This window comes from Rhizobium sp. LEGMi-198b, assembly GCF_054114205.1.
In genome coordinates this window covers 459,084-516,754 of sequence record NZ_JBSYVH010000003.1, presented here as the reverse complement: position 1 = coordinate 516,754, position 57,671 = coordinate 459,084, and the positions used below count along the sequence as shown (strand labels likewise).

The window sequence follows — 57,671 nt, the reverse complement described above, 5'->3', positions numbered from 1 at the left end:
ATCGATGCCTCTTCTGCCACGACGGTTGCGAAGCTGAAGTTGGGCAGGCGTGCCGCATAGGTCTCGATCTCGTCGACGAGGACCAGATCGAGATCACGCGTGACGCCATAGATCAAATGGACCTCCTGCTGCGAATTCTCCCAGGCCAAGACCTCGAGCATCGACAGGAAGGGCGCGAGACCAGTGCCGCCGGCGAGGAAGAGGAGCGGACGCTTGACTTCCCGCAGATAAAAGCTTCCCAGCGGACCCGTCAGCTCGAGTTTCGTGCCGACTGCGGCACGCTCCAGCCAGTTGCTCATGACACCGCCCGGGATCTTCTTGATCAGAAAACCGATCTTCTGCTCGCCCGGTGCCGTGCTGAACGAATAGGATCGGCTTTGGCCGCTGCCCGGCACGTCGATGTTGACATATTGGCCAGGCAGGAACGCGGGCGCGGCTGCCTCGACATCCAGTTCCAGCACGATCGCCGCATCGTTGTGCGACGCTATCTCCGCCACCGTGGCAGCGAATTTTTGCTGCCCCGTCTTGCAGGCGGTAGATGTCGTCGGCACGGCGATAACGCAGTCTGATGTCGGCTTCATCTGGCAGGTCAGTACGAGCCCGGCCTTTGCCTCGTCGGCGGTCAGGGCATCATCGATATAGTCGTCGCCGAGATCGTAGGAGCCGCTTTCGGCGCGACACTTGCAAGTGCCGCAAACGCCGTCGGAACAGTCCATCGGCAGGTTGATCTTGGCGCGGAAGGCTGCATCGAGAACCTTCTCACCTTCCTTGCATTCGATGAAGCGGGTCACCCCGTCCTCGAAGTTCAATGCGATCTTGTAGCACATGACTCCTCCTCAAGGCCGCGGTTGCGAGAGCCGGCCTTCAGATGTGATAGATGTCGATGACCTGGCGAATGTAGTCGCTCTTCAACACGATTTTCTTATTGGCGATCAGAAGGTTGTCGCCGTCCTTGCGCAGCGTGACGAACATGGCGCCGAAGAACTGGTCAGTGACCTTGTAGCGATGGTTCAACGTGTGGAAATTGTACCGCACGTCGACTTCATCGCCGCGGACCTCAACGATTTCGACATTTGTGACGCTGTGACTAGTGCGCGGCTCCGGAGTTGAAGCACCGGATCGTTCGGTCTTGATGCGGAACACGCGGTCTTCGAGGCCGTCACGGCTTGGGTAATAGATGAGCGAGATCTCCGACTGGGGGTCCGTCGTAATCTCATCGTCGTCATCCCACGCTGGCATCCAGTAGGTGACGTCGAGTGCATAGCAGGTTAGCCATTCGTCCCACTCCCGATCATCCAGAAGGCGCGCTTCGCGGTAAAGGAAGGCGCAGATGGCTTCATAGGAAATACTCATCCTACAACTCCGTTCTTTTCGGCAGTCAGCGCTTCGCGCATCACCTTGGCCCAGTATTCATGCTGGCGCACGAACAGGCCCTCATCCTCGCTGCGCTCTCCTGAAAGGAGAGGCTTCATGCCCATCCTCTTGGCGTTTTCGTCTGGTCCGTCGATCCAGAGCGGCGCACCCCGCGACAGGTCGTTCCAGAGCGCCGCCGCGCCGGCGTATCCAGCCTGGCAGGCACGAAATTCCTCCAGGTCGTCCGCCGTGCCCATGCCGGACACGTTGAAGAAGTCCTCATATTGTCGGATGCGCAGCGTACGATCCGGCTCGCTTTCACCCTTCGGTGCAAAACAGAAAATGCTGATCTCCGTCTTGTCGACGCTGATCGGGCGTGTCACGCGGATCTGTGTGCTGAACTGGTCCATCAGGAACACGTTCGGGTAGAGGCAAAGATTGCGAGTCTGGTTGACGATGAAGTCTGCCTTCTCCTCGCCGACACGGGCCTTGATCTCGTCCCGGCGATTGTAAACCGGACGGACTTCCGGGTTCATCGTGTTGGTCCACAACAGGATGTGGCCGTTCTCGAAGCCATAAACGCCGGCAATCGACTTGCTCCAGCTATGGGCATCGACTGCCTTCGTGCCCTCTTCCTTGCGCCGGCCCATCGTTGCGGCATAATTCCAGTGGACGGAGCTGACGTGATAGCCGTCGCAGCCGTTTTCCATCTGCAGCTTCCAATTGCCGTCATAGATGTACGAGGAATTGCCCCGTAGAACCTCCAGACCGTTCGGCGCTTGGTCGACGATTTGGTCGATGATGATCTTCGTTTCGCCGAGGTAGTCCGCGAGAGATGCCACGTCCTCTTTCAGGCTGGCGAACAGAAAACCCCGATAGCTTTCGAAACGGGGAACGCGCTTCAGGTCATGCAAACCGTTCTGCGCGAACTGGGCAGGATATTGCGTGGTCTTCTCGTCCTTGACCTTGAGCAGTTTGCCGGTGTTCGAGAATGTCCAGCCATGGAAGGGACAGGTGAAACTGCCCTTGTTACCATGCTTGCGCCGGCACAGCATGGCTCCCCGATGCGCGCAGGCGTTGATGACCGCATGCAATTCCCCAGTCTTGTCGCGGGTGATCACCACCGGCTGACGGCCGATATAGGTGGTGTAATAATCGTTGTTGTCGGGGATCTGGCTCTCATGCGCCAGATAGACCCAATTGCTTTCGAAGATATGCTTCATCTCCAGCTCAAACAGGTCCTCGTCGGTGAAGATGTCCCTGCGGCAGCGGAATAGGCCGGCCTCCTTGTCGTCCTGCACGGCTGTGGCGAGCAGATGATCGAGGTCTCGTGCTTTGTCGATAATTGCGGACATAGCGTTTCTCCCGCAAAGAGCACGTCGGTCATGGGCGCGGTCTTTGCAACAATGTCGATATGACGATGGTGTCCGGAGTTGGTGGCCCGTTCGGACCACTGGTCTCGCGGCTTATGCGGCTGCGCGCTTGCGCTGCTCGTTGATCTGGTTGTCGATGCCGTTCACCAAAGCGGTCAGGTGAATGTCGAATTCGATCTCAGCAAACGGTCCGCTCAAATCATTGGCCCGGATACTAGCCTCATCAGTTCGTTCGATAACGGCCGGAACCAGACCATCTCGGGTCGCATAGGCGAAGTCGTCATTGACCAACGGGTCACCCTCGATGTTGATCTGGGTCGTCAACTTGCGGTGACCGTCGCCGCTGATGAAGAAGTGGATATGCGCCGGACGCTGGCCGTGGCGGCCGAGTGCGGATAGCAACTGCTCGGTCGGGCTGCCCGGCGGCACGCCATAGCCGTGCGGCACGATGCTCCGGAACCTGTAACAACCCTGCTCGTCCGTGACGATCGTCCGACGCATGTTGAACGGCGCCTGCTTGCCTGTCGGATCAAAGTGCGAATAGAAACCGCGCGTATCACAATGCCAGACTTCGACCGTCGCCCCTGGCAGCGGCCTGCCGTCGGAACCGTAGACGGTGCCGTGCATGATCAGGGCATGGCCGTTCTCGTCGGTGCCATCGTCGAGACGGGCAAAGCCATGCGACACGGGCGCGCCTGCTACATAGAGCGGACCTTCGATTGTGCGCGGCGTCGGGTTTTCGATGCCGAGCGCCGCATCGATCGCGTCCAGGCGCTCGTCGAGGAAGTGATCGAGACCGAGGCCGGGCGAGATCAGACCGGCTTGGCTTGTGGCGCCGATCTCATTGAGCCAGGCGATCCCGGCCCAGTATTCGTCGGGGGTGATGTCGAGATCGTCGATCGCCTTGAACAGGTCGGACACGATCCTATGGACGATCTGCTTGACCCGCGGATTGCCACCTTCTTGGTCCAATCCGCTCAGGACCTTCAGGAAGTCCTGAATATCCGGTCTGTTGAAAATCTTCACGCTCATTTTATCCTCCTCTTGGATTGCTCCTGAAGCTGGCGGGGATTCCTTCCCTCGGAAACCGCCGACATCGGCTTAGCTATCGTCCTCGCGGATCGCGGAGGGATGCCGCAACAGCGGCGTCACCTCGATCTCCATGAACTTGAACAGAGGCAACCTCGAGAGGATCTCGTGGAGCTCCGCGTTGTCCTTCACATCAAAGACGCTGTAGTTCGCGTATTGACCGGCGATCCGCCAAATATGCCGCCACGTACCGACACGCTGCAGTTCTTGCGAATAGGCCTTTTCCCTGGCGAGAATGTCCGCCGCCTCTGCTGCGGGCAGGTCATGGGGAAGCTTCACGTTCATGCGCACATGAAAAAGCATGATCTTAGCCCGCCACACGAAGCCCTGACGGCGGCTTGCCGTGCCGGCTGAAGCGACTGATCGCATCCTCGTTGAGCATGACGCCAAGACCTGGGCCTTGCGGCAGCTTCAGTTCGAAGTCCTTGAACAGCAAAGGCTCCTCAAGGATCTCCTCCGTCAGCAACAACGGGCCGAAGAACTCCGTACCCCATGGCAGCTCCTTCACACCGGCCATCAGCTGCGCAGCAGCGATCGTCCCGATCGGTCCTTCCAGCATGGTGCCGCCATAGACACTGATGCCGGCCGTTTCCGCGATGGCGATGACCTTGGCGGCGGCAAACAGCCCGCCCGCCTGTTCGATCTTGATCGAAAATACGTCGGCTGCGTGCGCTGTCACCGCTTCGAGCGCGCTTTCCGGGCCGATCAGCACTTCGTCAGCCATGATTGAGATCGATGAGGCCCGCGTCAGCCGGGCAAGCGGCGCGATGCCGGGAACCGGTTGTTCCACCAGGGCGCAGCCCGCGTCGGCGAGTGCCGCAATCGCTTTGTGCGCCTCCCGCTCCCGCCAAGCCATATTCACGTCGACACGAATCGACGCCATGTCCGGTAGCGCCTTTCGAATGGCCGCCACATGGCCGATATCCTCTTCGATCGACTTGGCGCCGATCTTCAGCTTGAAATCCTTGTGCCGCCGTTGATCGAGGAGTGCCTGCGCCTCATCGATATCCTTCGCGGTATCGCCGGATGCGAGCGTCCAGGCAATCGCGAGGCTGTCGCGACGCCGGCCACCGAGCAATTCCGACATCGGCACGTCGAGACGGCGGGCCTGGCAGTCCAGCAGAGCGGATTCCACAGCACACTTGCTGAAATGATTGCCCTTCACGGCCTTTCGTACGAGATCCATCGCGGCCTGAACTCGCGTCGCATCGCGTCCCAGAAGCAAGGGGGAGATATATTCGTCGATCGTAAGCTTTATGCCTTCCGGGCTCTCGGGTCCGTAGGCGAGCCCGCCAATGGTCGTTCCCTCGCCAAGGCCCTCGATCCCGTCGGAGCAGCGCAAGCGCACGATCGTCATGCTCTGCCGGTTCATGGTGACCATCGAGAGCGTGTGCGGCCGGATAGTCGGCAGATCGAGTATAATAGTCTCGATCGACACGATACGAACTTCCGCGGACAATGCGCTTCCTCCCTTTATTTACAGGAAGGCTAGCGCTCGCTTAGTGTCAGGTCCAAAACTATATAAGTCGAACTTCATACCCAGGAGGTATAATAGGCATGGAGCTACGCCAACTCCGCTACTTCGTCGCGGTCGCCACCGAGCGCAACTTCTCGCGCGCAGCCGAAATCCTCCACATTGCCCAGCCACCGCTTAGCCGGCAAATCCAGCAGCTGGAGGAGGAACTGGACGTGCATCTGATCGACCGATCCAAGCGGCCCCTGAGCTTGACGGAAGCAGGACGATTCTTCTTCGAACAGGCCTCGCAGATCACGGCGCGGCTCGACCATATCCGTGAGCAGACGCGGAGAATAGGAAAGGCGCAGCGCGAACGGTTCATCATCGGCTGTGTCGGCTCGACGCTCTATGGAGGCATGCCGGAGCTCGTTAGGCGCATGCGGCAGCGTTGGCCCGATCTCGATATCGAGATCCGCGAAATGATGTCGACCGAACAGGTGACCGCGCTCAAGGAGCGGCGCATCGATTTAGGGTTCGGCAGGGTGCGCTTCAACGACAGGGAAGTCGAACGGCTGACGTTGCGGGAGGAGCGGCTTGTCGTCGCCTTTCCCAAAAACCATCCGAAGTCCATGTCAAACGAACCCATCGCCCTTCGCGACCTCGAGGGCGAATCCCTGGTCATCTATCCCTCTACACCGAGGCCAAGCTTTGCTGACGAAACCTTGACTTTGCTCGGCGAGCTCAATGTCAATCTCGGGCATGTCGAGGAGGTCCGTGAAATTCAAACGGCGCTGGGCATGGTAGCCGCGGGCGCCGGCCTGTCCATCATCCCCGCGGCTTCGCAGCGCCAACGCCCTGACGATGTCTGCTATCGTATGATTGCCGACGAGAAGGCGACGTCGCCAATCATCATGAGCTATCGACGTAACGAAGGTAGAGGCCGGATCGAATCGATAAAGCAGATTATCCGCGAAATGTATGCCGACAATCCCCCCTGGCTCCAGCTCTCCAATGTTCGTCTCGACGCACTTGAGAGTGGAGATGGGCCAGTCGGGCTCGTTCCTCGACCTGATTGACAGGAGGCGACTCGGAACGAAGGGCAACGATGCGGCCTGGTAAGACAAATGCAACTCCGACGCCTTGAACCATTTTGTCGTACCAATATTCGTAACGATTTACTTTCAATCGCTGGGAGGAGCCGGATTCTGGGGTGACGTCGCGCTTTCGAAGTGTCAGCCGTCGTCATCGCCGAACGTCGCGGAGAAGGTTTTGCCGTAAGGATAGAATAGATCCTTGCGTCTCTGCTCCCAAGCCTCCCGATGTTCGTGACGCGTGATGTTCCCAATCCTTGAAGCATTTGCCGCGGACGACGCGGAGGTCCTGGCGAAGGATTTCCACCGTGGGACGTCAGAAGAACCAGTTTCTGCTGCGCGGCTTACTGCCGTCCGGATCTCGGTGGTTTGCCGCAAGTCTTCCGCTTCACGCTGACTGTTGCCGCTTCGCCGGATGCTCCGGACGGCTACGTGTCCGCGCTTGGCGACCTGACGCTGATGGATATCTTCACTCTGCCGAAGCAGTGTCACCTTTGGCGTCGGTCCACTCTTCGTGCTGCCGACGGCTACCGATGATGCGCTGGGAAGCCGCAAATGGCAGGCGGGCACCGCCGGCGGCGAAGAGATACTAGATGCTCCTCTTGCCGGCATCGCGGTGTGCCGAGATGGTGATGCTTTCTGTCATCAAGAGAAAAGGTGTCGCCAATTCAGCCGCCCCTCCCGCGGTTTCCGATTGGCAGCTACTTCTAACGATCCAATGTCTGGCGCGGCGTCTCGCCGAAGGCTCTGACATACAGGGCGGAGAATCGACCCATGTGGGAAAAGCCCCAGCGCTTGGCGATGTCGGAGATCAGCACATCCCGCGACCTCCCCGATTTGAGCTCACACCTTACCCCATCAAGGCGTAGCTGGCGCAGATAGGCCATTGGCGTCATGTCCTTGAATTGCCGGAAAGCCGCCTGTAGCCCACGGACACTGACGCCAGCTTCACGGGCAATGTCCTCTATCGTCAGCGGAGACGCAATCTGCGCCATCATGAAGTCAATCGCTCGTTTAACGTGTCTAGGAACGGCCGAGGGCTGACGACGATTTAGCAAGGCGGAATATCGATGCGGGAACGATTCCAGCAGCGTCACCATGATTGTGCGAACAAGCATTTCATTGGAATGCGTTGCGATGAAATCATTCGCGTTCGTCACAAGGTCGGTCCACAGTAGCTTGCACATTGCCGCCAACTTGCGGCCCGGACCATTGCGGGTGTCGGCGGTTACCATCAACTCGATATCTTGCATGACGGGCGCGTCAATCATCTCGCTGAGTTGCTGCGTAAGCGCTTTGCGGCTAAATCCAATGCCGATATGGCTTCGATTGGGGCGGAACCGCAGAGAATTCGAATGCCCGAGGTCGCATGCGAAAATCGTCCCTGGAGCCAACAAATGTCGTTGTCCACGTATCTCGAACTCTAACGCTTCAGTCAGCGGAAGATACATAGCATACATATCCGGGGGGTCGGAGATACAGATCTCCATGTCGGGGGGACAATTGCCGGCCCAAATGCCGAATTCACCAATGGAAAAATGCTGGTCTGCGACAGAAATCGCTTTGCTACCAGCGATTGTGTTTACGAGTGCCGGTTTGAGGGTTTCGGCATAGTGCTTACGGAGTTCGTCGACGCCGGCTTCACTGACGTTGAAACGGGAAACCCTTTCTTGACCACCCACGCTTGCGTTCCTCCTTAATCGCAACACCGTTCGCGCTTCCACCTCCGCATAAAGAATTGCGGATCAACTTAGCGCGATGCAGCAATGGGACGCCTGGAGCGCCGCACAGAACTCCCTTCCCGGTTTTTATTCGAGAGGTGAACGGATCGCGGTGCAATTTTACTCTTCAATTAAAGCCAAATCAGCCGAGCGCCTTCCTCCAAGGCAATACCGCGGGACACCTTGGGTCTCGCCTAACAAGTGAGAGTATGACCAACCGGCTACTCGCAATCATCATAGCTCTTACAGGGCCATTCCTCTTATTGAGTAACGTTTACATATGTAACGTTTACACAAATAAACGCTTGTATGTTCTGCTGTCAACGGTCTATTTCAAGACACTGTTACTTGGCCACGCATCCACGAAAGTTAAGAGTAATTTATGGTCGGAATCAGGGACATCGCAGCGCATTTGAACGTCTCCGTTGCAAGCGTCTCGCGCGCGCTTAACGGTCATCCATACGTTAACGAGGATCTGCGAACACGCGTGGTCGAATGCGCCCGGCTGCTTGGATATCAGCCAACTCAGTCCGGACGCAGCCTACGGCAGGGCCTATCGAGGACAGTTGGCTTTATGATCGAGACACATCCGAAACTTGCCGGACTCATAGACCAATTCCTCATGTCGATCTCTGACGGTGTTCAAAGTGTGATGCATCGTCATGCCCTCAATCTGGTCGTCCTTCCATGCAGCGCCGACGAGGATCCCGTGGACTTTGTCAGAGACGTTGTGGCGCGACGTTTTGTCGACGCGCTCATTCTCTCTGCCACACGGCCGAATGACAAACGCGTTGGAGTTTTGGCGCAGGCCGGCATGCCCTTTATAACCCTGGGGCGAACTGGGTCTCGCCCCGAGCACGCATGGATCGACCTCGATTTCGAGAATTTTGCGGAACAATCGGTCGATCGGCTTTATCGGTCCGGACACAAAAGAATTGCGGTGATGGTGCCCGTCGGCCCGTTGAATTTCGGGCGCATCACTTTGGAGGGCTACAAACACGCCTTGGCAGCGCGTGGCATGCCATTCGACCCGGAGCTTGTTGCTCATGTGATGCTCGATGAAGCCAGTGCATCAGCGGCCTGCGATACTTTCCTTAAGAATGCCGATCCGCCGACAGGTATAATCCTAATCAACGAAGCTTTGGCTTCGGGCGTCTATAGGCGCCTCGGAGAAGGCGGTCTGGAGCCTGGTCGGGATATCGCCATCATCAGCCTCGAGGATGGTCGCCTACGCACCCTCCCCTCACCGCTCACAAGGTTTCGATTTGATACCCGTGAGATTGGTATTGCATTGGGCGAGGCGCTTCTTTCTCGGATCCCCGCATTTGCCGAGCTCTATCCTGCAACCAAGGATCAGCAACTCTTCCAGTTTGAGATCGTTGAGGGAACAGGGGCCGAAGGTAAAACATCCGACCCTCCCGCCAAAACCGCGTCGTCGAGTTGAGGATGACCAGTATCCCTCGACAGCGGTGTTATCTGTCACTTGGCACCTAATCGCAAAAATCCTGTCTTAACGACATCAGTTAGTTAGCATTGAAGTAAACTTGAGAACTGGCATCTAAATGGAGAACGGCGCCGGGCCGTTTTCCATTTAAACTGAGCTTCGGCTGCGGCGTGCTTCATAGTCAAACACTTTGGAAGTGAGCCCACAACTTCAAAGAAAACAGGATCTTACCTCCTGCGAGAGTGCATTGAGGCTTGGAAATCTGCCGTTACGATTCTCATATTTTGGTGTCAAACGTCATTAGAACGGTCGCGCTCTCTTGATTAAGTGCCAAGCGACAGAAGCGCTCCTCTTCAACGGGCCGGCTAAAGAGGTACCCCTGAATCTCATTGCAACCACTATCAACGAGGAACCGAGCCTGCTCCTCCGTCTCAACACCTTCGGCGATCACCTCCAAATCCAGTTTCTGGGCCAGCGAGATGATTGCCGAGGTTATAGCCATATCGTCGGCGTCGTGCGGAATATCAGCGATAAATGACCGGTCAATCTTGAGGCGCGACAATGGAAATCTCTTAAGCGCACTGAGGCTCGAATAGCCTGTTCCGAAATCATCGACCGCGAGCTTTACTCCCAACTTCTCCAATTCGTGCATTCTAGCAATCGAGCTGGCGAGGTCCTTCATGATCAGGCTCTCGGTAATCTCAAGCTCAAGCCATGTTGGATCGAGCCCGCTCTCGCTCAACGCGTTCGCCACAGTCTCCATCAAACACTTTTCCTGGAACTGTCTGGCGGAGACATTGACACTGATCCTAATTGGTTCGAGCCCCTTGTCCTGCCATGCCTTGGCCTGCCTACACGCCGTCTGGAGTACCCATTCGCCAATGGGCATGATTAGGCCCGTCTCTTCGGCAAGCGCAATAAAATCTCCGGGATAGACAAGACCCTCGCTCGGATGGTTCCAGCGGACCAACGCTTCGGCCCCAACGATCCTGCCTGTTTGGAGGTCCACCTGCGGCTGGTAGTGCAGCACAAACTCGTCGCGGAGAAGCGCTTGCCGGAGTTCGTCGGTCCGGGAGAGCTTCCTTCGGACGGTGGCGGTCATTTCCGGCGTGAATAAAGCGATTCCGTCCCGACCCAGCTCCTTCGCCCGATACATGGCCATATCCGCGAAAGCGAGCAAGTCTCCTGCAGTCTTGCCGTGGCTCGGATAACTGGCGACACCGATGCTACAGGTCACCCTGAGTTCGATATCGTTGAGTGCGATCGGGCGCGCAACCGCCTCTTTTATTGCAGACAATCGACCTAGGCAGCCGTTAATATCCATTTGCTCAAGAATGATCACGAACTCGTCCCCCCCAATTCTAGCGAGAGACCCCTGGTCACTTGTCAGCTCGCAGATCCTGTCAGCGACGATCTTCAGCAGTTGGTCGCCGACCGAGTGACCGAGGCTATCATTGACGAGCTTGAAATTGTCGAGATCAAGGAATGCCAGTGCGACTTCACTCCCTACGGAATCGGCTGTTTGCATTGCAAGGGTGAGTTGTCGATCTAGCAAGGCACGATTGGCCATCCCCGTCAGAGGATCATGATCAGCGAGAAACCCAATCCGAGCCTCCGCGCGATGGCGGCTGATTGCAATCCCGGCCATGTGCAAAGCAATCGAAACAAAATCGGAAAAACCAGGCTGATACCGTGTACCCTCAGACGAATAGAGAGCGAGGACACCTTCGACCTGGCCATCGACGTCGGAAATTGCCAAACAGTGGCACTGATGGTCAAGTTCAGAGATACCCGCCTGATCAAAGACGAGCTTGAGTGCCGCGGCGGTGGCCGTGAGATCTGTGGGAATGGTACGAATGAATGTTGCATTGACACGCCTGCGATATTCCTCCGTCAAGCTAGGCGCAGCCGCCAGACGCAGCTCCCCTGTATCTGGCGCAATCGTCAGGAGCGCAGCGTGCACACCGTCTGCGAATCCCTCAATCATCCGGGCAAGTTCTTCGAGAAAATCGGAGAGGGGCATTCCGCGCGCTATCATTTCGAGCAGATAGGACTGAGAGCGCATCCGTCGTTCTGCCGATTTCTGCTCGGTGATGTCACGGGAAGCCCCGATAGTGCCCACGATTTTTCCGGATGCGTCTCGCAACGGGACACGCGTGATCATCAGCCATCGTTCCCGATCGCCGCGAAACGCCAACTCCTCGCTACCGAAATGGGGCTGCCCTGTCTCGGCCACATGGCGTTCAACATCGGCGGCTATTTGAACGATGTGGCTCGGCAGAAAGTCGAAATCGGTCCGCCCGACCAAATCCTTCAGATGGGACAGCCCGTTGTTGAAGACGACCGCTTGGTTCGCAAACAGAAAACGTCCTTCCAAATCCTTCGCATATATATAATCAGGGATCTGGTTGATCATGTTCTCCAGCCAACGCTGGCGTCCAGCCAAGTCAGCTTCGTGGCGAAAGTCCTCCGACGTTCTGCGCAACATGGCTGTGTTCGGAGCCAGCTCCGCCTCGGGGATCGAGACTGGCAGTTTGCCGTCAGCAATGGCGCCTTTAATCAAGGGAATTCCTCGGAATAGATGTGAAAGATCACTCTGCGTCAGCGAAGTTATCCTCGGGTGAACGTCGATTCACGACTGGGACGAAGCTGCGGTTATGGTGAACGAGTCCTTATTGGTGTGGTTTGGCGCGATGTCTGAGATCTCGAAGCGGCCAACCGGCAATAATCCACCTAGACTATGCTCTAAAAAAGCCCCGCCTATACGTGGTCGGCAGGGGGAGAAAATGGAAAGAAATCTGACGTTTAGAGCTGGCATACTAATCTGCATAGCTCGGGCGTCCAAGCACAATTATCGATTTGCAGCCTTCAGTCGCGGAAGTGTTTGGTCGCGCAGGGCGACCGGTCTGAGAATGAATTTGAAAGCTATGGACCTGCCTCGCGAGATTGCGGACGGCTCTGTTACTGCCGGCATTGCACATCCTAAAATGTCTTTTGGGCCCGGCTTGACTCCATTTGCTTCCCTCGCTCAAACCCGTTTGGGCGGCGCTTTTTTGGCAACCATATTCCCATACTTCCGCCCTTTATCCGGCTCAAAATGCTCCCAACCTGCTTGACATACCTTGGTCGGCGATAATCTCACTTCCGCTCAAGGCGGCGGCCTTGTCCACCGTTGCCAACAGCGTAAAGCTTAATTGGACACGAGAACATCCATTTTGCGCGCCAACAGTCCATTTTGCGCATGGAAACCCTCATTCGTCGAGCGAACGGTGGAGTAGGCAAAGCGAAAACAGGATTTCGTTAAATGATTTCAGGCAAATAGATTATCTGGCCTGCTTTACTTTGGACGTCCCCAGAAGCGGCATTTCATCCCACCGCTCGAATGACTCGATCGGATCATTTCCCAGAATTCCCCACAGACAGGAGTTATGACGAGCTCCTGTACTTCATTCCGCGGGAGTATCGGATGAAACGTGCATTCCTTTCCTCAATAGGCTTCCTCGCCAGAACCTTTCCTTGTTGCTGCTGGTCACGCGAGACCTTTTCGCTCTTTCGTGGAGAGGCGGCGTTGACCACCACGTTCAGCCCTTAGCGGCCAAATAGGTGCAGCGCGTTGATAGCAGTAACGAGAACCGCCTCAATCCGGAAAATCCGGAGAGTGCATGAGGCAAATAGAAAAATGTTAGAAAGGGATAGGCTTCGGCTTATCGTAGATCGATCGTATGAGTGGAAAGCACGCCAATACAGCTTATCCGGTCCAGAAGCGGTTTGACGTTCTGTCGAGCGAACCGTGTGCCGAGGCGCAGAACGCCGACATGTTAGTTCGGGCAAATGCCGTCGATAGCAACAAAACGCGCCAGATGGCGTACCTATCAATCGCTAATCTGGCTTCCTGGTCATTCGACGTTGGAACCGGTGACCTTTGGTGGTCCAGCGAACTCGATCGGCTTCTCAATCAGTTTCCAGAGAAGGTTGATCGGCATCAAATGCGGGAGGCTGTAGGTAGAGCGCTGGCGCCCTGGCTACAAGCCATTGCCTTGCGCTCCGCTTCGTCGGACGGCGATCAATGGCAAGACCTAAAACTAAAGGTTGATGCACCCAACAGCCCCGGCAAAATCATCCAATTTCAATGCCATGCAGGGGCACACCATCACCGCTCAATGATCCTGACCGGAATTGCGTATGAATACGAACACGAACCTGACAGTATAGATCAGCGTGACCGGTTGTTTCGCGAAGCATTCGAATATGGACCATTCGGCGCGGCGCTGATCGATTCACACGGTCGCTATCTGAAAGTGAATGAAGTATTCGCGGGATTGCTGGGTTACACCCGTGAGGAGCTCTCCGGGCGTTACGCCCGTGAGGTTACACCGGCCGGCGATATCAGTATCAACCGCGAGGCCATGCAGGCGCTTTTGCAGGCGGGTAACGGACGGACGACAATCTCCAAACAATATTTCCATCGTGATGGGCATTTAATCGATACCCGAGTGGAAATGGCGACAATCTCAGGAGATATAACAAGACCTGATGAAACCTTGCGCTTTCTTGCCTTCGTGCAGGACCTCACAGAGCTCCGGAAAACGCAGGCCGAGCTATACACGTCTCAGATTCGCTCTGAACTCGCACTCGAAAGCGCGGAAATCGGCATATGGGAATGGAACGGCGAAGACAATACAGGTTTCTATTCACCCCGCACTTGCGAAATCCTCGACGTTGACCTGAAGGAGCTTTCCTCTGAGGAAAGCTGGTTTGCACGCATCCATCCAGAGGATCTTCAGAAGTACGTTGACACCCGCACGCAGCATTTGAACGGCAATACCCCTCAGCAAAAAGCGGAAATCCGTATTCGCCAACGAAATGGTTCATACAAGTGGGTTGAAGATCTCGGCAAAGTCGTCGATCGCGACGAGCATGGTCGGCCGTTGCGTGTGGTGGGAACACTGCTGGATATTCATGACCGCAAGGTCATGGAAGAAACATTGGCGCAGCAATCGCGCGAAATCGCTTCCCTCGCAGAACACTCTCCTGATGGGATGATTCGTTATGATTGCGAATTTCGCCGATTGCACGCCAATCCCGCAATGCGCCGCTTTCTAGGTGGAATTGATCCAAAAGAGGTCATCGGCCTGCCTGCAGCCGAAGGCGATATCACGGGCATTCCCGCTGATTATCTTGAGACGCTGCGATCTGTCCTGAGGACCGGCCAAGAGGCCGAACTGGAGACGAGCTACAAGTCAACCTCGGGATCTAACAACTGGCTGCACGCTCGCTTTACACCGGAAATCAATACCGACGGCAAGGTCTCGACCGTTCTGGTATTGATGCGCGACATTACGGAAGCCGTTTCGCACCGAGAAGATATACAGAAGCTCGCCTATTTCGACGCCCTCACGGGACTTCCCAATCGCGCCCGGTTCAACCGCGTGTTTGAAACCATACTTGCCGACGCTGAAGCCAAGAAGGAGCAATTCGCGCTCATCATACTGGATCTCGACAATTTCAAGGACGTGAACGATACGCTCGGCCATGCGGCAGGTGATCAGCTCCTCTGCGAGGTCGCCCGGCGTCTCTCGGCCGAGCTGCGGCATTCCGACAATTTTGCCCGCCTTGGCGGCGACGAGTTCGCGATTTTTCTGCAGGATGTAAGACGTCGCCAAGATGTAACAGAAATCACCAACCGGTTGTTGACGGCAATAGCCCGGCCTTTCCATTTTGACGGCCGCGATATGCTAGTGTCGGGCAGTCTAGGAATAGCATGCTACCCGGACGATGGCGCCTCCCCTCGCGATCTCTTTGCTCACGCCGACGCCGCCCTGTATGAGGCAAAAGCAAGAGGCAGGAACAATTTTCAGTATTACGATGAAGCATTTACCGTGCAGGCAAGACTGCGAGTGAAGCTCGGTAATGCCTTACACACCGCATGTGCCAATAATGAGCTGGAACTCTATTATCAGCCAAAGGTGAACCTCTCGTCCGGCGAAATTATCGGTGCCGAGGCATTACTGCGCTGGTGGCATCCTGAGCTCGGACTCTTGATGCCCAATTCCTTCATCACCATCGCTGAGGAAAATGGGACGATAATCGAGATTGGCGACTGGGTTATTCGAGCAGCCGCGCAAACGGCTATCGACTGGAACTCCAAGCGCAGTAAGCCACTGAAAATCGCCATCAATTTTTCGCCTCGGCAATTTAAGCAGAACGACCTTGCAAAACAGATTGAACTCGCCTTGACGCAGACGGGTTGCCGAGCGGAATGGTTGGAATGTGAAATCACCGAAAGCTTGCTGCTTGATGACGAGGCCAGTGTCCAAGCGACTCTGGAAAAGCTGCGGACGATGGGGCTAAGTATTGCCATTGACGATTTTGGAACCGGCCATTCGGCGCTTGCTTATCTCAGTCGTTTTCCCATTGACGTTCTGAAGATTGATCGTTCTTTCGTCGCCCAAATGGCCAAAGATCATCGCAGCAGAGAACTGGTAAAAGCATTCACGTCGATCGCCGATGCGCTTGGAATGACCACCGTGGCCGAAGGCATCGAGACGAGTGGGCAAGCTGATAGTCTAAACGAATTCGGCTGCGAAATCGGGCAAGGCTATCTGTTCGGCAAGCCGGTTCCGCTCCAAGACTTCGCGAAGTATTTTGAGCACCGTTCACCTGCATGATCCGTAGGCTTTACAAGTCCATGTAAAGACTGGCGGCAATTTCTTTTGTCTCGGCGGAGGATCCCTTGTCATCGCTCGATGTAAGCTCTTGATGGGATCAGGACTCACGGCGCCTCATTTCATGTCGGGACGTTCTGCCGCAATTTCAGCGGCTTAGATGCGAGATGGAATGCACTCAACCGAAATTATTGATGAGTTCCGCTTAGGGGTTCAGTGCATTGTTGAGGTCGGGCAATCCGACCATCCGCATCATGGGGTCAGACGGAGAAGACAGGAGGCCGACAGCCTCATAGAAGACTCGTGCGTCATCTGAAATCGCAGGAACCAGCACGCCTCGGATGCCTAGTATTTCAGCGGCATTGAGCAGGCGCAGGCTCGCGTCGCGCACCAATGCCCTGCCAATACCACGCCCCTGGTAGGATTGATCAATGGCGAGGCGACCAAGCACAGCGACCGGGATTGGATCAGGCATATTGCGCCGAAAACGGCCAGGTGCTTCCGGCTGTCTTACCGCGCCGGAGGCGAGCGCGTAATAGGCGATAACGCGGCTTCCCTCGCACACGACGAAGGTCCGCGATCCCCCGCCTGCTTGATTGGAACGGGCGCGGCGAAGCAGCCAGTCGTCCAGTTCAGGGACGCCGGAATTGAATTCGGCCAGCTCATGATGATCGGCCAGGGGTGCCGGTGCGCTGAGGGTCACGCCTCATCCCACGGCGCTTTAGTCGACATGGTGCGTGTTAGACGCTCATTGAGCTGCGCAGGCGCATCGAGCCGGGCAAGGTATTCGGCATAGATTTCGGGGCTTACTGTGAAGATAGTGCGGTCGAGCAGCACCTCCTCGGCACGTCGCTCGGACACCTCCAACATGAAATCCGTGCGCGTCTTACCGAGCAACTCAGCGGCGCGATCAATCAAGTTGCGGGTCGTCCGCAGTTTCCGCGGGCTCCGATCTCTGCGAATGAACCCCGACTGAATGGTGCCTTCAGCTTCCGTTCCAACGCGGGCGTCTAGAAGAAAGACGTTCAACCGCGGTCCTATCCGCCTGAGGAGACACAGTCATGATCCGCACGTCTTTCATTGCAACCGCACTCGTCGCACTCGTTGGTCTCACCGCCGCAGCTCCCGCCATGGCCAACGATGTGCGTATCGAACAGTATGGCTGGTCGAACTCTGCCGGTGGCGCGCAGGAAGGGTACGGAAACCGGATCAGAACCTACCAGAACGGTGGCTACAACCGGATTATCGGCCATCAATATGGGCGTCATAACCTTTCGGCTGTCGGTCAGGAAGGCAATGACAACTATGGCGCCACCTATCAGAACGGCGACCGCAACGTGGCCGGCATCGGCCAGTTTGGTTCCAACCACACGACCATCCTTACCCAGGACGGCAATGGCAACATCGCGGCTGGTGTCCAGGTCGGTCGTGGCTGCAGCGCCAATGTCAGTCAGGGTGGCAACGGCAATGTCGCGGCCTTCGTCCAGGCCTGCCCGTAAGCCGCTGCGTGATGACGCAAAATGAGGTCAAGATCGCAACAGCAAACCATTAGAGGAGACGATCCATGCCGAATAGCGTCAAACATCAACGCCGCCTGATGGCGATTGTCGCGCTGGTCCTGCTTCCCGTCGGCGCAGTTGCGGCCGTGACGACTGCCAACCAATCTGACGAGGCGCAGCTTTGCGAAATCAAAGCAACACCTGGAGCAGGTATGGTGAGACTGGATGCGCTCGTCCACGCCGACAAGCACGTCGGCGGGACTTACACCTTCCATGTCGAGAAATCAGGAGATGGCGGAAGCTCCACGATCAACCAGAGTGGCGACTTTGATGCGACGGCGGGACATGCGGCAACCCTCAGCTCCGTCTCGCTCGACTCCAAGGGAACCGAATACAAGGCGACACTCGATGTCGTGATCGGGGATAAGAGTTTTAGCTGCACGAAGCAGATCCACGGCAACTGATCGGCCTCCACACCCTGCAGATCTCTTTAAAAGGGCGCCGGTTTCTGGCGCCCTTTTGCTTTCGATAAGGCCGCAACGACTGAACGACAACTGAACGGGCAATTCCGACTGAGTTCAGCTTAAAGATGCGAAAGTTGATCATCGGCTAAGGCAGCCGGCAAATGGAGATCAAGATGACCCGCAACGTGCTTACGATCCTTACCGTCACTCTTCTTGCCGCGAGCCTTGGGCAAGTAGCTTTGTCTGTACCAGCCTATGCCGGCGGCCGGATCTCGTTCAACCTTGCACCGGACAATGCCGAGGATGCGGGTCTTTTCTCAACCGGGCTGCGCGTCTATTCGCTCTACCGCGGTCTCAAAGACGCCGACATCCGGCAGCTGGGCGGGAGTAACGCCGCTGGCATCGCCCAGGTTGGACGTGGCAACCTCGGCTTCATCCAGCAACGGGGCAATGGTCATTCCGCAACGTTGCAGCAGAATGGCAACAACAATGCCTATGGCATTTTCCAGTATGGGCGAAATACTGAAACCGACGTGGTACAGGATGGAGATAACGGCAGTGGCGCTATCTTCAGCTATGGCTGGTAAGGTAGTTCACAACAGTCCCGAAGGGCGATGTCACGTTGTTTCATCAACGCCTGGACAAGGCGCTTGCCCGTAATTCAGATAAAAGCCCTCCTCGCAGACAATCCCGGCCCTCCGACGACGGTTCGGCGAGATCTTGACCCTGCGAAAAAGCCAACCCCTTGACCAAACCCGGATCAGAAAACCATACTTAGAGGTGGCTCACTTTTCGGTGGAAAAACCGGCTCAGTTCTGCGCGGAAATCAACACCTCCGGCCGTCCCTGTCACCACGCCGTCTTTTTGTCTGTGGTCGTCATTACCTCCTCCTTGCGCGGATATATCAACTACCAACTATTCTTCATCGACTTGCAGAACTCCAGAGCCGTAGTAGCACGCGGAAAAAAGTCATGTGAGCGTTGAGTTTATGGGCTTCCGTAGTGCCGTCCTCACAGGGTCAACCACCGTCTGCCGCGCACCGTCTGCCGCGAAGCTCAGAGGTGTCCTATTCTTGCTCACGACACCGACTTCAGACGTCCGGCCTCATCCTTCACGGCCTGCACGGAATTCCTGGTAGCGGATCACCCCATTGATGCCGAGCCAAGCGAATGGCTCCGGCGGAATCTTCGAGGGCGCTGGATTGTCCATGAACTGGCGAAGTTCGGGCGAAATATTCCTGGTGGCAAGATCGACCGCCATGATACCCGCCAGCGTGCTTTTCACCGTGCCTAGACCGTTCTCGCAGCAGGCGGAATACAGCCCTTCCTCTATCTCCCCGAACGCGGGCGCATGGTTCCGGCTCAGGCATAGACGGCCGGACCAGGTGTGTTCGAAAGGCAATCCCGCAAGACCGGGAAATCTAGCGTCGAAAGCGCGGCGATGGCCTTTGGCCATCTTCATCATGCGGGACTGCGACGCCGTAATGGTGGTCTCATAGGTATATTTGGTGCGGATGACGATGCGCGATTGGCCGTCCATGGTGAATTTTCTGAGGGTCGCCCCCATGGAATCTGCAGGTAGCAGCGCCCACCGGTCTCGGCCCGAAACAACGCAACCTTGCTGGTCCGCCGGAAAGGGGGCGGTCATCGATGCGTAGGCGAAGATATGCATCAATCGCCGGCTGAAATGCCCAAAATCCTCGATATGGCCATTGACGCCGAGGATGACATTTGGTGCCGTGACGGTGCCCCGCGACGAGATCGCCGTCCAAACCCCGTTTTGCCGTTTCAGCGACGTCACGGGTGAATTTTCGAAGAGATCGACCTTGGTCGCGAGACCGGCTGCGAGTCCCCGGATGTAATCGGCAGGCTGGATCGTTACCGCACCCGGCGTGAAGAGGCCCCCTTGGTAATACGAGGTTCCCGCAAGTTCGCGCATTTCGACCGCATCGAGGAAGGTATGCGGCTCGCCATTGGCTTTCAGAGAATGCCCGAAGCTCTCATTGAGCTTCATCCCGCGCTCAGTCGCGGCTGCATTGATCTTGCCCGATCTATTGAACGTCTCGGCCGACATGCCAAACTCTTCGGCTATGTCGGCAGCAAAACCGATGGCGAACCGGTTCTGTGCCATTTCCACTCTGGAGGCGTCGGCACCACCACTGGCATATTCTCCGGATGAAAGATTATGCGGGACGTCGATCATGAAGCCGGAGTTTCGTCCCGCGGTATTCACGGCGACCTCCCGCGCATCGAGTACGACGACCTTGTCGCCAGGCCTGACTTGTGTAAGGCGCCGGGCCGCTGACAGCCCGGCAAATCCTGCGCCGATGATCACCCAATCGGCGGTGACATTGCCCTCGAGAACGCGGACGGGGAAGGTGCGCTTGCTGATCGCAGTCCACCCCGACACGCCGTTCTCCGCGGGAAGCCGCTTTACCGTCTTCTCAATCATCGGATGGTCTCGTCGACGGAGCGATCGGAGATGTCGATCCAGATGGTCTTGAGTTCGCAGTAGTTGTCGTGTGCGAAGATCGACTTGTCGCGGCCGCCGAAGCCGGATTCCTTGTAGCCGCCGAACGGGGTCGTCGCGTCGCCTTCGCCGAAGCAGTTGACCGTGACGAGGCCGGCCCGGATGTCGCGCGACAGGCGGATCGCATGCTTCAGGCTGCCGGTATAGACCGATGCCGTCAGGCCATAATTGGTGTCGTTGGCAAGGGCGACGGCCTCGGCAAGCGTGTTGAAGGTCGTCACCGACAGGATTGGCCCGAAGATTTCCTCCTTGAACAGCCGACTGGAGGAGGTAACGCCGTCGACAACCGTCGGCTCGACGAAGATGCCGCCATGTGTTTCGCCGCCATGGGCGATCGTCAGCTTCTCGCTTTTGACGTCGTCGAGGAAGGAGGTGACCTTCTCATAGTGGTTCTTGCTGACCAGCGCACCGACGCGGTTTTCCGGATCGAGCGGATCGCCCGTCTTCCACTCGCGCATATAGGCACCGATGCGCTTCAAGAGCTCGTCCTTGATCTTGGCATGGACGATGAGGCGGGAACTGGCGCTGCAGTTTTCGCCCATGTTCCAGAAGGCGCCATTCACCACCTGCTCGGCGACGAGATCGAGATCCTCTGCATCCTCCAGCACCACGGCCGGGTTCTTGCCGCCGCATTCGAGCACGACCTTCTTCAGGTTGGAATCGGCGGAATAATGCAGGAAGCGCCGGCCGGTCGGCGTCGAGCCGGTGAAGGCCACCATGTCGACATCCATGTGCAGGCCGAGCGGCTCGCCGACCTCCCGGCCGCTGCCGGTGACGACATTGAAGACACCGGCCGGGATGCCGGCTTCATGCGCAAGTTCGGCAACCCGCAGCGTCGTCAGCGTCGTCTCCTGTGCCGGCTTGACGACGACCGAGCAACCGGCCGCCAATGCCGGGCCGATCTTCCAGGCGAGCATCAAAAGCGGGAAGTTCCAGGGCAGCACGCAGCCGACGACACCGATCGGCTCGCGCACCACCATCGCCAGCGCATTCGGGCCGACCGGATTGGTGTTGTCATAGAGCTTGTCGATTGCCTCGGCGTGCCAGCGAAGGGTGTGGATGGTATCGGGCACGTCGACGGTCTGGCATTCGCGAACCGGCTTGCCGCTGTCGAGGCTTTCCATCACCGCCAGTTCATGGCGGTTGTCTTCCAGCAGCTTGGCGAACTTGATCAGCGTCGCCTTGCGCTCGCCGGGCGATAGCTGACGCCAGCGGCCATCCTCGAATGCCTCTCTTGCCTTGAGGACGGCGTAATCGACATCGCTTGCGTCACAGGCGGCAACGTCCGCCAGAAGTTCGCCGGTGGCCGGATTGGTCGTCTTGAACGTCTTGCCGGAATTGGCCGGACGGAAGCTGCCATCGATGAAGGCATTGGTCGGGAACTGAAGGCCGGCGGCGATTGCCTTGTATTCGGCTGCGGTCAAGGGTTCATGCATGATTGGCTCCCGAGGTGATCTGGGCGACCGTGCGCTTCAAGGTGGACACAACGGTCTCAAGGGTTCTTTTCTCTTCGGAGTTCAGTCCGCGCAGCGGCGCGCGGACCGGACCGGCTTTCAGGCCGATGATCTCGCAGCCATGCTTGATCGACTGCACGAATTTGCCGCATTCGAGGAAATCCATCAGCGGCAGCATCGCCGCCATGATCGCCCGGCCCTTGTCGAAGTTCTTCTCGATGACACAGGCCTCGTAGAGCGCGACATGTTCGCGCGGCAGGAAATTGGAGCCGGCGCAGACCCAGCTCCTGGCGCCCCAGGCGAAGAATTCGAGCGCCTGGTCATCCCAGCCGCATGACAGCGCGATGTGCGGGAACTTCCGGGCGAGCCGATGCAGGTTGCCCATGTCGCCGGAGCTTTCCTTGATCGCCACCACGTTCTTGGATTTGCCGACGCGGGAGAAATACTCCTCGCCCATCATCACACCCATGCGGGCGGGATAGTTGTAGAGCATGATCGGCAGGTTGGCGGCGCGGTCGACGGTCAGCGCATGAACGGCGTTTTCGCGCTCGGTCGGCAGGGCATAAGGAGGCGACGACACCAGGATCGCATCGGCGCCGATGTCCTTCGCCGCCTTGGCGTATTCGACCGAATCTTCGGTGCGCGTCGCGCCGGTGCCGATGATCAGCGGCAACCGGTTGCCGATCACCTCCTTGGCATAGGCGCCGAGCTCGAAACGCTCCTGGCTGCTCTGGGCATAATATTCGCCCGTCGATCCGCCGACAATGATGCCATGCACGCCGGCATCGATCAGGGATTCCAGGACCGCAGCAAACCCGGCCCGGTCGATCTGCCCGTCCGAGCTCAGCGGCGTGATCGCAGGCGTGTAGATACCTTCAAACTTCACGGCAGTTTCTCCAATGATTGCACGCTCGGACCGCCGATCAGGGCGTCCGACTTAAGTCCTTGTGGCGCGATGAACATTTCCATGTTCTCGCGGGACAGTTCCCAATGCTCGAAGACCAGGTCGACGACGGCGTCTTCGTCGTGAGCGCTCAAGGCCTCGATGAAGCTGTCATGGTGCTCGACCGCCACCTGCAGGCGGCGCCGCATGTCCTGATTTCTCGGACGGAAGAAGGTGTGCCCGATGCGCGCATGGTCGATCAGGAGCCGGCCGAGGCTCGGCTGCAGATAGACGTTGGCCGACATCTCGCCGAAGATTTCGTGGAAACGATTGTTCTCGAGAACCATCGTAAACGCGTCCATGTCCACACTGGCCTGGCGAAAACGCTCCTGCGTCTCCTTCAGATCGGCAAGCTGGGCCGGCTTGAAGTTCTGTACCGCGAGGCGGCCGATCGCCGCGTAAATCATCGGCGCAACCAGAAAGAAGTTCCTGAGCGTCGCATGGTTCATCGGAATGACCCGAGCTCCGCGGTTCTCGCGAATATCGATATAGCCCTCCCCCGCAAGCCGCCGGAAGATGTCGCGAACCGGGGTGCGCGAAAGACCGTAACGCACGCTGAGGCTCACCTCATCAAGATCGGCGTCAGGATCCAGCTCCATCGTCAGGATCTGGCGCTTCAAATCGCCGTAGAGATCGTTCTTGCCACTCTTCACTGAAGACTCCACTGAAAAGAGCTGCTGAGTCAAACCCAGCAGCTCTTAGATGGATCATTTTGCCGCCTTGGCCTCGGCGATCCACTTATCCCAATCGGACTTATGGGCGGCGATCCAATCAGTGGTGTGTTTCATGATCTGCCCGTTCGACTTCTCCCCGTCGTTCACAAGCTTGTTTTCGGCATTGATGTCTTCGATCGGAATCTTCACGAGTTCAAACCATTTCTTCGCCGAAGGGTTCGCTTTGACGAATGCCGTATTCGCGATGACCATTTGGTCGTTCACCGGGAAACCGAGATTCCCAAGGCCAGGCACCGTGGTGTTGTCCGTCTTGCCGTCGGGAAGCTCGGTCTTTTTGACGTTGAGCCAGACGACCTCCTTGCCCGGCCGCAGCACGGCCGACACCCATAGCGGCGTCCAGGTGTAATAAAGCGTAGGCTTACCTTCCTTGATCCGCTCGATCGCGTCAGGGATGATCGTGAAATAGCCGCCCTGCTGATGCTCGACGGTGTCACGGAGCCCGTAGGCGTCGAGCTGGTGTTCGATGACCCGCTCACAGCCCCAGCCGGGCTCGCAGCCATAGAGATCGGCCTTTCCGTTGCCGTTGGTATCGAACAGCTTGGCCTTCTCGGGGTCCTTCAGATCCTCGAGATACTTGATGCCGGTGGCGTCGGCGGTCTTCTTGTCGATCAAATAGCCTTGAAGGCTATTGCTCGTAAGCTTGCCGAGGCGCACGAGTTTGTCATCGCCGCCGCCTTCTTTCCAATAGGCCTCATGCAAGGGTTCCCAGTGCGCTGCATAGAATGTGAGATCACCGTTCGCGACCGCCACATGAGCGAGCTGCACCTGAGTTTGTGTCGGTTCGGCCACGTCGTAGCCTAGTTGCTTCAGCCCCTCCGACACGACATAGGTCTGAAAGAGTTCTTCGGTGATGCCGGACCATGCTGGCATGACCTTATCGGCCGCGGATGCCGCGCTTGTAATCGTTAAGAATGATGCGGCCGCCAAGGCGGCGATCGTCTTGATTTTCATGATGCCAGTTCCCTCTTTTGATTAACGCTCGACCATCCAAAACCGCGCAGCGCTGAGCGTCTTTAGCCCTGCATCTCAGTTCTTCCTCCCGAGGAATGGTCTGATTGGTAACACATGTTTTTCGAATGCAACGCCGCAAAAAAGTAGACCGTCAGGTGACTTTAATGCACTGATCTCCTTGCATTGTTTTAGAAAAAGACGGCGGTCACTAATACTATGGAGCGTTTCGCGCGGCAGGGATTCGACGCGCACTGCGATGCCTAGTCTCCTTCGCTGGCAGCACCTTCTTCATGCGTTCGAGCCTGGTTTGTTGAGGGCTGCGCCCATGCTGAATACGGAAGCATTTAGAAAAGTGAGTGGCTGAAACAAAGCCGCATGCCACCGCGATGTCGACGATCGGTTTGCTGGTGGCTTCTATGAGCTGTCTCGCTCGATCTAGGCGTAATGTCAGGTAATATTTATGTGGAGAGGTACCAAGATAGGTTTCGAACAAGCGCTCCAGTTGTCGCCTAGAAATCGTCAGGGTATCTGCGATCTGTTGAAGCGAAAGCGGCTCGTCCAAGCTCCCCTCCATCAGCGCGACCGCTTGAGGCAGTTTGTCGCTTGCGCAATAGGCGGCCCAAGGAGACCAACCCGTCTGCCGCTGCGTCCGGTCTCTCGCTCCATCCGAGACATTGCGTTTGCAGACGTCGACCGTAAGGTATGTGCCAAGTGTATGCTCAAGAAGCGCTATTGCGAGATCAAAAGCTGAGGTTTCTCCCGCACAGCTCCATATCCCGCCATCTCCGGTATAGATGGCGTCACTCACCTTGGGTCCGTTGAATGTCTCCGAAAACGCGGCCAATTGCTCCCAATGAATAGTGCACTCAGTGTTGTTCAGCGCCCCCATCTCGGCGAGCAGCCACGTGGCCGTTCCGAGAGCGACCACCGGAATGTTTTGGCGGATACATAGGCGCACCGCACCTGATAGCTCTGCGCACGGCATGAGTTGGCTGATCCCGTCCGCGACCATGACAACCATTTCCGTGCGAGGGGACGATGTCATTTTGGGCATGACGTCGGCGAACCGAAATTGGGTCGGCATCGAGACGCCGAGGCTGGAGGTTTCGGAAATCCCCGATTTGCTGGCGAAGACCCAGCGGAACCTCTGCCGTTCCAAAATCGCGTTGGCCTTTTCGAACGGCGCGAGAAACGAGGATAGGCTGAGCAATGAGAAGCCGGGGAATAGAAGCACCGCGATCGTAGCCGTGTCGCGTGAGTTTCTAGCAGCCGGAAGGGGTGCTATGGTCGCCTGGCCCGCCACGTTTATGGCTCCATCGCCCGCCCACTCCGATATTGATCTCATGTTTGAGTTCCCTTCCGAAAGCGGCCGCTGTCCGAAGTAGTCAATGATCCTCGTTAAGTGCGTCGACCGCCGGGATTTCGCGGCTGCGGCGGTCGATATAGGCGCGCAATGCTTCGTCGACGGATTCCTCAAGCTTCGGTTCCTGGTATTCCGACAGCAGATAACGGGCCTGCTCCAGTGCGCGCTGCTTGATGTCCTTTGAGCCGTCCGCCACCCATTGTTCGATGGAATTGTTGTCGAACAGTTTCGGAATGAAGAACGCCTTTTCGAAGTTCGCCTGGGTGTGTGGGTGGCCGAGATAGTGACCGCCCGGCCCGACATCTCGAACGGCCGACAACGCTTCGTCAAAGTCATCCCACTTGATGCCTTCAGCCATGCGATAACCCATGGCGCAGACCTCGGAATCGACCATGAACTTCGCTATCGAGCAATGCATCCCTGCCTCGTTCCAGCCTGCCGAATGCCAGATATAGTTCGCACCTGACATCAGCACCGCCATCATCGTCATCGCGCTCTCGTAGCCCGACTGGGCATCGAACATCTTGGCGCCGCCCAACAGGTTTGACGTGCGCCACGGGACATTATAGTGCCGCGCCATCTGGCCAATCATGAAATTCATCAGCGAAATCTCGGGCGTACCGGCCATCGGCGCACCGGACTGCATCGAAACCGTCGAGAGGTAGTGCCCGTAGATCGCAGGGCATCCTTTGCGCACAACTTGAGTGTAGGCGAGCGCAGAAAGCGCTTCGGCGTTGAGCTGGGCAACGGCCGCAGCCGTCGAAGCAGGGGTGTTCGCGCCTCCCAGAACAAATGGAGAGCAGAGAACCGGCTGGTTGCGGCGATTGAACGCTCGCATGGCGCCAAGCATGGTCTGGTCCCAGACAAGCGGCGAGTTGCCGTTGCAGTTGCCGGTGGCGACGGCATGCGTTTCCATGAAATCCGCGCCGAATAGGATGGCACACATATCAAGCACGTCTTCGGCGTTCTTGGGCGATGTCGTCATGCCCATGAACATCTTGTCCGAATACTTCATCGACGAATAGGTGATGTGGAGATGACGATGCGCCACCACGATATCCATCGGTTCAACAATGTGATGCGCGGACGAGTGCAGCGCGGGCATCATGTGTGCCAGTTTGTGGAACGTCCCAAGGTCGGCGATCGTCGGGCCACGGCGGACATCGTCGAGGTCCCGCATATAGGGTGCACCCGTCATTGGCACGAAGATCGACTTCTTGCCGCCGAGGTCGACATTGTTCTCCGGATTCCGGGCGTAATATTTGATCTCGGAGGGAATCGTCTTTATGAGTTCCATGATGAGTGCGCGGTCAAGATGAACCCGTTCGCCCCGCACGTCGGCGCCAGCGCGCTTCCAATCCTCAAGGGCAATTGGGTCGCGAAACACAACGCCTACCTCTTCGAGGATGTCCATTGAAGCGTTATGAATGCGCTCGATCTGCTCCTCGTCCATCGGCTCAATGTTCGGAAGCCCGCGCCTCAATGTGGGAAGCATTTGGAATTTCGGAGTAGTCCGCAGCGCCCGGCGAGCGTCCCGGCCGCCTCTTCTTGCCCCAGTGGATTGCACGTTCATAACGCTTGCCCTCCCAATAATGTACTCTTGTGTTCGGAATTCTTGACTATTATGTACGGGAAGCTCAACGCCGCACACGAAATCGAATGATGACCGAGGCTCTTGGAATGACCAAATGCAAAAGTCTCACGTGTCAGTTGACTATTATGCTAGCGTCGCGACTCTTCTCTGCCTTTGGAAGGAGGTAGGCACATGGTTCGCAGGTTTTATGACCTTCCATCACTCACCACACTGGCTGTGTTCGAGGCGTCTGCGCGTCATCTTAGTTTCAAGCTGGCCGCTAGCGAATTGAACGTGACGCCGGGTGCTGTCAGTCGCCAGATCAAGACAATCGAAGAGGAAATAGGAGTTCCGCTATTTATTCGAAACGGAAAAGGTGTTGCTCTCACCCATGCCGGCGAGGAACTCTACGGTGTCTTGGCCAACGGATTTTCCAAGGCTTCGGAGATGGTCCGTTCGATCAAACGACGCGATCGGGCCCGAAATGTGACGATCGCCTGCAGCGACGCGTTCGCCACCATGTGGCTGATCCCCAGAATGGCTGATTTCTGGCGGCGGCACCCCGAAATCGCGGTAGATCATCTCATTTCGGACGACGCAAAGGACTATCGCAGAGCCGAGGTCGATCTTCGGATACGCTACGGCTTCGGTGCGTGGCTCGACGAAACCGCAGAACTGCTGTTCGACGACACGATCTATCCTGTCTGTGGGCCTGCCTTCGCCGCCGCCCACGAGGGCGCCACCGCGCGCGAACTCGCGGAGCTGCCACATTTGCATGTTGATTGGGTTGATCCCGATTGGGCTGGATGGGAAGAGGTGCTACTGCGAGCGGGCATTCCGCACTCGCTGAGTGCCGGACGGCGATTTGGGAAGTTCTTTGTTGCCATACAGGCCGCCATGGCAGACCAGGGTGTCGCAGTTGGATGGGGGCGCCTTGTCCGTCATCTGCTCGAGGAGGGAAAGTTGGTGAGGCTCACCGAATTATCTATCCCAGCGCCAGGTGCCTATTACCTGACCACCAACAACAACCGCGAGCTATCGACTGCAGCTATTGTCCTTCGAGACTGGCTTCTGGAAATGGCTGAGCAGGAGCGCAATATCGTCATGGACGACTTAAAATCGGCCAAAAGACATAACTGGTGAGCCGGACTTCGCCTTGTCCGGCGCCGTAGTGATGCGAAGGACCGAACTTGATGACCTTATCTACGCGGCGCGGCGTCGCAATGTCTCCTTTGACCTGCCGGCCGGCGATCTTGACGTGAATCTTTGGACAGACTTTGGAGCTGGCGTCCGCGAGTGCGCGGCTGCTTTTTGGGCACTTTCGCGGTGACTAGATTGGCGTTGTTGCTTCGGTGCAGTGGCAACCCATGATGCATTCGTAGGCGGCACGATCGGCCGCCGCTTTTGTAGGAAACGATACCAAATTCCCCGACGCCTCTGCGTGTAACGGGAAGATCCGCATCGTTAGCGGTGATTAGGGTCAGTTTCGTCGTAGTCTTCACCGCCGAGTGCCGAAGATGCGACCTCCCAAGAATTGGCTGTCGAAATAAAGTCACCTGGGACGCTACTTTTTTGCGCCGGGTAATCAGCCAACGATGTGATAATTAAACTGATAATCAAATAACGAACTAAATGAGGGAACAGATGGCTGAATGCGGAATTCTCGATCCGTTTGCTTGTAGTAAGCTTCCACTTGCTGACTGGATGACGGTTGGCCTCAGATGGCTGGTGGACAATTACCGCCCCTTCTTCCAGGCCGTGAAGACTCCCATCGACTCGATGCTGCAGTCCTTCGCAACCACGTTGAGCACCGTGCCGCCCACTTTTGTTGTTGTCGTGGTCATGCTGGTCGCCTGGCAAATTGCCGGCTTCCGGCTGGCTATCGCATTGACGGTCACCTTGATCTTCGTAGGCTTCATCGGCGTATGGCCCGAGACGATGCTCACCTTGGCCATCGTTCTGACCTCGCTGCTCTTCTCCATCGTCATTGGTCTTCCGCTCGGTATATGGGCGTCGCGCTCCGATACGCTCTATGCGATCCTCCGGCCCCTGCTCGACGGGATGCAGACGATCCCGGCTTTCGTCTACCTGGTGCCCGTCGTGATGCTCTTCGGGATCGGCAATGTGCCGGGAGTCATCGTCACCGTCATCTTCGCGGTCGCACCGGTTATCAGATTGACATATCTTGGTATGAAGCAAGTCCCGCCTGATGTGGTCGAAGCGATGCGCGCATTCGGTGCGACGGAATCTCAGCTGCTCTGGAAAGCGCAATTGCCGCTCGCCCTGCCGACGATCATGGCAGGTGTCAACCAGACACTGATGATGTCGCTGTCGATGGTCGTCATCGCTTCGATGATCGCCGTCCAAGGCCTTGGCCAGATGGTGCTGCGCGGCATCGGACGTCTCGATATTGGCATCGCGACGGTCGGCGGCCTCGGGATTGTCGCTTTGGCGATTGTGTTGGACCGTTTGACGCAAGCGCTCGCCAAACCGCGAAAAAAAGGTGAATGGCTCACGCGGGGGCCGGTCGGGCTCGTCCGGTCCTTCATGAAAACCTCCCACGCCCATACGGGTCAGGACCTGCCGCAATCGTCGGCCATCAAGAACTGAGGTGGTGCTAATGACCGATGCAGTTATCGAATGTAGCAATGTCTGGAAGATTTTCGGCGAGAAATCGAAAGATGCCTACAAGGCCGTCAATGACCATGGGCTGAGCAAGAAGGATATTCTGGAGCGATATGGTTGCGTTGTCGGCGTCGCAGACGTCTCCTTCACTGTGGGCAGAGGAGAGATTTTCTGCATCATGGGGCTTTCCGGATCCGGAAAGTCAACGCTTGTTCGCCACATCAATCGTCTCGTCGAGCCGACGGCTGGCGTCATTCGCGTAGCCAACCAAGACGTCAACGCTCTCCAAGGACCGCAACTGAGGCAATTGCGGTCCGAAAGCGTGGGAATGGTCTTCCAGAATATGGCGCTGCTCCCGCATCGGACCGTGATCGACAACGTCGCGCTGAGTCTTGAACTGCGTGGGATGAGCCGGGACGAACGGCACCAGGTCGCCTTAGAAAAACTCAAGCTCGTGAGCCTTGATGGTTGGGGCGACCGCTTTCCAGACGAATTGTCGGGTGGCATGAAGCAACGCGTCGGTCTTGCTCGCGCCATGGCCGCCGATCCGGAAATATTGCTGATGGATGAGCCATTTTCGGCGCTCGACCCTCTCATCAGACGGCAATTGCAGGAGCAGTTCCTCGATCTGTCGAAGGTGCTCAAGAAGACGACCGTGTTCATCACCCACGACCTCGATGAGGCAATCAGATTGGGGACCCACATTGCTATCATGAAGGATGGACGGTTCGTGCAGGTCGGCACCGCAGAGGAGATTGTCACCGAGCCCGCCGATGACTACGTCGCGGACTTCGTGAAGGGAATCTCCCGCTTGGAGCTGGTTTCGGCTGGAAAAGTAATGCGACCCTTCACGGATGCGCAGTCATCCTCAGGTTTGGGTCCGTCCGTGCTCGCAACCGACAAGCTATCGAAAATTCTGCAGATCGCCAAAGAGCACGACGGCGTGATCACTGTCACAAACGGAGAACAACCAGTCGGCCAAATTTCGAGATATGATCTTTTGAATGCGATTGGCGGCTCACTTTAATCAAGCTACTAGGCGCTCCCAAGGCGTTCCCACTTGTCGGATCATTCCTAGTTCCCGGCAAGCGCTTCGCTGGCAATGACAGGCTCATTGCCGGCTTTTTTTATCGGCTCGTACATCACGGCAATGCGGCGGATTAAGTAACTTCGGAAAGCTCGCCTGCGGGGCTTCACATTTCTCAACATTCTGATTTCGCTAGAAAATCCTCTGTTTTCTTCAGCCGCGCATGACTTTGCAGTTTCAAAATTTTTTCCCACTCGCTCTGAACACCGTATCGGTGGTGGCTAGGTAAAGGAATATCGGATGTTAGGCTCCCTCAAAAATACACGCATAATCACGAAGATCTCTCTGGGCCTGCTCCTATTGATCGCGGTAGGCACCGTGGTCAACATTATCAGCTATCGTTCGCTTGCTGAGCAGGAAAGGGCTGCCATGACGACCGAACATACCTATGCCGTGCTCGGCACAGCCAACAGTCTTGTGGCTTCCATGGTTGACCAGGAAACCGCCATGCGTGGATACCTTTTGTCCGAAGACGAGAATTATCTCGCTCCCCAAAAGGCTGGTGCGAAAGCCTTTGCCGAAAATTATGACAAAGTCCACGCCCTGACCGCGGACAATCCAATGCAACAAAAACGGCTGCAGGAACTCAAAGGGTTGGTCGATGGTTGGACGAATGACATAGTGGTGCAGGAAAGCAAGCTGATGGCGAATTGGGCAACCCGTCAGCAGGCTCGCGATTTAGAAATGTCCGGTGTCGGCAACAAATGGATGGACCAAATCCGTCACAAGGTCACCGAAATCATGGCTGCCGAACAGGAGCTTCTCGCAACCCGCTCCAGAGATGCCGCAGCGGCGGCGGCCAGTGCACGTTTCAGTATTGTGGCTGGCTCGGTCGGAATGATTGTCTTCGGCCTCATCGTGCTGTTGGTAATGAACACTGGCGTGGTGCGACCGCTCAAATACATAGACGATGTCATGCGCAAGCTCGCAAGCGGCGATACGGTGTTCACCATTGCGGGCGCGGAGCGTAAGGACGAGGTAGGTGCGATGGCCCGCGCGGTAGAAGTATTCCGTCAGGGCGCAATCGCCAACAAACATCTGGAAATGGAGGCAGAAGCAAACAGAAAGCGTTCTGAGGCCGACCGGGTTGCCGCTCAGAAGAAGGCCGATGCCGATGCCGCCGAGCGGCTGAATATTGCGACTTCGGGTCTCGCTGCCGGCCTAAAACGGCTTTCCTCGGGTGATCTATCGTTTCAGTTGAAGGAAGCCTTTGCTCCCGATTTCGAAGCCTTGCGCAATGATTTCAACCTGTCGGTCCGCCAATTGGGCGATGCGCTCTCCGCAATATCCTCGTCAGTTGCCATAATAGACAACGGTACGCGGGAAATTGCCTCGGGCGCCGACAACCTTTCCCGGCGCACCGAACAACAGGCTGCATCTCTTGAAGAAACCGCAGCAGCGCTGGATCAGATCACCGTGAACGTGACAAACTCTACCAAGCGCACTGAAGAAGCAAGACTGGTTGCCACACGCGCCAACCAGTCTGCCGAACAATCGGCAATCGTCGTGGCCCATGCTGAAGACGCCATGAAGAAGATCGAGGAGAGTTCTCAGCAAATTTCCACCATTATCGGTGTCATCGACCAGATCGCCTTCCAAACTAACCTTCTTGCACTGAACGCCGGCGTTGAAGCTGCGCGCGCGGGCGATGCGGGCAAGGGCTTTGCGGTTGTTGCCCAGGAAGTCCGCGAACTCGCCCAGCGTTCGGCGCAAGCGGCAAAGGAGATTAAGGATCTGATCCAGAACTCCTCGGCCGAAGTCGAAGGCGGTGTAAAGTTGGTGCGCGATACTGGCGAGGCTTTGAAGGCGATCGGAACCTACATTGTCGAGATTAACGATCATATGGCAGCAATTGCCACTTCGGCCAAGGAACAAGCGACGGGGCTGGCGGAAGTTAACGTGGCGGTGAATGCCATGGACCAGACGACGCAACAAAATGCGGCGATGGTGGAAGAGTCCAATGCAGCCTCCAGCTCACTGGCAAACGAGGCTGCCAAACTTCGCGAGCTCATTGACGAGTTCACGCTTGATGACACGACAGAGGCACCGTCAGCTGCTCTCCATCGTACCGTCCGTGCTATGGCCGAACCGACGCACACCAATGAGTCATACCTCCGGCTCGTCCCACCGCAACGTTAACCCAGAGGATTGCTGCAACTGGACCCCGTGCGAGCAATTGGAAACAGTTTTGTGCACTAATGGCTTTCGGACGCGATCAGTTGGCGCGTGACTTCCATGATGCACATGACTGCGTCGACTTCTCACGACGCAAATAACTCTATGTCAATATGTTCGAGAACGGTTCGTCACCCGAAGGCTGCGACAGAGTTTGAGCCGCTGTTCGCTTTACGCGATGCAATTTAGATCAACCCGTGCCCGTTGCCGGTCCAGCGTGCGGCTTTACCTTTTCGGGCACCGATATCGCGAAGCGACACACGGTCACGTCGCTTTCCGTCCCGTCCATGGTCGCTTTCCAAGCCGCATGGGTAGAACGATCGCTCTACCATTTTTCTTATGACATCGAGAAAAGAAAAAATCGCCAGCGACCTCGACCGCCAATTTGCAGAGATGGGTTTTGCCGAGCAAGGCGTTGAAGCGTTGCGGGCGGGAGCCGATGTGTCTTTGCGCACGCTCTACAAGTATTTTCCGAGCCGCGAAGCGATGGTGGTTGGTGCGCTGGAGTATCGCGATAAAGCGTACTTCGACTGGCTCGCGGGCGGACCCGAGAGCGGCGTAGACCACGTCCTACACCCAATCGTTCGGCTTGGTGACTGGTTGCGCGAAGTAGCGAATACAGGCTGTCTGTTCTTGAATGCTTTAGCGGAACATCCCGACAGCGCCCCAATTCGCGACGTGGTCTTGGACCATAAGGAACGGCTTGCAGATGAATTTCGCATTCGTCTTCAAACCATCGCTCCTGACAAAGACATCGATCAGCTCGCCGAAACGCTTTTCCTGCTTCACGAAGGCATGACACAGACCGCGCGCTTGCACGGACGAGACCGAGCGACGGCGGCGGCGCTGCGAGCGGCGAAAGCGGCACTGGCGGCTGAAGGTATCGCCTGAAGTCTTGTCCACGAATTCTAACCCATTGGGAGGCAAACATGAAGATTAAAGAAATTCATATCTATAGCCATGATCTACCCGTGAAGAACGGACCCTATACCATGGCGAATGCCCAGGTCTGGGCGTTGAAGACGACGCTTGTCCGGCTCGTCGGTGTGGACGGTACTGTGGGCTGGGGCGAGACCTGCCCAGTCGGCCCGACATACGCGGAATCTCATGCCGCCGGTGCCGTCGCGGCACTCACGGAAATGGCTGCGGGACTCGTCGGCTCGGAGGTCTGGCCGCTTGCACTTCAGCGCAAGATGGACAGCCTGCTGAATGGCCATAACTACGCCAAGGCAGCCATCGACATGGCGGCCCACGACCTGATCGGCAAGAAGTTGGGTTTGAGTGTGGCCCAGCTGCTCGGTGGCGCTGCCACCGACAAGGTTCCGTCGTATTACGCGACCGGAGTAGGCACGCCGGATGACATTGCCCGCATCGCCCGCGAGAAGATGGAGGAGGGCTATCCCCGTATTCAGGTCAAGGTGGGTGGCCGGCCGGTGGAAGTCGATATCGAAGTAGTCCGTAAGGTTTGGGAAGTCATCGGAAAATCGGGTATGCGCCTTGCAGTCGATGCCAATCGCGGCTGGACCACACGTGATGCGTTGCGCATCAGCCGTGAATGCCCGGACATTCCCTTCATCATGGAGCAGCCGTGCAACACGATTGAAGACCTGCAGAAAATCCGGCCGCAGGTGCACCATGGCATCTACATGGATGAAAACAGCGTGAATCTCGCAACCGTCATCACGGCTGTCGGCACCGGACTCGTCGACGGCTTCGGCATGAAGGTGACGCGCATCGGCGGACTGCACAATTTCGCGACCTTCCGAGATATCTGCGCCGCCCGCAACCTTCCGCATACCTGCGATGACGCCTGGGGTGGGGATATCATGAATGCTGCCTGCGCGCAGGCAGGCGCAACGATCAACCCCAGGAATTGCGAAGGAGTGTGGATCGCTTCCCCATACATAGAGGGCCACTACGATACCAAAAATGGCGTTCGGATTGAGGGTGGCCATATCGCTCTGCCGAAGGGTCCTGGTCTCGGCGTGACGCCGGAAGAAGGCGTCTTCGGCAACCCAGTCGCCAGCTTTTAAACTAAGACCTGGAGGGTAACATGAGATTTTCAGGCAAATTGGCTCTTGTCACCGGCGCTGCCGGCGGTATTGGCGCCGCTATCGTCAAGCAGCTTCGCGCCGAGGGCGCCCGGGTGGCCGTAGCTGATCGCGATGTGTCCGCAGTCGAGGCGGATGCCTACCTGCCGGGCAACCTGCTGGAGGCATCCTATGCCGACGGCTTGCCACAGGCCGCCTTCGATGCGCTCGGCGGCCTCGATATCGTCGTCAACAATGCCGGTGTCATCACCCGTGGCAAGGTGACCGAAACCACGGATGCCGATTGGGACCTCTCCGTTGGTGTCAATATGCAGGCGCCATTCCGGATAAGTCGTGCGGCAATCCCACTTTTGGCCGCTCGCGGCGGCGGGGCGATCATCAACACCGCTTCGTGCTGGGGTCTTCGCCCCGGCCCGAACCACGCCGTCTATTGCATGACAAAGGCGGCCATCGCCTCGCTCACCCAATGCATGGGCATGGACCACGCCCACCAGAACATCCGTATCAATGCAGTTTGCCCGAATGAGGTCAACACGCCGATGCTGCGCACCGGCTTCATTAAGCGCGGCTTCGATCCGGATACGGCGGTTGCCGAACTTGGGAAGACCGTGCCGCTTGGCCGCATCGCCGAACCGGAGGATATTGCTGATGTCGTGCTCTTCCTCGCTTCGGACGCCGCCCGTTACCTCTGCGGCACGCTAGTCGAGGTGAACGGCGGAAAGGCGGTGGGCTGATGCGTTTCGAAGGAAAGGTTGCGCTGGTCACCGGTGGCCGTTCAGGCATCGGTCAGGCGATTGCCCGGAGATTGCGGGATGAGGGTGCGCGGGTCTTTACCGCGCAACGTGGCGAAGACCAGGAATTCGAAAGTTTCTCGGTCAATTTCGCCGATCCAGCCAGCGCGGGCAAGGCGGTTGAAAGCGTGGTCAAAAACGCTGGGCGGCTGGATGTGCTCGTCAACAATGCGGGCATGATGCAAGAGGCCCTCGCGGAGGACATGACGCTGGCTGATTGGGAGCGGAACATCGCCGTCAATCTCACCACGCCCTTCATGCTGATCAAGGCCGCCCTGCCGCATCTTAGAACTTCGAAGGGCGCCATCGTCAATATCGGCTCGATCGAGGGTCTGGGGTCGAACCCGAAGCACGCGGCCTATTGCGCCTCCAAGGCGGGGCTCCACGGCCTGACGCGCGCAATCGCGATTGATCACGGGGCCGAGGGCATTCGCTGCAATGCGGTTGCGCCGGGCTGGATCGATACGGAACTCAACGTCGGTTTCATCGAGAGCATGCCTGATCCGCAGGCTTTCCGCCGCGAAATCGGGCGAATCCATCCCGTCGGACGGACAGGAAAGCCGGAAGAAGTGGCCGCCCTCGTGTCTTGGCTTGCCTCGCCGGAAGCGGACTTCGTCACAGGTCAGGTCTGGACCATCGATGGTGGCCGCATGGCAAAGCTCAGTCTACCCTGAGCGCATGCCGGATGGCACGCGCGGCAGAGATGTTCAGCAACCAAACTCTAGGGTGCTTTCTTTTTCGCGGATCGCGCAACTCACGCGAACTCGATGTAACGAGCCATGTTCTGGTGCAAGAGTTCTACCATGATATCGCGTGCCGGGTCCCTCACCGCCTTCATCCAGGCGACTGCCAACGGAAGCTTATGCATCGGAAAATCGGCATTCCTGGCCAGAGGGACATAGCTGACACCAGTGACGGCCAGCTTGGATGTCCAACGTGGCACGATGGCGGAGCCTATACCCGCGGCGACGAGATTGATGATTGTCTGCTTTTCGTCGGCAATCTGTGCGATGCGTGGACGCATTCCAAGCTCGGTGAACAGCCCCATCGTCAGGTCATGACTGTGTGGTCTCGAGCGCCGCTCAGGAACAATCAGCGGCTCACCCGCCAGATCCTCGATCGAAATCTCGCTTCTCTCTGCAAGAGGGCTATCGGCAGGTAACGCCACCACCGCCGTTTCGAAGAGCAGTGGCTGTACGGCCAAGCTGCGGCTAAGCCCCTCCCTTGGCCTGATCAATACGAGGTCCAGCCGGCCGGCCAGCAGCTTCGGAATGAGCCGGATCGACTTATCTTCCACAAGCTGCGTAACGGTGTTCGGTGACCGCTCTCGAAAATCCTGGAGAAGCAGCGGGACGAGACCTGCCGCGGCGCTGTCGATCGCACCGATGCGCAGGACGGACGCCGGCTGATGACGCGCGCTCCGGAATTTCTCGGCCACCTTTTCGAGGCGGGCAAGGATGGGCCTCACCTCCTGCAACAGCAAGATGCCATCCTCGGTCAATCCGACGCTGCGGGTCGTTCTGCTGAACAGCGGTACGCCGAGCGATTCTTCAAGCAACCGGATGTGCCGGCTGAGCGACGCAGGCAGCATGCCAGACCTCTGTGCGGCACGACCGAAATGCAGCTCCTCCGCCGCTGCCACGAAACATCTCAACTGCTCCAGTTCCATCGTCCCCTCATTATTTCATTTATTTATATAATTATATGAGCATTGGCTCTTGGGAAAGAAGGAAATAGCGTCGCTCCAATGCGCGAGAGGACGCGCATCTGCATCACTCGAACAAGGGAGGGGCTTGCTATGTCGAGCGAGCTGGAAGGGCGCGTATTGCGCAAGATTACCTGGCGCATCGTGCCATTCATCATGGTCCTTTATCTCATAGCCTTCATCGATCGCGTGAACATCGGCTTTGCGTCGCTGACGATGAACCAGGATCTCGGATTTTCTTCGACCGTATTCGGCGTTGGTGCCGGCATCTTCTTCCTTGGCTATTTCCTGTTCGAGATTCCTTCGAACCTGATCCTGAACAAGGTCGGGGCACGGATCTGGATCGCCCGAGTGATGATCACCTGGGGCATCGTATCCGGTGCCATGGCGCTCGTTCAGGGCACGACGAGCTTCTATGCTCTCCGTTTTCTTCTCGGCGTTGCCGAAGCAGGCTTCTTCCCCGGTATCATTCTTTATCTTAGCTACTGGTTTCCGGCCCGTCGCCGTGCGGCGGTGACGGCGATGTTCATGGCCGCCGCGCCGCTATCCACCGCAATCGGCTCGCCGATTTCTGGTGCGCTGCTTGAGATGCATGGGGTCTTGGGCCTCGCCGGCTGGCAGTGGATGTTCATCATCGAAGCCATTCCGGCCCTCGTCTTCGGCGTCATTGTCCTCTTCTACCTCACCGACCGACCGGAAAAGGCAAAATGGCTTTCGGAAGGCGAGCGCGCCTGGTTGGTCAAGGCGATGGAGCAGGAACAGGCCGGTAAGCCGAAGGCCAGCCACAGCATCTGGGCAGGCTTGGCAGACCTGCGCGTGCTGGCACTGTCGCTGGTTTACTTCGGCACGTCCGCAGGGCTCTACACGCTGGGCATCTGGGGGCCGCAGATCATCAAGAGTTTCGGACTTTCCTCCTTCCAGGTTGGCCTGATGAACGCCATTCCGGCCATCTTCGCCGTCATCGGCATGATCCTTTGGGCTCGCAATTCCGACCGGACCGGCGAGCGCACCTGGCATGTGGTCGGGGCCTGCCTTCTCGCAGCTGCCGGACTTGCCTTTGCAACCGGTGCTGCGAGCGTATTTACCGTCCTTGTCGCCCTGACGTTTGTCAATATCGGCATCAGTGCCTCCAAGCCGCCTCTTTGGAGCATGCCGACCCTCTTCCTGTCCGGACCGGCCGCAGCCGCGGGTATTGCAACAATCAACTCGATCGGCAACCTTGGTGGCTTTGTTGGTCCGTCGATGATCGGCTGGATCAAGGACACGACCGGAAGCTTCGCCGGCGGCCTCTTTTTTGTCGCCGCACTGCTCGTGGTCTCGACAGCCGTCACCCTGCTTCTCGCACGCGGCGCAGCCCGCGAACCCGGACGCAAGGCATCCGTTCAACACTGAAATATAGAACTGGAGAAATACCATGCGTGAATACAAGATTGCAGCCATTCCCGCCGATGGTATCGGCCCGGAAGTAATCGCAGCAGGATTGCAGGTTCTGGAAGCACTGGAAAAGCGCAGCGGCGACTTCAAGATCCACGCCGAGACCTTCGATTGGGGCTCGGACTATTACAAGAAGCATGGCGTCATGATGCCGGCTGACGGACTTGATACGCTGAAGAAGTTCGATGCGATCTACTTCGGCGCCGTTGGTGCACCGGATGTGCCGGACCACATCACGCTCTGGGGCTTGCGGCTGCCGATCTGCCAGGGCTTCGATCAATATGCCAACGTTCGCCCGACCAAGATTCTGCCTGGCATCACCCCGCCGCTGCGCAATTGCGGGCCGGGCGATCTGGACTGGGTCATCGTGCGCGAAAACTCCGAAGGCGAATATTCCGGCCATGGCGGGCGTGCTCACAGAGGCCTGCCTGAGGAAGTGGGAACCGAAGTCGCGATCTTCACCCGTGTCGGCGTCACCCGCATCATGCGATACGCGTTCAAGCTCGCCCAGTCCCGCCCCCGCAAGCTGCTGACCGTCGTAACCAAATCGAACGCACAGCGCCACGGTATGGTCATGTGGGACGAGATCGCCGCGGAAGTGTCAAAGGAATTTCCGGACGTCACCTGGGACAAGATGCTGGTCGATGCCATGACGGTGCGCATGACGCTCAAGCCGCAGAGCCTCGATACGATCGTCGCGACCAACCTTCATGCCGACATCCTTTCGGACCTTGCAGGCGCGCTTGCAGGTTCGCTCGGCGTCGCCCCCACCGGCAATATCGATCCGGAACGCCGTTTCCCGTCGATGTTTGAACCTATCCACGGATCGGCCTTCGATATCACCGGCAAGGGCATCGCCAATCCGATCGCAACCTTCTGGACTGCGGCCCAGATGCTGGAGCATCTCGGCGAGCGGGAGGCCTCCGCAAGGCTGCTTGGCGCGGTCGAACGGGTAACCGAAGCCGGCATCCTCACCCCCGACGTCGGCGGAACCGCCACGACGCAGCAGGTTACGGATGCCGTCTGCGCGGCCATTGCCGGCTCTAACATCCTGAAGATGGCTGCTGCAGAATGAACTGGGACGACACGTCCGCCCGAAGCGCGCTGCGCCGAATGTTCGACGCAGCGGTCGCGAGCGCCGATCCGGTAAAGGTTGTTGCGCGGCATCTTCCCGAGCGCCCGAGCGGCCGCTGCATCGTCGTCGGCGCCGGTAAGGCATCCGCTGCAATGGCCGCGGCATTGGACATCGCTTGGTCGGACGTCGATTTGTCCGGCATTGTTGTCACCCGCTACGGCCATGCAGTGCCGGCCGGCCGCATCGACATCATCCAGGCATCCCATCCGGTTCCGGATGAAATGAGCGTCGAAGCCGCCATGCGCATCCTGGGATGCGTGCGAGACCTTGGGCCGGACGACCTGGTCGTCGCCCTCATCTCGGGGGGAGGATCGTCACTGATGGTCTCGCCGGCAGGCGACATGACACTGGCGGACAAGAAAATCGTCAACCAGGCACTGCTTGCCAGCGGCGCGACCATTTCGGAGATGAATACCGTCCGCAAGCAGCTTTCCGGCATCAAGGGCGGACGCCTCGCACAGGTCGCCTATCCGGCCCGTGTTGTCACATTGCTCATCTCCGATGTGCCGGGGGATGATCCATCGGAAATCGCCTCCGGTCCAACGGTCGCCAACGAAACGACGGTGGAGGATGCGAGGGAGATCGTCTCGCGCTATCGCCTGGCACTCCCCGCCGCTGCACAGGACCTGCTGGACCGGGGAGGTTACGCGTATCCAGGCCCAATGAACTCGGAAGTCCGGCTGATTGCGTCCCCATCCGTGGCGCTGGAAGCTGCGGCGAATGCGGCCCGCACTGCCGGACTTCGACCACTCGTGTTAGGGGACGCCGTGCAGGGAGAGGCCAAGGAGGCCGGCACCGTCTTCGCGGGCATTGCACTTTCGGCGCGCAAGAAGGGACTGCCGATCGCAGGGCCCGCCGTGCTTCTTTCTGGAGGAGAAACGTCCGTATCGCTTGCCGCCGATTCATCGGGCCGCGGAGGCCGTAACACGGAATTCCTGCTCAGCCTCGCCATCGGCCTGAATGGGGCCGAGAACGTCTGGGCGATTGCCGGCGATACTGACGGGATAGACGGCGTCGAGGACGCAGCAGGAGCAATCATATCACCCGACACCATAGTCCGCATGCGCCAGGCCGGCATCAATCCTCGCTCGGCTCTTGCGCGACATGACAGCTATACGGCGTTCAATGCGATCGGTGACCTCGTTATCACGGGCCCAACACTTACGAATGTCAACGACATTCGTGCAATTCTAATCGGATGAAACCGTTGTATCATTCGCAGCAATCGCCGAGCCGAGATCGTCGCGACGGTCGGGGCGACCCAGCTCTGAAAATCCTACCGACTGCAGGCAACCGCTAAAGATACCCAATCCATATGAAAGGCACATGGCGTCTAGACGACATGTGCCGAGGACCTCTGCGCATCGATGTTGGAAGCGTTTGATGGCCTGATAGACGAGTAGCGCTTCTGAAGCGACAAATCGGGCCATTTGCCAATATCTTGGTTTATACTTTGGTCAGTAAGTCGCATGCAACATGGCGGCTGCCACATACAAAACCTAAGCATTACTCGGGTGATGCATCTTAGATGCCCGACCTGAGAGATAGGTGACGTTTTGTACCGGAGACATGGGTGACACTTTTCGCTTTGGCGGGAGGTGTTGATGCCGTGGAGAGAGACTTCGGTTATGGAGGAACGTCTTCGATTTGTCGCCCGTCTGCTTGAGGGCGAAGGCATGAGCGATGTGTGCCGTGCGTTCGGCATCTCGCGCAAGACCGGTTACAAGATCTTCAACCGTTACAAGGACGAGGGGTTGGAGGCCCTGACGGATCGATCACGTCGGCCGGTGCGCTATGCCAATCAGTTGCCCGAGCCGGTCGAGGCGATGATCGTGCGGCTCAAGAAGGACAAGCCGCATTGGGGTGCGCGTAAGATCCGCGAGTTATTGGTCAGGAAGCTTGCCGGCGATATACGTGTGCCCGCCAAAAGCACGGTGCATGCCGTTCTCGACCGGCACGGGCTGGTCGCTCATGCCCGCAAGCGGCAACGCCATCGAGCCGAGGGAACGGCCTTATCCCAGGCGCTCATGCCGAACGATCTGTGACGGTGGATGTTCCACCAGGGCAACACATGGCGTAGAAAGCGGCGGCGCTCAGTGTCCGGCAATCTCAACCACAGAGCCTGCGGGCGTAAGCCATCCATGACCCTGCGCCAGCGACTGATCGAACGGTAATTTGGCATTTCCGACGCCAAGACAAAGGACGAAGCTTCGGCCGGCAATCTCATCGCCGTTGTCTAGAAAAAACCGAGCGCGGCACTGTACCGCTCAACACATCCGCTAGCCTTTGCCTTGATGAAATCAACCCGGCAGCGGCGCTTCCCGTTGCGCAGAAGGGCGGCTAAGCTGTCGCGTATATATAGTCCATAATCCTGTATGGAAGCGAAGTCTCCCCCATGCAATGGCCGCTTATGCTCACGCAGCCATTCGACAAACGCATCCGGACGGTCCGGAAAGAGGCTCATACGTCCGGCAGGCACATTCAAGCGATGTAGATAAAGCTCGGTGCGATAAGCCGTTCCGCGCCCAAATCCGGGATCGTCGCCGACAATGGCGATGGATGCTGTTTCCGGGAGCAGCTCGCCGAGGTTGCAGACTGTGGCGATAGCGGAAAAGCCAGAGCCCACAACAACGGCATCATAGATCATCGCTTGTCCTCTACGCTTTCGGACGGGCGGGAGAATTGCCGATGCCCCCGTTCGTCTGATCTAGGGCATGCGAATCTCCGATCCAATATGGGAGGGTTCCGTCACGGGGGTGCTAACTTCGTCCTATGCGCTCCCACTCACGAGGCGGACATGGTCTGTCACGCTTTCCAATTCGTGGATAGCCCTAAGCTCACTGGCAACGAGCTTCTGAAGTCTCCACAGGTTGAGGTCCCGAATCCCCCAGGCCTCGAGATGTTTGACCGTCAAATAGAGATATTCGGCACATGACCCTCTGGCACCGCACGCCCTTGCCAATATGCCTGCTACCGCCTCCAGTGACAGTTTGGAAGCAACATGCCCTCCCTTTGGATCCGCCCAGAAGACCAAAGCACGCACAGGACCTTGCTCGGTCTGTACGCGGATCCACCTTATGGTGGACGAGTCTTCGAGGGTGCCGATTTCACGGCGAAGCATGCGTCGGATCTGACCCAGGCGATCACCGTCATCCAATCTGAATGCGACGGCCTTGCAGTACCCACCTCGCTTCAATGCAAGCATGAGCCCCGGCTGCGTCAGCGATCCTCGCCATCGCGTCATGCGAAGACAGAACGAGCGATGCCAACCCTTGACTGTTCCGACACGTGCTTCCACTGCATCGAAATCAGGCTTCCAGATCAGCGAGCCGTAGGCGAATACCCAAAGCGCATCGCCTTGCGATTCCTGGTCCAGCCGCTCGGCGATTGCTTCCAGTTCCCCATCCGTGATCGGTATGCGCAGCGGGTCAGGGCCTGGGTCGATCTCGTCTCGCAAGCTTAGAGTTACCAATTCATCCGTCAGATCCATCTGGGATTGGCCTGCCACGACTTCGGCGCGTCGTCGAACCACCCGCCTACCTCCGCCCATGGCTAGCCAATGTTCGACTCCCCGCCGAGTTTGCCCGCTGAAACCCTCTGTGATGCGGACGACTCAAGGCTACCCGGCAAGCGTCTGCGAGAGCGCCATCGTTCATAGCACTGCCGCCAAGCCTGATGAGGCAGCCGCTGGCAACTGTTTAGGCAAACCAAGCTTGCCCCGGAGCGTCTCTTCTCCGTACTCGGTACGATAGACCCCCCGCTCCTGCAAAAGCGGCACGACTTTTTCCACGAATTCGTCAAAGCCGCCGGGGGTCAAATGAGGCGCAAAGACGAATCCATCGGCCGCGTCTGCCTGCACATGGCGATTGATCTCGTCCGCAATACCATCCGGTGTTCCGACAAAATGCTGGCGCGCAGTGACACGAATGGCCAACTGGCGAATGCTAAGACGATCACGATCGGCAATTTCACGCCAAAGGCGCGCCGTCTCCAACCGGCTCTTGATATCCTGATTGCTCGCTCGCCCCTGGGCGAGGCGCGAATCGGAAACATCGGGTTCGATCTCCGGCAACGGCCCTTCCGGATCGTAGCTCGATAGGTCGCGGTTCCAGACTTGTTCCAGAAACACGATCGCATTCTTCGGGCTGACCTGCTGGAGGCGGATCGCGTTCAGTTTTTCCTCCGCATCCTTCTTCGTATCACCGATTACGAAGTGAGCCCCGGGGAGGATTTTGAGAGCGTCCGCGCTGCGGCCGTATTTCGCCAGCCGCTTTTTCACGTCCGCGTAGAAGGCCTGTCCCGCCTCGAGCGAGCCATGCCGGGAATAGATGAGGTCCGCGTGACTGGCCGCCAATTCCCTACCCTCGTCCGAATCTCCGGCCTGGGCGATCACTGGCGCGCCTTGCGGCAAGGGCGCCAGCCCAGACCATCCGGAGATGTCGAAGTGTTTGGAGCGGACCGAAAACTCGCCACCCCTCCATATCGCCCATGCCGCTTCGATGAACTCGCGCGCGCGTTCGTAGCGTTCGCCATGCGGCAGGTGATCGCCGCGGCGGAAGTTCGCGCCGGTAAAGGCGCCCGGCGAGGTGACAACGTTCCAGCCAGCCCGGCCGCCGGACAATATATCGAGCGTCGCCAATTGGCGGGCGAGCGCGTAAGGTTCGTTGAAGGTCGTCGTCAGGGTACCGATCAAGCCGACATGCTCGGTAATGGATGCAAGAGCTGTCAGAATCGCCAGCGTATTCGGTCGGCCGGCAACGTCCAGCTCATGAAATCGGTCTTTCTGCTCGCGGATGCGCAGCCCCTCGGCCAGGAAGATGAAATCGAATTTGCCGCGCTCCACGGTTTCGGCGAAATGTCGGAACGACGAAAATTCGATCTGGCTTCCTGCCGCCGGATCGCTCCAGACGGTGAAATTGTTGACGCCCGGAAACTGCGCGCCGAGAATGACCTGCTTTTTAGCCATGGACTGCTCCCTTGAAACTCACGCCGCCGCCGTAAACCGATTGGCCGCTAGGGGCAGGCCAAACCGATCTCGAAGCGAGCCGCCGGCTGCGGCACGGACTGGAAAGGCCGCTCTCAATGCAGGCAAAAGCTCGCTGCCGAGATAAGCCACTTGCTCTGCCGGATCGGCGAGCAACAGGCGAATACCGTTGATGCCCGATCGGGCCAGCCCGGCGAATTGCGCCACCAGTTCAGCAGTTGTTTGCCTCGCGGCCTCAAGGGTGACGTCGACAATAAAGGCTCTTGTCTTGCTGCTGGCAAAGCTGCGGATCTTTTCAGCCGCGTCTCCGATGCTCGCTGCCTCCAGGCGCAGAAAGACGATATCAGCCGCCGTCGCGGCGAGAAGATCTTCGTCCTGGCGATAGGTCACAGCAATCACAGGCTGACCTTGCGGCGGCCGAGGGGTAATGGAGGGGCCGAGAATATCGAATCCCGTCCCTTTGAAATTGACGTAATGCAGCTTGGAGCCATCGAGAAAGCGCTGGCTCTCCTTGTCGCGGATGATCGTTCCATCTTCCCAACTATCCCATAGAAGCCGGATGACCTCGATCGCATCGCGTATGTCCTGATCCAGAGCCGTGGCTTGCGCCGGCGGGAAGCCATCAAGTTCGCCGAGCGCATGCTTGGCTTGTGCTGCCTGGGCTCCACGATATTGCTGCACAAGCAACCCTGCCCTGCCGCCGCTGACGAAGTCCAAGGTCGCGATCGCGGTCGAGACGTGAAATGGTTCCAGGAAACTGACGGGTGCGCCGGCGATGATGCCGATATTGCGGCTGAGCGGCGCAAGCCAATTGGCAAGCAGCACGGCATCCAGACCATCGCCCTCGGCGCGTGCGAATCCATCATCGAGCGTCACAAAATCGACAGCCTCGTCTATCTGCGCGATGAGAGCTTGCCAATGATCGCGCTGGTCTTCGCGCCTGTTGCCGGAACGTGCGGCGACATCAAACCCGACGCCGACAGTCAGGCCATTTGCATTGGTGGTCATGTAAGCTCCTGTCTTGTCACGATCTAAAGCCAAACTATCGTCCCGGCGCTTCGCTTTGGATGAGGCGATCGCATCTCTGGTTTTCGGAAGCCTCAGGCAGCGGAGGTCTCGTACGCCGCCAGACGCGCGGTGATCTTCTGTTCCTGTGTGGCTTTCAGCGCCGACACGCGCGCCGTCGCCTCCTCGAAAGAGGCTGCAGGCGGATAGATCGGTGTCGAACCGATCTTGCCTGCCTTTGCGCCGATCAGCTTTTCAAACGGCAGGGAGCGATAATAGACGGGATCCGCAGTCACATCGAAAAGCGGGCGATAGCCGAGCGAAACATAGAGCGCGACAGCCTCCGGCTGGCGGAAACCGGTCGTCAGATAGGCGCGGGTGTAGCCGAGTTCCGCGGCGCTTTCCTCAAGCGCAATTACGATTCGCCGACCGAGCCCCTGACGGCGTAGCGCCGGATGTGTCCATATGCGCTTGAACTCAGCCGTTTCGTCATCGTGGCTCATGAAGGCACCGCCGGCGATCGTTTCGCCGTCGCGTTGCAGCAGGAGAAAATCGCCGAGCGGCGGAGAAAACAACGCGACGGGGTAGCGCAGGATTTCCATGCGCGCGCCACCCGGTCGGCTCGCGGCGCCGTACCTGCCGTCATATTCGCTCACCAGCCCTTCGATCAGCGGCTGAACTGCCGGCTCCAGAAGAGAAGAACGGACAATGATATCGGTCATAGGAACGCCTCCAAATGGTACCTGAAGGCTGTCCGGAGATAGCGCATAATCGGGATATCCGTCCCGTCGCTCTCTCGATGCCGCTCAGTGCTTCACGCTCTTAGGATGCATGATTGCCGGAGGGCTTCGCACGGCATGATCTTTTATTGTGCAGTCGACGATTGAAACATCATTGCTCGATTTAGTAGTACATTAAAAATATAGATTAACAAGATTGATATTGCCGCCAACCGCCAAGAGGACGGATGTCTTACACCTTGAGTTTTCTCGACAAGAGTCCGATTGATGGGCCCGAGCGTGCATCGCAAGCATTGCAGCGCAGTTTGGCGCTCGCCAAACGCGCCGAAGAGCTGGGCTACCGGCGCTTCTGGGTAGCGGAGCACCATAACTCCGCCAAACTCGCAAGCTCTTCCCCCGAAGTATTGATCGGTTTTCTGCTGGCGCATACGCACCGCATCCATATTGGCTCCGGCGGCGTGATGCTCCAACACTACAGCGCATACAAGGTTGCGGAAAACTTCAATCTCCTTTCGGCTCTCGCACCAGGACGCGTCGATCTTGGCGTCGGAAAAGCGCCGGGCGGCTTGCCGCTTTCGACCGCTGCTCTTCAGAAAGCCTATGATCCCACGCGCAAACCATCGTTCGAAGCGCAGTTGGCCGAGCTGGATGGCTTCTTGCGCCATGAACAAGATAATGAACGCACCACTGAGGACCTAGCCGCCTTTCCCGCGCCCGACCTGCCGCCAGGTCGCTTCCTGCTCGGAGCAAGTCCGGAAAGCGCGAAATTAGCCGCTCATCTAGGCTGGAACTATGTCTACGCGGGCCACATCCACGGTGATGATGACGCGATTTCGCAATCGCTTTCGGCCTATCTGCAGGCGGGTGGCGGTACGGTGCTGCTTGCGGTCAGTGTCGTGACGGCTCAGACAACCTCGCTCGCTGAAAGCCTTTTGGGCGACACGCGCCGCTTCCGCCTTGAGATCAAGGATGGACAAGGGGTCAATGTCGGCAGCCGTGAACAGGCTCTGGAATATGTCCGCCAGGCGGGCGCAACCGACTATCGAATCGAGGAGAGAAGCCCGCGCGTCATCCGCGGAACGCCCACCGACGTCCATACGGAGCTGCAGCGCCTGCACAGGAGATTCGGCATCGATGAATTCGTCATCGACTGCCCACTTTCCGAGGGTGCTCATCGTCTAAACACCATCGAGCTCCTGGCGGGCGCACGCGGGGCCGTCGCGGCCTGACTGGCTCGGCCTCTCACAGATTTTTCACAAGGAGACATCCATCAATGCTTATTCGCAGACATTTTCTGGGCCTGACCGCCGCCATGCTCGCAACCTCTGCGCTGCCTGGCCTTTCTATTGCTGCGGATGGCACGCCGATCAGTGGCGGCAAACTGACGTGGGGCGTCGAGACGGAACCGGCCACGCTCAATCCGCAGCTCAACGGCCAGGACAAGACCAAGCTGCTGTTGCGCAATGCCTATGAGTCGCTGCTGGCGCGCAGCGCAGATGGCGGCTACGTTCCTTGGCTGGCAACTGAATATAATATCTCCGACGACGGCAAGACGTATACATTCAAGCTTCGCGATGATGTGACCTTCACCGACGGTCAGAAATTCGATGCCCAGGCCGTCATCACCAATTTCACCAAGCTCAAGGATCCGGCTTATAGCGGCAGCGTGAGCGCGGGTCCGGTCTCCCGCATCGTCGAGGCGAAAGCCTTGGACGACTACACCGTCTCCTTCACCTTGAACCAGGTCTATGCACCCTTCCTCGATTATGCAGCGAACCTGGAACTTCTTTCGCCGTCGGCCTTTGCATCGACGCAACTAAAATCCGGTGGACCCGAGATCGCGGGAACCGGTCCCTTCATCTTGAAGCGCTATGCCAAGGGACAAGACATCCAGTTCGTCAGGAATTCAGCCTACCACTGGGCGCCCAAGACGGCCGCTCATCAGGGACCAGCCTATCTGGATGAGGTGACCTATCGTTTCCTGTCCGAATCCTCCGTGCGAACGGGAGCGCTTTCGTCCGGACAGGTCTACGTGATCGAGGGGATCGCCGGCAACGATGCCAGCCTCTTCAAGGACAATCCGGATTTCAGTTATCAGACGGCGCTCAATACTGGCACGCCCTATTCGCTTTTCCTCAATGTCACCTGGGGACCGACCGAAGATATCAAGGTGCGCAAGGCCCTGATCGCCGCCATCGACGTCGATGCGGTTCTGAAAGCGGTCTATCGCGGCGAACGTACTCGCGCATGGGGCATAACATCGCCGATCGACCCACAATTCTATGACAAGAGCATCGAGGCAAGCTACGGTCCCGACCCGAAACTCGCCAACACATTGCTCGACGAAGCAGGCTGGACAGCTCGCGACGCGGACGGCTTTCGCACCAAGGACGGCAAGCGGCTGACCATCGAAGTCATCCAGGCACAGGCGACCGTGCGCGATCAGCGTGACGTGCTGCTGCAGGCCCTGCAGGCACAGGCGCGACAGAACGCCGGCATCGATCTCAAGATCGTCTTCGTGGACGCGGGCACCTATACCGATCGACGCAAGACCGGGCAATTCGGCTCAATCGCCAACTCCAATACGCCGACGGATGCGATCGACATCGAGTATCACTATCTGCCTCTCGATAAGGGCGGCAGCATCAATTACAGCCGCGCCTTCGCGCCCGAACTGTCGCAGTGGCTGAATGAGGCCGCTTCGACGCTGGACCAGAAGAAGCGCTTCGATCTGTACTCGAAGCTGCAGCGTTTCGCGGTTCTCGACCAGGCCTATGCCCTGCCGCTTTACGAACCGGAGGATCAGGTCGCGGCGGCAAGCTATGTGAAGGGCATCAGCTTCCGGCCCTTCAAGCAATTGCCGGAGAGCGCCTACGACATCTGGCGCAGCGAATAAACCGTCCCGTCAACCCGTCCTCGGCGGCGCAAGCAGTCGAGGACAATGCAGGAGCGATCGATCATGAGTGCTGACGATACGACGGCCTTCGACCAGACCCCTTCGGCCTGGCTGTCGCGTCGACGCCGGTTGACGCGCAACGGCCTTGCATCACAGATCCTGGTCCGCATCGGGTCGGCCATCGCGGTCCTGTGGGCCGCGATAACGCTGAGCTTCATCAGCCTGCATCTCGCGCCGGGCGACATTGTCAACCTGCTGATCGGTGAGCAATTGCGGACACCTGAAGTGGAGGCCGCCATTCGCATTGAATGGGGATTGGACAAGCCGCTACTGACGCAATACCTGACCTATCTGCTGCGTGTTCTGCATGGCGATTTCGGACGTTCCTACATCCTGCAGACGGATGTTTCCGGTCTCGTGCTCTCACAGATGCTGCCGACGCTCAAGTTGACCGCGGCGGCCCTCGTCGTGGCGGTGGTGTTCGCCGTTGCCAGTGCTCTTTTGACCGCCGGCAAACGGCTGCCCCACAGCATCGCAGGCAGTCTTGAACTTATCCTCATCTCGACGCCCTCCTTCTGGCTCGGCATTCTGCTGCTGTTCGTCTTTTCCTTCACGCTGAAGCTCTTTCCGGTCGCTGGCGATCGGACGTTTTCAGCGCTGGTCCTGCCGGCCCTGTCGCTTGGTCTGTCGCTCGGCGCCGTCGTCGGACAGGTGCTGCGCGAGGGACTTGAGCGTGCCCTGGAAGAACCCTTCGTTCTGACGGTCCGGAGCTGGGGTGTCGGCGATTTCGTCTTGAGGCTACGCCACGGCCTGCGTCACGCAGCACTTCCCGCCGTGACGCTCGCCGGCTGGCTCGTCGGCAATCTGCTATCGGGCGCGGTCATCACGGAAGCTGTATTCGGCAGGCCCGGATTGGGTCGTATCACGGTCGACGCCGTTCTGGCGCACGACCTGCCCGTCGTGCTTGCGGTCGCCATCCTCTCGGCCTTCATCTATGTCGTCCTCAGCACGCTGGTCGACGTGCTGTATCTGCTGCTCGACCCTCGTCTTCGTAATGATAACGTGGAGGCGGGCCATTGAGTGTCTCTTCCTCTCCACAGCAAGAAACCGATCGGCGCCATCTGAGGCTTCACACGCGGTTCGCAAATCCCGGGCTCAACCTTTCCATCATTTTCCTGCTGCTCGTGGCGGTCGCCACCATCTGGCCGCAAATTCTGACTGCCGCCAATCCGATTGCCGCCGACCCTTTGCAATCCCAGTTGCCGCCATCGGCCGAACATTGGTTCGGCACGGATCATCTGGGAAGAGATGTCTTCTCGCGCGTGGTTTACGGAGCGCGCTACTCCATTTTGATCGGCGTCAGCGCCGTTACCATTGCCGCAATCGTCGGGGCTTTTCTTGGGCTTCTGTCCGGCCTGGCCAGAGGCCTTCTGGATGAAGCCATCTCGCGCTTTCTGGATGTGATTTCGTCGTTCCCGGACCTGCTGCTCGCTCTCGTCCTGATCTCGTTCACCGGGCCTGGCACGGTCAATCTCATCTTCGCGCTCGGTGTCGCCTCCGTGCCGCGTTTCGCAAGGGTCGTGCGCGCGCAAACCTTCGTGATCGCCAAAAGCGGTTACGTCGAACAGGCGAGAACCTTCGGGCTGATACGCAGCGTGCTGGTGATCCGCCATATTCTCCCGCATGCATTGGCCCAGGTTCCCATTCTGGCAACGATAGGGCTCGGCACGACGATCATTCAGGCAGCGGGCCTGAGCTTTCTCGGTATGGGGCCACAGCCTCCTGCCCCGGAGTGGGGAGCGATGCTGGCGGAGGCACGCAATTATCTCCGCGTGGCGTGGTGGATCGGCGTCTGGCCCGGTCTTACCATCACGCTGACGGTCATCTCCATAAGCGTGCTTGGAAAACGCTGGCAACTGGCGTTCGAAGGCAGGAGGCTATCGTGACCACCGTGCTCGACATTCGCAATCTCACAATCGGGTTTCCTCGGGATGGCCGCGACAACAGGGTCGTCCATGGGATCGACCTGAGGATCAACAGGGGCGAAGCCGTCGCCCTTGTCGGAGAATCCGGCTCAGGCAAATCGGTGACGGCGCGCTCGATCATCGGCCTGGTCGGTGTGGGCGCAGTCGTTGGCGCGGATCGCTTCGATATAGACGGAAGCGATGTCCGCGACTTCGATGATAGGCAATGGCAGCGACTTCGCGGTGAAAAGATTGGCTTCGTTCTTCAGGATGCGCTGGTCTCTCTCGATCCGTTGAGACGAATTTCGCAGCAATTGTCGGACGCCTTTGGCGGACGCGGCCTTTTTCGCCGACCCAATCGACACGAAGACAGCCGCCTCCTACTGCAGTCGGTCGGCATCCCCGATCCAGATCGCCGGCTGCCGCAATATCCGCACCAGCTCTCTGGCGGCTTGCGCCAGCGTGCCCTCATCGCAACGGCTATAGCCCGTGGACCGTCACTGTTGATTGCCGACGAGCCAACGACCGCGCTGGATGCGACCGTTCAGAAACAGATACTCGATTTGCTGGCCGAACGTCGAAAGGCCGGCCATACGCTCCTCCTGATCAGTCATGATCTCGCCGTCGTCTCCCATCTTGCCGATCGTGTGCTTGTCATGAACAGCGGACGGATCGTCGAGGCAGGTCCGGCGGAACAGATACTAAGACGACCTAAACATCCCTATACGCAGCAATTGCTGGATGCCGTGCCATCCGCCAGCTCAAGGGGATTCCGTTTATCTCCAGCGACAGCAGCGAATTTGCGGGCGACACCAGCGCAGCAGCACTCCCAGACTGGTGACCGCTCCAGGATTCCCCTGCCGACAAAGTCGATCGATCATCAGGTCCACATTCTGTCGGCTCGCAACCTCATTAAACGCTACGGCGGATCGGGCGGTATTTTTGTCGTCAACGATGTATCCTTCGATCTTGCTGCAGGCGAAGCCCTCGGCATCGTTGGTGAGTCCGGCTCCGGCAAGACGACCGTTGCGAAAATCGTTCTTGGCCTGGCGGAACCAGATAGCGGAACGGTCTACCTCGACGGCGAGCGCTGGAGTAGGGTCCCCGAGAAAGAACGCCGTCACAGGCGCGCAAGCATGCAACTGATCGCACAGGATGCCCTCAGTTCCTTCGATCCCCGCTATACGGTTGAAAGAATCGTCGGCGAAAGCCTCGATAGCGTCGGCGTCTTTGGCGCCGCACGCCGCCAGCGCGTGCTTGAAGTGCTGGACGCGGTCCGTCTCGGCGAGGCGCTCCTGAAGCGTCATCCGCGCGAGCTTTCCGGCGGCCAGCGCCAGCGTGTCGCCATCGCGCGCGCCTTTGCGCCGCGTCCGCGGCTTCTTGTAGCCGACGAGCCGGTCAGTGCGCTCGACGTATCTGTGCAGGCGCAGGTGCTGGATCTGCTGGCCGAACTTCAGGCCGCATCCGGAACCTCGCTCCTATTCATCTCTCACGATCTTGGCGTCGTCCATCACCTGACCGATCGTGTTCTCGTGATGAAGGAGGGCCGGATCGTCGAAGCAGGCGCGGTGGAAGATGTCTTCGCCAGTCCGCGTCACAATTACACGCGCGCTCTGCTGGAGGCGGTTCCGGCTTTGACCTGAGAGGCGCGATCCGAGGCATGCTTTCGAACCATCAAGGAAATTCGCCATGACCAACAATCGCACCCGACGCCTGAAAACCCTGACCGGAGCAGGCAGCGTCATTTCAGCCGGCAACGACACAAATCCGGTCACAGGCATAAAGCGCGCCGTCGAGCTCGCTCGCAAGGCCGAAGCAGAAAAGATCACCGGGCTGTTTACCGCGGATCTTCTCCACATCGACCCCGCGGGGCTTGCGGGAACCGCAGGGATACAGGAACCGATCGTTGCGCTTGCCGCCTTGAGCCAGGTGACCTCTCAGATCGGTCTGATCGCCACGGTCTCCACCACCTTCCATTATCCTTACAATCTGGCCCGCCAGATTGGCACGCTGGACCATACGAGCGGCGGACGCGCTGGCTGGAATGCCGTGACCTCCTCGGTCGGCGAAGAGAATTTCGGCGAGACACTGCCAAGTCCGGAGGAGCGTTACGAGCGGGCTGCCGAGTTTATCGAAATCGTCAATGCGCTTTATGATGCCAACGAACGCAACGCGGCCGAGCGCAAGGCATCCGGCGCGATTGGCATCGATCCGACGAAATTTCATTCGATCGACTACCGCGGCAAACACTTTAAAGTCGAAGGTCCTCTGAACGTGCCGCCTTTGCCACAGGGTCGCCCTGTTCAATTTCAGGCCGGACAGTCCGAGGCAGGGGTGAGCGTTGGTGCACGATATGCCGAGGTGGTTTATACCTCTCAGCCCAAACTCGAGGACGCCATCGCTTTTGCGACGGAGTTACGAAAGCGGGCAACGAGTTTCGGACGTGCGGGCGCCCTGCCCTTCATCATGAATTCCTTCCATTCAGTCATCGGCGACTCTGACGCAGACGTCGCAAGGCGCCTGAAGGAAAAGCACGAGCGGATCGATTACGAACAGGGGCGCCTCAAGCTAGCCGACATGCTTGGTGGAAACCTTGATCTTTCCGACTTGCCGCTGGACAAGCCCTTGCCGGAAACCCTGCTGCCGGAAGTCACCAGTATCAATCGCCGGCGGGGCCGAGTGGAGATTTTCCGGCGTTATGCCCGTGAAGGGCTGACTTTGCGAGAACTTATCATCCAGGCCCAGGAAACTGGACACTGGTCCGTTGCCGGCACACCGGAGCAATTGGCCGACGCGATCGAGGAGCGTTTCCGCGCAGGCGTTCTGGATGTCCTGTCTCTACATGGCTTTGGCAATCCCGATCAGGAGGACCTGCTTGTGAACGGGCTATTGCCGGAATTGCGGAGGCGTGCGCTCATCGACACAGACTATGTCGGGGACGATTTTCGCTCGAATTTGGAGCTTCCGCCTTACACAGCCTCGAACGGGACCTTCAGCTCGGCAAAACGCGCCTGATCTGGGAATATGATTTCGGCTCACACTCATCCGCGGTTCCAGACGTACCGGCATCGGGGATGAGCTTTCCTAGAGAACCCCATCGAATTTATTACCCGAGCCGATCGCACATGCCGCGCGGGCTTTCGATAGCCACAAAGGCGTGTTTCAGAAATCGGCGATGGGATCTGCGACACCAGGCCGATCCGAACGGCGGATTATCCAATCTTCGCTGGAAGCAAAGAATGTCTTTCGGCAGAAAGCTTCGGCACGGACGCGATCAGATCGCGCGTATAAGTGTGCCGAGGGCGCTCGAAGAGCTGCTCGACCGGCCCTGTTTCAACGATCGCGCCATCCTTCATGACGGCGATACGATGGCTCATGTGCTGAACCACGCCGAGATCGTGTGAGATGAAAATCATCGACAGTCCCAGCCGGCTCTGGAGATCGACTAGCAGATCCAGGACTTGGGCCTGCGTTGTCACGTCGAGCGCCGATACCGGTTCGTCGCAGATCAGGAGTTTCGGTTCCGCCGCCAGCGCCTGGGCGATGGAGACGCGCTGCCGCTGGCCGCCGGAAAGCGTGTTTGGCCGCCGCGCGAGAAGCTCCGACGACAGGCCAACTCGTTCAACCAGCTCGGCTATTGTCCGCTTGCGCGCTGCCCGATCGAGATCATCGCGCAGCCGCAGCGGCTGCTCTAAAAGGCGCTCCACCGTGAAACGGGGATCGAAAGAGCCGAGGGGATCCTGGCTGATGGTCTGAATAAGGCGACGCAGCGGCCGTCGCTCTGATTCGGCAACTTCGCTCCAAGATCTGCCTTCGAAATGCACCTCGCCGCTATCCGGGCGCCGCAGCGCTAAAGCGACCTTGCCGAGTGTCGTCTTGCCAGAACCCGACTCGCCGACGATTCCAAGTGTCTCGCCGCGCCCGACCTCAAGCGAAACCTTTTTAACCGCGTCGAAGCGGCTGCCGTCGGGGCGCTTGAAGCTCACGGAGACATCGCGGATCTCGAGCAACAGTCCTCCCGATTCCACAACTCGGCGGCGTATTGGCGCGCCTTCGGCACTGCTCAGCCACCGGCCACGGGTTGCCGCGGTCGGCACAGCGGCAAGCAGCCGACGCGTATACTCGTGCTGCGGCACGGACAGCACCCTGCGCGCCTGACCGGCTTCCACTAGGCGACCATTCTGCATGACGACCACCCGGTCGGCGAGTTGCATCGCCACGGCGAGATCATGAGTGATGAGGAGAACGGCATGACCGGCACGCGCCAATTCCTTGAAGACGCTGAGAACCCGTCGCTGAACAGTGACATCGAGGGCGGTGGTCGGTTCATCGGCGATCAACAAGCGTGGCTGCGCGGCAAGCGCCGAAGCGATCAGCGCTCTTTGACGTAATCCGCCCGACAGTTCATGGGGATATTGGGCGGCGCGATGATCGGGGTCGGGAATGCCGACCTCACCAAGCAGTTCTTCAACACGTCGCGCCGCCTGCGAGCGGGGCAGCAGACGATGCGCCAGGATCGGTTCGGCGACCTCGCGGCCGATCGTGCACAAGGGATCAAGCGAGACCAGCGCATCCTGCAGTATGAAGCCGATTTCCCGCCCGCGCAGCCGGCGCCAGGATCGCTCCGAGAGGCTCAGTAGATCGAGCATTCGCCCGTCACGACCCGCAAGCGTCATCGCTTCCGCCCGGACGTCGGCCCGTGATCCGGCAAGGCCGACAAGCGTACGCGCCGTCACCGATTTTCCCGAGCCGGATTCTCCGACGAGCGCCAGGATTTCCCCGGCCGCGATCTGAAACGAAAGGTCGTTGACAGCCTCAACACGGCCGCGCGGCGTCGGAAAAGCGACGCTAAGCCCCTTCACCTGCAGTAATATCGGATTGCCCGAAGGGACGGTCGTGGAACGGCTCGGTAGAATGGTGTTCAGGTTCAAGGCATCTCCCCCTTGGACAACAAGGTCTGCAGCCGGCGGCCGAGAACAGTGAGCGAGATCACGGAGATGGCGACCACCGTGGCAGGCAGCAAGCTGGTCCAGGGGGCGACATCAAGGAAGTTGCGGCCGTTTGCGAGCAGCGCCCCCCATTCCGGTGCCGGCGGCACAACGCCGAGGCCGAGGAAACTCAGTGCCGATGCGGAGAGAACGGAACTCCCCACCCCTATCGTCGCCAGGATCAGCAGGGGGCGAACCGTGTTCGGAATGATGTGGCGGATAATGATCGTCCAGGGACGTTCGCCGAGCGTGACGGCATGCTCGACATACCCAGAGAGCTTTACCTGCAGCACCTGCGAACGCACCAGCCGCGCATAGGAAGCGATGCTGGAAAGCCCGACGGCAAGCAGCGTGTTCAACGGCCCGCGCCCGAGCACGGCGATGACAAG

At 58.3% G+C, this 57,671-nt stretch carries 48 protein-coding genes and 3 pseudogenes (2 of these 51 cut by a window edge); 26 read left to right on the top strand and 25 right to left on the bottom strand.

The features are described from left to right. From benC to ACXHXG_RS15275, 6 genes are all read right to left on the bottom strand, one after another. Positions 1-827, bottom strand: the 5' portion of a protein-coding gene (gene benC / locus ACXHXG_RS15300) for a benzoate 1,2-dioxygenase electron transfer component BenC (RefSeq protein ID WP_457899817.1). The gene continues 196 nt to the left of window position 1, outside the view; only the first 827 of its 1,023 coding nucleotides appear in the window; it begins with the start codon at positions 825-827; its stop codon lies off the left edge, out of view. Positions 828-864: 37 nt separating this feature from the next. Then, positions 865-1,353 carry a benzoate 1,2-dioxygenase small subunit gene (gene benB, locus ACXHXG_RS15295; protein WP_457899816.1) on the bottom strand — a complete coding sequence of 163 codons (489 nt, stop codon included), beginning with the start codon at positions 1,351-1,353 and terminating at the stop codon, positions 865-867. Further along, complete coding sequence (locus tag ACXHXG_RS15290) at positions 1,350-2,708, bottom strand: Rieske 2Fe-2S domain-containing protein (RefSeq protein ID WP_457899815.1); 1,359 nt, start codon at positions 2,706-2,708, stop codon at positions 1,350-1,352. The genes benB and ACXHXG_RS15290 overlap by 4 nt, the downstream gene beginning before the upstream one ends. A 111-nt stretch (positions 2,709-2,819) precedes the next feature. Then, complete coding sequence (catA, locus tag ACXHXG_RS15285; RefSeq protein WP_457899814.1) at positions 2,820-3,758, bottom strand: catechol 1,2-dioxygenase; 939 nt, start codon at positions 3,756-3,758, stop codon at positions 2,820-2,822. 69 nt (positions 3,759-3,827) lie between these two features. Beyond that, positions 3,828-4,118 (bottom strand): muconolactone Delta-isomerase, encoded by a 291-nt coding sequence (gene catC, locus ACXHXG_RS15280; RefSeq protein WP_457899813.1) that lies wholly within the window; start codon positions 4,116-4,118, stop codon positions 3,828-3,830. 4 nt (positions 4,119-4,122) lie between these two features. Beyond that, positions 4,123-5,274: a muconate/chloromuconate family cycloisomerase gene (locus ACXHXG_RS15275; protein ID WP_457899812.1), complete on the bottom strand. Its 1,152-nt coding sequence runs from the start codon at positions 5,272-5,274 to the stop codon at positions 4,123-4,125. Positions 5,275-5,372: 98 nt separating this feature from the next. On the opposite strand from ACXHXG_RS15275, the gene ACXHXG_RS15270 reads away from it, so the two are divergent. Next, entirely contained in the window at positions 5,373-6,347 is a 975-nt protein-coding gene (locus tag ACXHXG_RS15270) for a LysR family transcriptional regulator (protein WP_457899811.1), read from the top strand. Between the two features lie 384 nt (positions 6,348-6,731). Further along, entirely contained in the window at positions 6,732-6,899 is a 168-nt protein-coding gene (locus ACXHXG_RS15265) for a hypothetical protein (RefSeq protein WP_457899810.1), read from the top strand. Between the two features lie 170 nt (positions 6,900-7,069). Here the strand turns inward: ACXHXG_RS15265 and ACXHXG_RS15260 are convergent, their stop codons facing one another. Then, on the bottom strand, positions 7,070-8,044 hold the full coding sequence (locus tag ACXHXG_RS15260; RefSeq protein WP_260304512.1) for an AraC family transcriptional regulator: 975 nt from the start codon (positions 8,042-8,044) through the stop codon (positions 7,070-7,072). Between the two features lie 421 nt (positions 8,045-8,465). Between ACXHXG_RS15260 and ACXHXG_RS15255 the strand changes: the two are divergent. Next, positions 8,466-8,594: pseudogene (locus ACXHXG_RS15255) on the top strand (LacI family DNA-binding transcriptional regulator); the annotation flags it as partial. A gap of 63 nt (positions 8,595-8,657) precedes the next feature. Further along, entirely contained in the window at positions 8,658-9,527 is an 870-nt protein-coding gene (locus ACXHXG_RS15250) for a substrate-binding domain-containing protein (RefSeq protein ID WP_457900014.1), read from the top strand. Positions 9,528-9,804: 277 nt separating this feature from the next. On the opposite strand, the gene ACXHXG_RS15245 is transcribed toward ACXHXG_RS15250, so the two are convergent. After that, positions 9,805-12,090: an EAL domain-containing protein gene (locus ACXHXG_RS15245; protein ID WP_457899809.1), complete on the bottom strand. Its 2,286-nt coding sequence runs from the start codon at positions 12,088-12,090 to the stop codon at positions 9,805-9,807. Between the two features lie 1,159 nt (positions 12,091-13,249). Here ACXHXG_RS15245 and ACXHXG_RS15240 point away from each other — a divergent pair. Beyond that, entirely contained in the window at positions 13,250-16,195 is a 2,946-nt protein-coding gene (locus ACXHXG_RS15240; RefSeq protein ID WP_457899808.1) for a sensor domain-containing protein, read from the top strand. 202 nt (positions 16,196-16,397) lie between these two features. Here ACXHXG_RS15240 and ACXHXG_RS15235 read toward each other — a convergent pair whose 3' ends face one another. Both ACXHXG_RS15235 and ACXHXG_RS15230 read right to left on the bottom strand, forming a co-directional pair. After that, positions 16,398-16,895: a GNAT family N-acetyltransferase gene (locus ACXHXG_RS15235; protein ID WP_457899807.1), complete on the bottom strand. Its 498-nt coding sequence runs from the start codon at positions 16,893-16,895 to the stop codon at positions 16,398-16,400. Then, positions 16,892-17,170 (bottom strand): type II toxin-antitoxin system TacA family antitoxin, encoded by a 279-nt coding sequence (locus ACXHXG_RS15230; protein ID WP_457900013.1) that lies wholly within the window; start codon positions 17,168-17,170, stop codon positions 16,892-16,894. Before ACXHXG_RS15230 ends, ACXHXG_RS15235 begins: the two co-directional genes overlap by 4 nt. A gap of 83 nt (positions 17,171-17,253) precedes the next feature. On the opposite strand from ACXHXG_RS15230, the gene ACXHXG_RS15225 reads away from it, so the two are divergent. From ACXHXG_RS15225 to ACXHXG_RS15215, 3 genes are all read left to right on the top strand, one after another. Further along, the gene (locus ACXHXG_RS15225) at positions 17,254-17,691 is read left to right on the top strand and encodes a curlin (protein ID WP_283052916.1); all 438 of its coding nucleotides are present in this window, start codon (positions 17,254-17,256) and stop codon (positions 17,689-17,691) included. 65 nt (positions 17,692-17,756) lie between these two features. Continuing rightward, positions 17,757-18,155: a curli-like amyloid fiber formation chaperone CsgH gene (gene csgH / locus ACXHXG_RS15220; RefSeq protein WP_457899806.1), complete on the top strand. Its 399-nt coding sequence runs from the start codon at positions 17,757-17,759 to the stop codon at positions 18,153-18,155. A gap of 173 nt (positions 18,156-18,328) precedes the next feature. Beyond that, on the top strand, positions 18,329-18,742 hold the full coding sequence (locus tag ACXHXG_RS15215; protein WP_457899805.1) for a curlin: 414 nt from the start codon (positions 18,329-18,331) through the stop codon (positions 18,740-18,742). A 517-nt stretch (positions 18,743-19,259) separates the two neighbouring features. Here ACXHXG_RS15215 and ACXHXG_RS15210 read toward each other — a convergent pair. The 7 genes from ACXHXG_RS15210 to ACXHXG_RS15180 all read right to left on the bottom strand — a co-directional run bounded on the left by ACXHXG_RS15210 (position 19,260) and on the right by ACXHXG_RS15180 (position 27,702). Beyond that, positions 19,260-20,606: an NAD(P)/FAD-dependent oxidoreductase gene (locus ACXHXG_RS15210; protein WP_457899804.1), complete on the bottom strand. Its 1,347-nt coding sequence runs from the start codon at positions 20,604-20,606 to the stop codon at positions 19,260-19,262. Further along, complete coding sequence (locus tag ACXHXG_RS15205) at positions 20,603-22,120, bottom strand: aldehyde dehydrogenase (protein ID WP_260304528.1); 1,518 nt, start codon at positions 22,118-22,120, stop codon at positions 20,603-20,605. The genes ACXHXG_RS15210 and ACXHXG_RS15205 overlap by 4 nt, the downstream gene beginning before the upstream one ends. Further along, complete coding sequence (locus ACXHXG_RS15200) at positions 22,113-23,024, bottom strand: dihydrodipicolinate synthase family protein (RefSeq protein WP_285169109.1); 912 nt, start codon at positions 23,022-23,024, stop codon at positions 22,113-22,115. The genes ACXHXG_RS15205 and ACXHXG_RS15200 overlap by 8 nt, the downstream gene beginning before the upstream one ends. Continuing rightward, positions 23,021-23,734, bottom strand: coding sequence for a GntR family transcriptional regulator (locus ACXHXG_RS15195; RefSeq protein WP_457899803.1), 714 nt, complete (start codon positions 23,732-23,734; stop codon positions 23,021-23,023). Before ACXHXG_RS15195 ends, ACXHXG_RS15200 begins: the two co-directional genes overlap by 4 nt. A gap of 54 nt (positions 23,735-23,788) precedes the next feature. Next, positions 23,789-24,766 carry a glycine betaine/L-proline ABC transporter substrate-binding protein ProX gene (proX, locus tag ACXHXG_RS15190; protein ID WP_260304530.1) on the bottom strand — a complete coding sequence of 326 codons (978 nt, stop codon included), beginning with the start codon at positions 24,764-24,766 and terminating at the stop codon, positions 23,789-23,791. Positions 24,767-24,980: 214 nt separating this feature from the next. Continuing rightward, positions 24,981-26,111: a GlxA family transcriptional regulator gene (locus ACXHXG_RS15185; RefSeq protein ID WP_260304531.1), complete on the bottom strand. Its 1,131-nt coding sequence runs from the start codon at positions 26,109-26,111 to the stop codon at positions 24,981-24,983. A 40-nt stretch (positions 26,112-26,151) separates the two neighbouring features. Then, positions 26,152-27,702 carry a trimethylamine methyltransferase family protein gene (locus tag ACXHXG_RS15180; RefSeq protein ID WP_260304532.1) on the bottom strand — a complete coding sequence of 517 codons (1,551 nt, stop codon included), beginning with the start codon at positions 27,700-27,702 and terminating at the stop codon, positions 26,152-26,154. 192 nt (positions 27,703-27,894) lie between these two features. Between ACXHXG_RS15180 and ACXHXG_RS15175 the strand changes: the two genes are divergently transcribed. From ACXHXG_RS15175 to ACXHXG_RS15140, 8 genes are all read left to right on the top strand, one after another. Further along, complete coding sequence (locus ACXHXG_RS15175) at positions 27,895-28,845, top strand: LysR substrate-binding domain-containing protein (RefSeq protein ID WP_260304533.1); 951 nt, start codon at positions 27,895-27,897, stop codon at positions 28,843-28,845. 501 nt (positions 28,846-29,346) lie between these two features. Further along, positions 29,347-30,312: an ABC transporter permease gene (locus ACXHXG_RS15170; RefSeq protein WP_260304534.1), complete on the top strand. Its 966-nt coding sequence runs from the start codon at positions 29,347-29,349 to the stop codon at positions 30,310-30,312. A gap of 10 nt (positions 30,313-30,322) precedes the next feature. Then, positions 30,323-31,354 (top strand): quaternary amine ABC transporter ATP-binding protein, encoded by a 1,032-nt coding sequence (locus tag ACXHXG_RS15165; RefSeq protein WP_457899802.1) that lies wholly within the window; start codon positions 30,323-30,325, stop codon positions 31,352-31,354. Positions 31,355-31,654: 300 nt separating this feature from the next. Further along, the gene (locus tag ACXHXG_RS15160; RefSeq protein WP_457899801.1) at positions 31,655-33,553 is read left to right on the top strand and encodes a methyl-accepting chemotaxis protein; all 1,899 of its coding nucleotides are present in this window, start codon (positions 31,655-31,657) and stop codon (positions 33,551-33,553) included. 375 nt (positions 33,554-33,928) lie between these two features. Then, positions 33,929-34,480, top strand: a complete 552-nt coding sequence (locus tag ACXHXG_RS15155) for a TetR/AcrR family transcriptional regulator (protein ID WP_260304537.1) — start codon at positions 33,929-33,931, stop codon at positions 34,478-34,480. 38 nt (positions 34,481-34,518) lie between these two features. Beyond that, positions 34,519-35,622 carry a mandelate racemase/muconate lactonizing enzyme family protein gene (locus tag ACXHXG_RS15150; protein WP_457899800.1) on the top strand — a complete coding sequence of 368 codons (1,104 nt, stop codon included), beginning with the start codon at positions 34,519-34,521 and terminating at the stop codon, positions 35,620-35,622. A 20-nt stretch (positions 35,623-35,642) separates the two neighbouring features. Then, positions 35,643-36,374 (top strand): SDR family NAD(P)-dependent oxidoreductase, encoded by a 732-nt coding sequence (locus ACXHXG_RS15145; protein ID WP_457899799.1) that lies wholly within the window; start codon positions 35,643-35,645, stop codon positions 36,372-36,374. After that, positions 36,374-37,105 (top strand): SDR family NAD(P)-dependent oxidoreductase, encoded by a 732-nt coding sequence (locus ACXHXG_RS15140; RefSeq protein WP_457899798.1) that lies wholly within the window; start codon positions 36,374-36,376, stop codon positions 37,103-37,105. Before ACXHXG_RS15145 ends, ACXHXG_RS15140 begins: the two co-directional genes overlap by 1 nt. An 80-nt stretch (positions 37,106-37,185) precedes the next feature. Here the strand turns inward: ACXHXG_RS15140 and ACXHXG_RS15135 are convergent, their stop codons facing one another. Then, positions 37,186-38,100: a LysR family transcriptional regulator gene (locus ACXHXG_RS15135; RefSeq protein ID WP_457899797.1), complete on the bottom strand. Its 915-nt coding sequence runs from the start codon at positions 38,098-38,100 to the stop codon at positions 37,186-37,188. 129 nt (positions 38,101-38,229) lie between these two features. On the opposite strand from ACXHXG_RS15135, the gene ACXHXG_RS15130 reads away from it, so the two are divergent. From ACXHXG_RS15130 to ACXHXG_RS15115, 4 genes and pseudogenes are all read left to right on the top strand, one after another. After that, complete coding sequence (locus tag ACXHXG_RS15130) at positions 38,230-39,528, top strand: MFS transporter (RefSeq protein ID WP_457899796.1); 1,299 nt, start codon at positions 38,230-38,232, stop codon at positions 39,526-39,528. Positions 39,529-39,550: 22 nt separating this feature from the next. Further along, the gene (locus ACXHXG_RS15125; protein ID WP_457899795.1) at positions 39,551-40,645 is read left to right on the top strand and encodes a tartrate dehydrogenase; all 1,095 of its coding nucleotides are present in this window, start codon (positions 39,551-39,553) and stop codon (positions 40,643-40,645) included. Beyond that, entirely contained in the window at positions 40,642-41,907 is a 1,266-nt protein-coding gene (locus tag ACXHXG_RS15120) for a glycerate kinase type-2 family protein (RefSeq protein WP_457899794.1), read from the top strand. Before ACXHXG_RS15125 ends, ACXHXG_RS15120 begins: the two co-directional genes overlap by 4 nt. Positions 41,908-42,309: 402 nt before the next feature. Next, a pseudogene (locus ACXHXG_RS15115) lies at positions 42,310-42,747 on the top strand (helix-turn-helix domain-containing protein); the annotation flags it as partial. On the opposite strand, the pseudogene ACXHXG_RS15110 reads toward ACXHXG_RS15115, so the two are convergent. From ACXHXG_RS15110 to ACXHXG_RS15090, 5 genes and pseudogenes are all read right to left on the bottom strand, one after another. Continuing rightward, a pseudogene (locus ACXHXG_RS15110) lies at positions 42,744-43,352 on the bottom strand (FAD/NAD(P)-binding protein); the annotation flags it as partial. The pseudogenes ACXHXG_RS15115 and ACXHXG_RS15110 overlap by 4 nt on opposite strands. A 123-nt stretch (positions 43,353-43,475) precedes the next feature. Continuing rightward, entirely contained in the window at positions 43,476-44,195 is a 720-nt protein-coding gene (locus ACXHXG_RS15105; protein WP_457899793.1) for a gamma-glutamylcyclotransferase, read from the bottom strand. A gap of 162 nt (positions 44,196-44,357) precedes the next feature. Then, positions 44,358-45,671 carry an LLM class flavin-dependent oxidoreductase gene (locus tag ACXHXG_RS15100; protein ID WP_457899792.1) on the bottom strand — a complete coding sequence of 438 codons (1,314 nt, stop codon included), beginning with the start codon at positions 45,669-45,671 and terminating at the stop codon, positions 44,358-44,360. A gap of 18 nt (positions 45,672-45,689) precedes the next feature. Beyond that, positions 45,690-46,697: an LLM class flavin-dependent oxidoreductase gene (locus ACXHXG_RS15095; protein WP_457899791.1), complete on the bottom strand. Its 1,008-nt coding sequence runs from the start codon at positions 46,695-46,697 to the stop codon at positions 45,690-45,692. A gap of 92 nt (positions 46,698-46,789) precedes the next feature. Beyond that, the gene (locus ACXHXG_RS15090; RefSeq protein WP_457899790.1) at positions 46,790-47,416 is read right to left on the bottom strand and encodes a GNAT family N-acetyltransferase; all 627 of its coding nucleotides are present in this window, start codon (positions 47,414-47,416) and stop codon (positions 46,790-46,792) included. A 245-nt stretch (positions 47,417-47,661) separates the two neighbouring features. Between ACXHXG_RS15090 and ACXHXG_RS15085 the strand changes: the two genes are divergently transcribed. The 6 genes from ACXHXG_RS15085 (at position 47,662) to ACXHXG_RS15060 (ending at position 55,309) form a co-directional block, all read left to right on the top strand. After that, the gene (locus ACXHXG_RS15085; RefSeq protein ID WP_457899789.1) at positions 47,662-48,663 is read left to right on the top strand and encodes an MsnO8 family LLM class oxidoreductase; all 1,002 of its coding nucleotides are present in this window, start codon (positions 47,662-47,664) and stop codon (positions 48,661-48,663) included. 44 nt (positions 48,664-48,707) lie between these two features. Further along, positions 48,708-50,330, top strand: coding sequence for an ABC transporter substrate-binding protein (locus tag ACXHXG_RS15080; protein ID WP_457899788.1), 1,623 nt, complete (start codon positions 48,708-48,710; stop codon positions 50,328-50,330). 63 nt (positions 50,331-50,393) lie between these two features. Further along, positions 50,394-51,410: an ABC transporter permease gene (locus tag ACXHXG_RS15075; RefSeq protein WP_457899787.1), complete on the top strand. Its 1,017-nt coding sequence runs from the start codon at positions 50,394-50,396 to the stop codon at positions 51,408-51,410. 41 nt (positions 51,411-51,451) lie between these two features. After that, positions 51,452-52,276, top strand: coding sequence for an ABC transporter permease (locus ACXHXG_RS15070; protein WP_457900012.1), 825 nt, complete (start codon positions 51,452-51,454; stop codon positions 52,274-52,276). Then, the gene (locus ACXHXG_RS15065; RefSeq protein ID WP_457899786.1) at positions 52,273-53,937 is read left to right on the top strand and encodes a dipeptide ABC transporter ATP-binding protein; all 1,665 of its coding nucleotides are present in this window, start codon (positions 52,273-52,275) and stop codon (positions 53,935-53,937) included. The genes ACXHXG_RS15070 and ACXHXG_RS15065 overlap by 4 nt, the downstream gene beginning before the upstream one ends. A 46-nt stretch (positions 53,938-53,983) precedes the next feature. After that, the gene (locus tag ACXHXG_RS15060; protein ID WP_457899785.1) at positions 53,984-55,309 is read left to right on the top strand and encodes an NtaA/DmoA family FMN-dependent monooxygenase; all 1,326 of its coding nucleotides are present in this window, start codon (positions 53,984-53,986) and stop codon (positions 55,307-55,309) included. A gap of 197 nt (positions 55,310-55,506) precedes the next feature. Here ACXHXG_RS15060 and ACXHXG_RS15055 read toward each other — a convergent pair whose 3' ends face one another. Together ACXHXG_RS15055 and ACXHXG_RS15050 are read right to left on the bottom strand one after the other, a co-directional pair. Next, entirely contained in the window at positions 55,507-57,225 is a 1,719-nt protein-coding gene (locus tag ACXHXG_RS15055) for a dipeptide ABC transporter ATP-binding protein (RefSeq protein WP_457899784.1), read from the bottom strand. Next, positions 57,222-57,671, bottom strand: partial view of an ABC transporter permease gene (locus ACXHXG_RS15050; protein WP_457899783.1) — the 3' portion only. The gene runs 426 nt beyond the window's last position; the window shows 450 of its 876 coding nt (coding positions 427-876); the start codon falls outside the window, past its right edge — the gene reads right to left on this strand; it ends in the stop codon at positions 57,222-57,224. The genes ACXHXG_RS15055 and ACXHXG_RS15050 overlap by 4 nt, the downstream gene beginning before the upstream one ends.

Bases quoted from the DNA above. Each gene is read 5' to 3' on its own strand.
- ACXHXG_RS15290 (WP_457899815.1), bottom strand. From the start codon at position 2,708: ATGTCCGCAATTATCGACAAAGCACGAGACCTCGATCATCTGCTCGCC.
- benB (WP_457899816.1), bottom strand. From the start codon at position 1,353: ATGAGTATTTCCTATGAAGCCATCTGCGCCTTCCTTTACCGCGAAGCG.
- ACXHXG_RS15140 (WP_457899798.1), top strand. From the start codon at position 36,374: ATGCGTTTCGAAGGAAAGGTTGCGCTGGTCACCGGTGGCCGTTCAGGC.
- ACXHXG_RS15100 (WP_457899792.1), bottom strand. From the start codon at position 45,671: ATGGCTAAAAAGCAGGTCATTCTCGGCGCGCAGTTTCCGGGCGTCAAC.
- ACXHXG_RS15270 (WP_457899811.1), top strand. From the start codon at position 5,373: ATGGAGCTACGCCAACTCCGCTACTTCGTCGCGGTCGCCACCGAGCGC.
- ACXHXG_RS15205 (WP_260304528.1), bottom strand. From the start codon at position 22,120: ATGCATGAACCCTTGACCGCAGCCGAATACAAGGCAATCGCCGCCGGC.
- ACXHXG_RS15150 (WP_457899800.1), top strand. From the start codon at position 34,519: ATGAAGATTAAAGAAATTCATATCTATAGCCATGATCTACCCGTGAAG.
- ACXHXG_RS15060 (WP_457899785.1), top strand. From the start codon at position 53,984: ATGACCAACAATCGCACCCGACGCCTGAAAACCCTGACCGGAGCAGGC.
- ACXHXG_RS15240 (WP_457899808.1), top strand. From the start codon at position 13,250: ATGAGTGGAAAGCACGCCAATACAGCTTATCCGGTCCAGAAGCGGTTT.
- ACXHXG_RS15185 (WP_260304531.1), bottom strand. From the start codon at position 26,111: ATGAGATCAATATCGGAGTGGGCGGGCGATGGAGCCATAAACGTGGCG.
- ACXHXG_RS15160 (WP_457899801.1), top strand. From the start codon at position 31,655: ATGTTAGGCTCCCTCAAAAATACACGCATAATCACGAAGATCTCTCTG.
- csgH (WP_457899806.1), top strand. From the start codon at position 17,757: ATGCCGAATAGCGTCAAACATCAACGCCGCCTGATGGCGATTGTCGCG.
- ACXHXG_RS15125 (WP_457899795.1), top strand. From the start codon at position 39,551: ATGCGTGAATACAAGATTGCAGCCATTCCCGCCGATGGTATCGGCCCG.
- ACXHXG_RS15105 (WP_457899793.1), bottom strand. From the start codon at position 44,195: ATGGATCTGACGGATGAATTGGTAACTCTAAGCTTGCGAGACGAGATC.
- ACXHXG_RS15180 (WP_260304532.1), bottom strand. From the start codon at position 27,702: ATGAACGTGCAATCCACTGGGGCAAGAAGAGGCGGCCGGGACGCTCGC.
- ACXHXG_RS15170 (WP_260304534.1), top strand. From the start codon at position 29,347: ATGGCTGAATGCGGAATTCTCGATCCGTTTGCTTGTAGTAAGCTTCCA.
- ACXHXG_RS15215 (WP_457899805.1), top strand. From the start codon at position 18,329: ATGACCCGCAACGTGCTTACGATCCTTACCGTCACTCTTCTTGCCGCG.
- ACXHXG_RS15250 (WP_457900014.1), top strand. From the start codon at position 8,658: ATGATCGAGACACATCCGAAACTTGCCGGACTCATAGACCAATTCCTC.
- ACXHXG_RS15210 (WP_457899804.1), bottom strand. From the start codon at position 20,606: ATGATTGAGAAGACGGTAAAGCGGCTTCCCGCGGAGAACGGCGTGTCG.
- ACXHXG_RS15145 (WP_457899799.1), top strand. From the start codon at position 35,643: ATGAGATTTTCAGGCAAATTGGCTCTTGTCACCGGCGCTGCCGGCGGT.
- ACXHXG_RS15155 (WP_260304537.1), top strand. From the start codon at position 33,929: ATGACATCGAGAAAAGAAAAAATCGCCAGCGACCTCGACCGCCAATTT.
- catC (WP_457899813.1), bottom strand. From the start codon at position 4,118: ATGCTTTTTCATGTGCGCATGAACGTGAAGCTTCCCCATGACCTGCCC.
- ACXHXG_RS15130 (WP_457899796.1), top strand. From the start codon at position 38,230: ATGTCGAGCGAGCTGGAAGGGCGCGTATTGCGCAAGATTACCTGGCGC.
- ACXHXG_RS15225 (WP_283052916.1), top strand. From the start codon at position 17,254: ATGATCCGCACGTCTTTCATTGCAACCGCACTCGTCGCACTCGTTGGT.
- ACXHXG_RS15080 (WP_457899788.1), top strand. From the start codon at position 48,708: ATGCTTATTCGCAGACATTTTCTGGGCCTGACCGCCGCCATGCTCGCA.
- ACXHXG_RS15120 (WP_457899794.1), top strand. From the start codon at position 40,642: ATGAACTGGGACGACACGTCCGCCCGAAGCGCGCTGCGCCGAATGTTC.
- ACXHXG_RS15175 (WP_260304533.1), top strand. From the start codon at position 27,895: ATGGTTCGCAGGTTTTATGACCTTCCATCACTCACCACACTGGCTGTG.
- ACXHXG_RS15135 (WP_457899797.1), bottom strand. From the start codon at position 38,100: ATGGAACTGGAGCAGTTGAGATGTTTCGTGGCAGCGGCGGAGGAGCTG.
- ACXHXG_RS15090 (WP_457899790.1), bottom strand. From the start codon at position 47,416: ATGACCGATATCATTGTCCGTTCTTCTCTTCTGGAGCCGGCAGTTCAG.
- ACXHXG_RS15095 (WP_457899791.1), bottom strand. From the start codon at position 46,697: ATGACCACCAATGCAAATGGCCTGACTGTCGGCGTCGGGTTTGATGTC.
- ACXHXG_RS15075 (WP_457899787.1), top strand. From the start codon at position 50,394: ATGAGTGCTGACGATACGACGGCCTTCGACCAGACCCCTTCGGCCTGG.
- ACXHXG_RS15165 (WP_457899802.1), top strand. From the start codon at position 30,323: ATGACCGATGCAGTTATCGAATGTAGCAATGTCTGGAAGATTTTCGGC.
- catA (WP_457899814.1), bottom strand. From the start codon at position 3,758: ATGAGCGTGAAGATTTTCAACAGACCGGATATTCAGGACTTCCTGAAG.
- proX (WP_260304530.1), bottom strand. From the start codon at position 24,766: ATGAAAATCAAGACGATCGCCGCCTTGGCGGCCGCATCATTCTTAACG.
- ACXHXG_RS15085 (WP_457899789.1), top strand. From the start codon at position 47,662: ATGTCTTACACCTTGAGTTTTCTCGACAAGAGTCCGATTGATGGGCCC.